The following is a 55,692-nucleotide window of genomic DNA, read 5'->3' as shown; positions in this document are numbered from 1 at the left end:
CTTTGCGCGGCACACTGGTCGCTATTGTCGGAATCCGCGCCTCGTGCCAGCCGATCCCGGTGTTGATGATCGTCGCGCCCGCAGTTTCGATCGCTTGCGCCAGTTCAACGACCTCCTCAAAGGTCGACCCGTTGGGGATCAGGTCGATCATGCTCAGCCGGTAGATGATGATAAAATCCGCCCCAACCGCCTCTCGTACCCGGCGCACGACCTCCACGGGCAGACGCATCCGGTTCTCGTAGGAGCCGCCCCACCGATCCTCGCGTTTGTTGGTATGCGTCACAAGGAACTGGTTCAGGAAATACCCTTCGCTGCCCATGATCTCGACACCATCATAGCCCGCGTCCTGCGCCCGAACCGCCGCGGTGGTGATATCGGCGATCTGCTTCTCAATACCGGCCTCGTTCAGCTCTTTCGGTGGAAAGGGCGAAATCGGGGATTTTACTGGCGAGGGCGCAACGCAATCGGGTGAATACGCATAGCGCCCTGCATGCAGGATCTGCATCGCGATCTTGCCATCGGCCTCATGCACGGCATCGGTGACAACGCGGTGATTGCGAATGTCTTCCGCCGTATAAAGCCCGGCCGCGCCTGGAAAGACACCACCCTCGGGATTGGGCGCCATGCCTCCGGTCACAATCAAAGCGACACCGCCCCGCGCCCGCTCGGCATAAAACTCCGCCACACGCGGCCAGTCTTTGGTCTCTTCCAGGCCGGTATGCATCGAGCCCATCAGCACCCGGTTCTTTAATGTGGTGAACCCTAGATCGAGCGGAGCCAAAAGATGCGGATAAAGCGCGTGTGCCATGGGAAAATCCTCCTGGCCAGCACCTAACCCCGCCTGCGCGCGCCTGTCACGCTCAACGCGGCGTCAGTCGGACAGTCGCTTGTATGGAAATTGCGCGCCGCCCGCTTGAGTAAACCGAGTCTTCAGTCTTCGCCGGTCTCGGTGCAATGCCGCCGAAACGCCTGTTTCAACAAATCCAACTCGTCGCGCATCAACGCAATCTCGGCCCGCAAATCCTCGTCCAAGGCCGCCCCCGCCAACAGCGTGATCCGGTCCAAAACCTCGCCATCGCTGGCGCTGCGCAGGCTGACCACCTGCACCCCATCGCTCACGACGGAGGCGGGCAGGTCGAAGCCGACTTGAAAGCGGTTCTTCCCCGCGCTCGGGCTTACATCGGCTGTTCCGATGATCCGTTCCATATGTACGGCTTCGATCACCGGCGGCATATCGTCTGCTGTCAGAATCCCTTCATAGCGCCCGCCTTGCAGCCGGGTCCGTGTCAGTGTCATCCCCATCGGCGTCGTCCCCTTACAAATCGGCTCGTGGTGCCCGAACGAGGGTCATATCCCACAGCGTCACTTGATTCATCTGCGGCCCCTCGAAAATCAGATCCAACCACATTTTCTCCAGCCGTTTTTCGTTGATCTTGCTATAGGCCAGATCAAACTCAGCCACGGCCTTGTCTCCATCAAAATCAAACTGGCGCACGATCTGTTCGCAGTTGGGTCCGTGCTGCACATTCAACCGGGCATAGATCTCCAAAGGGCTTTCCAAGGCCGTGCGCAAGCTGACGGTCAGATAATGGCCGCGCGTCAAGCCGACCACGGCGTCGTTCGGCATATCTTGCGCCAGCGATAAGAATGAGCCGTCAAAGCGATAGACGTCCAACATCAAACCATAGGGTGAGGGGATATCACGCCGGGTATTTCGAACCTGGCGATAGGACAACTCGGATTGTTTGGCGTCGTGGAACAGCTTCACACCACCACCCAGATCGGTCGGGGACGGCACGGCAACCGCACCGAACGGCGCAATCGGCGCGCGCCACAGCGCCGGGCGAAAGGCCCAATCGCATTGCTCGGGTCGCTCTATCTCGTCATTGCCCGGGGCCGCGGCAAGCAAGGCGGTGTCAGCGGCGATGCGGGCATTGTCCAATTTGTGGCGCATCCCCGCCAAGCGTCCTTGCAAGGCGCGCAACTCAGCCGGTGGGATCCGCTCAGCACCCTCGGCGATCTCAGCCCAGCGTTTCAGGGCCCGCGTCAAACTGCGCCGCTCCCAAAAACTGAACCCCTGTACCGCCATGTTTGCCCCTCCCCTTAGAGCCTGCCTCGTGCGTTTACATGATGCAGGTTAGCCGAGTATCCGCCGAAACAACCCAACATTCCAGAGCGGGCCAGAGGGCGCCGCGGGCCGAGCGGCCGGTGGTGGTGGCGCGACTGGCGGCGCAACCGGGTCCACGGCATCACCGCTATTGGCGCCGGTGACCGACGTCACAAAGGCCCGCAAAGTCGTCAGGCTGGTCTCGTCGCTCATCTCCTGGCCTTCCAAGCCCAAGACGCTCAGCGTTGCGATCCGTGGCCCCACATCCATATAGGCCCGCCAATAATCGGGCCCGACGCCGTCGACGATCCCCTCGCTGCTGTCACGGGCGTGCAAGAAATAGACGTCGCCTTGGTGGAAACTGTCCAACACAGTGACGGAAGCCGAATCCTGACTGCGGCTGAGAAGGCTTCGCCCATCCTCGGAGCGAAAGAACGCATCCAAGCCCGGTATCGACTCCCGCAGACTGCCGTCACCGGACGCTTCCGAAATCGACGCGGTCAAGACAGCCGGAACCTCAGGCTGCACCGCACGGCGCGAGTTTGAGATCGCCGCGCAATTGCCCATCAGAACAAACGCCGTCTCGCCCCGATCCCGTGTGGCGGTCGGATCCACGCAATAGCCTGCGGGCCCGGCAACAACGATCTGGTCGCTGGTCACCGCAACCTGGCTCGGCGCGGGCATTGTATTGTCCCCAGTGAAGGGCCCTATTCCGCCGCAGGCCGAAAGCGCCAGCGCCCCCGCCAAAAGAAGCGGTTTAGATGTCCATATAGACATGCTTCTCCTCTTTGGCACCGGGATGCGTGACGGCACCAAACTGCGCCGAGCCGACCAGTTGCGCATATTTCCAAAGCGCGCCGGTGGCGTAGATGGTCTCGCGCGGGCCTTTCCAATCAGCTTTCCGCGCCTCCAACTCGTCATCGGAGAGCGCCACGCTGATCTCGCCCTTGATGGCATCAATGGTGATCATATCGCCATCTTTAAGCATCCCAATCGGGCCGCCATGCGCCGCCTCCGGCCCCACATGGCCAACGCAGAAGCCGCGTGTTGCACCCGAGAACCGACCATCGGTGATCAGCGCTACTTTCTTGCCCATACCCTGGCCGGAAAGCGCCGCCGTGGTGGCCAACATCTCGCGCATACCTGGGCCGCCTGCAGGACCCTCGTTGCGGATGACGATCACGTCGCCGGCTTCATAGCCGCGCTTCTGCACCGCCTCAAACGCGTCTTCTTCGCATTCAAACACGCGGGCTGGGCCAGTGAAGACCTGCTGCTCTTCGGCCATCCCGGCGACCTTCACAATCGCGCCTTCCGGCGCCAGATTGCCCTTCAGACCAACAACCCCGCCGGTTGGGGTCAGCGGCGTTTCGATCGGATAGATCACCTTTCCGTCCGCCTCGCGCTCGATCAGGTCCAGCTCTTCACCCATGCTGCGTCCTGTGGCCGTGATGCAATCCTCATGGATCAGCCCCGCCTTGCGCAGCTCCTTCATCACTACGGGCACGCCGCCCACCTCATAGAGGTCTTTCGCGACATACTGACCGCCCGGTTTCAGATCGACGAAATAAGGTGTGTCACGGAAAATGTCGCAGACATCTTCGAGATTGAAATCAATGCCCGCCTCATGGGCGATGGCGGGCAAATGCAGCCCGGCATTGGTGGAGCCGCCCGTGCACGCCACCACACGCGCGGCGTTTTGCAGCGATTTCAACGTCACCACATCGCGGGCGCGAATGTTCTTCTCCAAAAGCTGCATCACCGCCTGACCGGAGGCCACGCCATATTGGTCCCGGCTTTCATACGGGGCGGGCGCGCCGGAGCTATTTGGCAGCGCCAGACCGATCGCTTCGCTCACGCAGGCCATCGTGTTCGCAGTAAACTGCCCGCCACAGGCCCCGGCGGAGGGGCAAGCCACCCGTTCCAAGGTTCGCAAAGCTTCGTCGCTCAAATTGCCCGCCTGATGCTGACCCACGGCCTCAAACACGTCCTGAACCGTCACATCCTTACCATCGAGCCGACCCGGCAGGATCGAGCCGCCATAGATGAAGACCGACGGCACGTTCAGCCGCACCATCGCCATCATCATCCCCGGCAGAGATTTGTCGCACCCGGCCAGCCCCACAATCGCGTCATAGCAATGCCCGCGCATGGTCAACTCCACCGTATCTGCAATCGCATCGCGGCTAGCCAGCGACGAGCGCATGCCCTCATGGCCCATGGCGATCCCATCCGTCACCGTGATCGTGGTGAACTCGCGCGGGGTCCCGTCGCCATGTTTCACGCCCAGCTTCACCGCCTGCGCCTGTCGGTTCAGCGAGATGTTGCACGGCGCGGCTTCGTTCCAGCAGGTCGCAACCCCTACAAAAGGCTGATGAATTTCCTCATCGCTTAACCCCATCGCGTAAAAATACGACCGATGTGGTGCGCGCGCGGGCCCCTCGGTCACATAACGGCTTGGCAGTTTCGATTTATCCATCTTGCCTTTCAGCATAACTCGGGCTCCCTTACTCGATGCGTGGCTTGCCCACTGGAATAGACGGGCGCAGAAAGGCGCACAAGCGTGATTGCCGCCTCCCCCTCCATCGGGGTATGGTGCAATAAAATATAAAAGCAGGCAGATTCTTTTTGATGCAGTATTCGGCACACGAGTCCTTCGTGGCGCCCGCGCGCGCCTTTCCGCAGCTTTGGCGGCTGATCCTCGGCCTTTTGGTTGTGGCTTTGGTCTATGTCGCCTGCTTTTTGGTGATCCTGGCCCTCCTGACACTGACCAGCGGGCTTGATGGCGCGCAAGCTTGGTTGGTCCGCATGGGCCAGGCGACCGGCCCAACCGGCACGCTGCTTTTGCTGGCCACATTCTTGGGGATGGCGCTTGGCCCGTTTGCTGCGGCGCGCTGGCTTCACAAGCGGCCGGTGATCAGCCTGTTTGGCCCGCGCCAGAAGACGCTGCGCCAATTTCTCATCGCTGGACTGATCTCCGCCGCGATCTTTGGCCTCTCAGCGCTGATCCCGACAAATGTCGCGGTACAACCGAACCTCGTGCCGACCCTCTGGCTGTCTTACCTGCCGTTGGCGCTGGTCGGCGTTTTGGTCCAGACCGGTGCCGAAGAGGTGCTCTTCCGCGGCTATCTGCAACAGCAGCTTGCCGCCCGATTTGCCTCTCCAGTTATCTGGATGGTCCTTCCCTCGGCGCTTTTTGCCATCGCCCATTATGATCCTGTTACGATGGGGGAAAACGCCTGGCTCATCGTGGCTGCAACAGGGCTTTTCGCCCTTTTCGCCGCCGATCTCACCGCAAAAACCGGCAGCATTGGCGCGGCTTGGGGCTTTCATTTCGCCAACAACACCTTTGCACTCCTCCTGGTCTCGCTCGACGGTCCGCTCTCGGGCCTCGCACTCTACACCACCGATTTTGGCCCTGATGCAGCGGAGGTTTTGCGGCCGCTCATTCTGCGCGATATGGGCATTACGGCGCTTGTCTGGCTGGTCATTCGTCTTGCGCTGAGCCGGTGAGCGCCGATTGCATTTCCCGCCGGTCCAGCCTATCTGGGCCAAGACAGAATAGAGTACCGGACCGCCCATGAACTGGATCACCAATTACGTCCGTCCCCGGATCAACTCGATCTTCTCGCGTCGCGAGATGCCCGAGAACCTGTGGACCAAATGCGACGAATGCGGAACCATGCTGTTCCATCGGGAGCTGGCCGAGAACCTGAACGTCTGCACCAATTGCGATCACCATATGGCGATCACACCGCGCGATCGGTTCACCGCCCTTTTTGACAACGGCATTTTCACCGAAGTCAAAGTCCCGCAGCCGCTCAACGATCCGCTGCAGTTTCGCGATCAAAAACGTTATCCGGATCGGATGAAAACCGCCCAGAAGAATACGGGCGAGGCCGAGGCGATGCTGGTCGCCGAAGGCGAGATCGGGCGCACTCCAATTGTCGCCGCCGCGCAGGATTTTTCCTTCATGGGCGGCTCCATGGGCATGTATGTCGGCAACGCAATTGTCGCCGCCGCAGAGCGCGCGGTGAAACGCAAACTGCCGCTGGTGCTGTTCTCCGCCGCAGGGGGCGCGCGCATGCAGGAGGGTATCCTGAGCCTGATGCAGATGCCCCGCACCACGGTCGCGGTCGAGATGCTGCGCGAGGCCGGATTGCCATATATTGTCGTGCTGACCCATCCGACGACCGGCGGGGTCACCGCGTCTTATGCCATGCTGGGCGACATTCAGATTGCCGAGCCCAACGCGCTGATCTGCTTTGCTGGCCCTCGGGTGATTGAGCAAACCATCCGGGAAACCCTGCCCGAAGGCTTCCAACGCTCCGAGTATCTGCTTGATCACGGCATGCTCGACCGCGTGACCCATCGCAAAGAGATGCGCGAAGAGCTGATCACCATCATCCGCATGTTGACGGGCCAGCCCCCGGCCGTGCGCGGCGACCTCCCCGCCCCGGAATCCGAAAGCGCGGAGACCGCTGAGGTCGCCACGGCAGAAGAAGCGCCGGAAGCAGAGGCTCCGAAGGCGCCGTGACCGAGGCACAGTCCGACATCCTCCTTGAACGGATGATGTCCCTTCACCCGAAGATCATCGATCTGACGCTCGATCGGATGTGGCGCGTTCTGGCCGCACTCAATCACCCTGAGCGGCGCCTGCCGCCGGTGATCCACATCGCGGGCACCAATGGCAAAGGCTCGACCCAAGCGATGATCCGCGCCGGGCTGGAAGGCGCTGGCCTGACCACTCATGCCTATACGTCGCCGCATCTGGTCCGCTTCCACGAACGTATCCGCGTGGCTGGCGATCTGATTGATGAACAGACCCTATCCCGCATTTTAGACACATGCCTGGAGGCAAACGGTCCCGATCCGATCACCTATTTCGAGATCACTACCGCGGCCGCGCTTCTCGCCTTTGCGGAAAACTCGGCCAACTACACCCTGCTTGAGGTTGGGCTGGGCGGGCGTCTGGACGCCACGAATGTGATCGAAACACCCGCAATAACCGTGATCACACCCGTCGACCTGGACCATCAGCAATTCCTTGGTGACACGCTTGGCAAGATCGCTGCCGAGAAGGCCGGGATCATCAAGCGCGGTGTGCCTTGCGTCGTCGGGCCACAGAAGGACGAAGCGCTTGAGGTGATCGAAGCCCAGGCCGCGAAGCTCGGCGCGCCACTTTTGGCCTATGGTCAACATTGGCATGTCTGGGAAGAACGCGGGCGATTGGTCTACCAAGATGAAACCGGTCTGCTTGATCTGCCGCTCCCGAATCTGGCCGGCGCGCATCAGATACAAAACGCTGGCGCCGCTCTTACCGTCCTGCGCCATCTGGGTCTTGGGGAGACCGCCGCCGAAGCCGCTGTTGGCAAGGCCGACTGGCCCGCGCGGATGCAGCGCCTTCGCCATGGCCCGCTGATCGATATGGCGCCCGAGGCAGAGATTTGGCTCGATGGCGGGCATAACCCGCATGCCGCCCGCGCCATCGCCGCAACGCTTACGCAACTTCCGAAGCGACCGACCCATCTGATCTGCGGGATGATGAACACGAAAGATGTGGCAGGGTTCATGTCCCTCCTCGCGGAGCATGCGGAGAGCCTTCAAGGCGTCACCATAGCCGGCCAAACAGCCACGCTTTCCGCGGCCGAAACTGTTGCCGCTGCGTCCTCTGTCGGCCTCGAAGCCGATGCTGCCGAAAGTGTCGATCAAGCGCTCAAGACCATTCTCGCGCAAGAGCCGCATGCCCGGGTCTTGATCTGCGGCTCGCTCTATCTGGCCGGGGTCGTTCTGCAGGAGAACGGATAGGCGATACGTCGCCTGGTGATCTCCGCCGCAGCGCGAATGGCAATCGGCGGAAGCCAAGCGCCGCCTATCGGTACGGAACGGGGGGAACAAGACGTCGGATAGGTTACAAAAATTCGAGGACTCCGGGATTTTTGTAACCTATTCTGCCCGCGCCTCGCCCCAATCCGCGCCTTGCATCTCGCGCAGACGGCTGGCGGTCCGCTCAAACTCAAAGCTGCCCGCTCCCTCCAAATAGAGTTTCTCGGGTTCCGCCTCCGCCGAGATGATCAGCTGCACATGCCCCTCATAGAGCGCGTCGATCAAGGTGACGAACCGTTTGGCCTCGTTGAATTTCGAGCTATCGAGGCAAGGAACATCCTCCAGAACCAAGAGCTTAACTGCCCCCACCAAGGCCAAATAGTCCGCCGGACCCAGCGGTTTGCCACAGAGATCCCAAAACCCGGCCCGCGCCATGCCGGCCCAATACTGCGGCAGATGCACCTCCCGGCCCTTCACTTCGAGGAGCAGTTCCTCGTGTTTTCCTTGGGTGAGATCGCGCCAGATCATATCGATGGCCCGCCGCGCCTCTGCATTCACGGGTGCGAAATAGGTTTGCTCACCAGCCAGTCGATCCTGCCGATAGTCGGTCATCGCATCGAGTTGGTCGACCTCGAGCCTTTCTTCCAAGAGCGCGATAAATGGGAGGAATAGCTGACGGTTAAGCCCGTCCTTATAGAGATCGGTGGGATGCCGGTTCGAGGTCGTCACGACAATCACACCTGCCTCAAACAGCTTCTCGAAAAGGCGCCCAACGATCATTGCATCGGCGATATCGGTGATCTGCATCTCATCAAAACAGAGCAATCGCAGATCCCGCGAAATCGCTTCGGCCACTGGCTTGATGGCGTCATCCACGCCAGTTTTCCGCGCCTCGTGAAGTGCCGCTTGGATCTCTTGCATGAAGGCGTGAAAGTGCACCCGGCGTTTCTCCGAAATCGCGACATGGGCGTAAAAGAGGTCCATCAACATGGACTTCCCCCGCCCGACACCGCCCCAGAGATAGAGACCCATCGGCCCATTCTCCGCCGGTTTGCGGAACCGCGAAAACAAGCTGGCTTTTCGCGGCGCCTCCAGCCGCTCGCGCAGCGCCTCCATCCGGCTAAGCACAGCGCGTTGTTCGGGGTCCGGGCGCAGCAAGCCCTCGCCAACGCGGGTGTCATAAATGGCCGTCAAATGCTGCCCCATGCGCCAAGTCCTAGCCTGAACCGGGGCAGGAGTGCCAGCAAAAACAAGGTGATGCGGGACACGTCAAAAATTCTGACGGATCGCATAAGGACAACTGATTTGACCTAATTTCGCCAATCCGTAACTCTGCGCTGAAATCACTCGGAGCGCTTACTCATGGACAGCCGTGCCCCCCTGTTCACCCCTATTCTGATCGGCAGCTGTATCATTATCATGATCTGCTTCGCGATCCGGGCGAGTTTCGGCGTCTTCCAGATTCCGATTGCAGACGAGTTCGGCTGGCTCCGCGCCGAGTTTTCCCTCGCCATCGCAATCCAGAACCTCGCCTGGGGCGTCGGACAACCGATCTTTGGCGCGATCGCGGAACGGTTTGGCGACCGGAAAGCGATTGTGTTGGGCGCGATCCTCTACGCTGCGGGTTTGGTGTTCTCGGCCTATGCGATTACGCCGGGGCAGCATCAACTGCTTGAAATCCTTGTTGGGTTCGGCATCGCGGGCACCGGGTTCGGGGTTATCTTGGCGCTTGTTGGGCGGGCCGCATCCGATGAAAACCGGTCCATGGCGCTCGGGATTGTCACCGCGGCCGGGTCCGCCGGACAGATCATTGGCCCACCGCTCGCCGAGGGGTTGATGGCCTTCATTCCCTGGCAATCTGTCTTCCTGGTCTTCGCCGGGATGATCTTGGCGGCACTCTTTGCGCTGCCGATGCTGCGCGCCCCAAAACTCGCAGAGAAGGTCGTTTTGGAAGACAATCTTGGCCAGGTTCTTGGCAAGGCGTTTCGCGACCCGTCCTTCACATTGATCTTCGTGGGTTTCTTCTCCTGCGGCTATCAGCTGGGCTTCGTCACCGCGCATTTCCCGGCCTTCGTGACCGAGATGTGCGGCCCGATCGCGCCCGGCTCGATGCTTTATTCCGTCGGGATCACCAGCACCTCAGCATTGGGCGCGGTGGCGATTGCGCTGATCGGGTTTGCCAATATCGCGGGCACCATCCTGGCCGGTTGGTTGGGGCAGAGGTTCCCGAAAAAGTACTTGCTGGCCTGGATTTATGTTGGCCGCACTTTGGCGGCTGGGATTTTCATTCTGCTGCCAATTGCCCCGCTGAGCGTCATCGTGTTTTCGCTGGTCATGGGGTCGCTTTGGCTGGCGACGGTGCCGCTCACCTCGGGATTAGTGGGCTATATCTATGGTCTCCGCCATATGGGCACGCTTTATGGCATCGTGTTCTTCAGCCACCAATTGGGCAGCTTTCTCGGCGTCTGGTTGGGTGGATGGCTCTATGACATCTATGGCGATTACACCGCGGTCTGGTGGGTTGGCGTTGCGGTCGGCGCGTTGTCAGCCATCGTGCATCTGCCCGTGAAAGAGGTGCCGTTGAAAGATCGGGGCGCTGTCGGTTTGGCCGCTTAGAGACTGTTTTCGATGGCCTCTGCCAGAGCCTCAGGGTGGCTATAGGGCAGGCGGTGATCAGCGCCTTCGATCTGGACCTGCTGCGCCGCGCGGTTGTTCCGCGCCAGAAGGCCCATGGACGTGATCGGGATCACCTGATCCTCCGCCGCCCAAATCGCAAGAACCGGAAGGCCCGATTTGGCGATCAAGGCGTGATCTTCGGCGGCCTCTTCCGAGAGCAGGTTGCGCATGCTGGACAGAATGGCAGCCATGCTCCCATCAATTCGCAAGTCAGCTTGCACACGCCGCGCAACCGCATCGGCTGCGGCGCCGGCGGGTTTGGCGCGGGCCATATCCCAGTTCATCAGGATCGGCCCAAGCACCGCGTGAAGCCAATCCCCCAAAACTGGATAGCGAATGGTGATCGAGGCCAAACTGCCAAGCTCAGCCTGAAACCCCGCGCTGGCGATCAGGATCAACTGGCTCACCTGGTCAGGCGCCTCGACCGCCCGCGCCGCTGCGATCCGGCCACCCATGGAATAGCCGCAAAGCGTCACGGGGCGATCAATGCCTTGCGAGGCCAGCAGATCGCGCAACTGCCGCATGAAGAATTCCCGGGTTTGCGGGCCGGGAACCCGGTCGGACAAGCCACGCCCATAGAGATCATAGGTCAGCACGCGGAAGCCTTGCACCGTCAGATGCGGGATCATCGCGTCCCAAACATAAGATGGCGAAGAGAGCCCGTGGATACAGACCATCACGCGCCCATCTTCGGGCCCGTGCCAGGCAAAATGCGTCTGCCCATCGGAGAGTTGCACAAACTGGCCCGTCGCGGTTTCGCGTGCGTCTGCGAGCGATGTTTGGGTCGATTGCGCCAGAAGCCAGCCACCCAGAAGGCCCATCGCAAGAAGCAGGAGCAGCCAGATCATGGCGACCCGCTGGCTTGGGACAGGATGTAAGCGCTGGTCATTAGGTCCAGATGCGCGCCGCCGCCGTTCTTGAACAGCGTGATCTCATCAGCGCTCTGACGCGCAAACCGACCCTCCGACAGGTCATAGTAATCGGCGACGACATCGGCCTCAGAGATCACGCCACGCGCGATGGGGTCTTTCAACTCACCGATATGCCCGATGGTCGTCTCGCGGCTATCCACAAAAATCCGCGCGCGAACCAGCGCCGTGTCATCGGCTTCACGCATATCCGGGCGGTAGGCCCCAATCAGGTCAAGATGTTGCCCGGGACGGAGCCAATCGCCTTGGATCAGCGGTTCGGTTGTCATCGTGGCAGAGGTAATTATGTCAGCCTGACCCACGGCCTCGGCAAGGTCGGGTGCCACGCGTGTGCCGGGGCAGTCTTCGGCAAAGCGGGCAGCGCCGGTCGGGCTGCGGTTCCAGACGGTGAACTCTGCATCCGGGAAATAGGCGTTGTAAGCGGCGTGGAGGTTGCGCCCCACTGTGCCGGCCCCAACGATTAGGATGTTGCGGCTTTCGGGGCGCGCCAAACGGCTGGCGGCAAAGGCGCTATCTCCTGCGGTCTTCCATTTGGTGACCAGGTGGAAATCAAGGATCGCGTCCAGCGTACCATCGCCATCGTTGAAGAGCGACACCGCACCACCAATCGCCGGTTTGCCCTGCGCCGTGTTGCCCGGAAAGATGGTCGCGGATTTGACCAGAACACCCAGCCCATCAATCCAAGCCGCGCGCGACAGCAAGGTGTCATCACCGCGATACAAGAAACTGTCGGTGATCTCGGCCCGGGGCAGGAGGTGGCCAGCGGCGAAAGCCTCCCCCAAGGCACGCCAATCCAGCTTGGCTTCCAGATCATCTCCGATGATCCGCGGGCTCATGCAGCCGCCTCCACTTCGGTCAGGAGATTGTGGTCAACCAGGACCCGCGCCCAACCCTCGGGGCTTTCAAACTGATGCACGTTCCAGCCGCGCGACCGCGCGACCTCAACATTGTCCGGCCTGTCATCAGCAAAAAGCAGGCGCTCCGGCGCGATGCCGGACTGCTCTTCAACCATCTGATAAATCGCCGGATTGGGCTTGGTAACCCGCATTCGACCCGACACAAATTCCTGGTCAAACTCGTTCAGAAAATCGAATTCCGTTTGCGCGTAGGCGTAGCTCTCAACGCCGAAATTAGTCAGAGCAAAAACCGGCATACCTTTGGCCCGCAACGCCCGAAGCAATTTGACGGAATGCGGGATCACCGGGTTTGCAAGCTCGATCCAGCGGTCATGCCACATACGAATCTCGGCGCCGTATTCGGGATAGGCCTCGGCGGTTTCGTAGATCACATCGCGGAATCCTTCGCCCAGATCGAGGCGTTCATTCATCCCGTGGAGATCAACCGCATCGAACAGCGCCCGGCGGCGGGTCTCGCCAATCTCAGCGTCGTAGAACCGTTCCGGCTGCCATTCGATCAGCACGTTGCCGATGTCAAATATGACGGCCTCGATGGTCATGCGCTCACCCCGTACATCGCTTCGGCGTGGAAGGCGACGTGATCCTCCATGAAGCTGGAGACGAAGAAATAGCTGTGATCGTAGCCAGGCTGCATCCGCTGGGTTGCGGGTTGGCGGCGTTCGGCGATGGCGCTAGCCAGGGCTTCGGTTTTCAGCAAGCCGCCAAATTGATCCGCCGTGCCGGTGTCGATCAAAACCGGACCGGCGAACCCCTGCTCTCGCATCAGGAAGCTGGCGTCATGCGGCTCCCAAAGGGCGGTGTTTTCCCCGAGATAGGCTCGAAATTGCTTCTGTCCCCAATCGCTGCTCATCGGGTTACAGATCGGCGCAAAGGCAGACACGGAGGCAAAACGATCGGGGAAGCTCATCGCGATGGTCAGCGCACCATGCCCCCCCATGGAATGGCCCGTGATGCCTTGGCGGGCTTCATCGAGTGCGAAGCGTTTGAAGAGCGCGCGGGGCAGCTCGTCGGTGATGTAGTCCCACATCTGGAAATGCTCGGCCCAAGGATCTTGGGTTGCATTCACGTAGAAGCCAGCGCCCTGGCCCAGATCATAGGCGTCATCATCAGCCACACCGGTACCGCGCGGCGAGGTATCAGGGAACACGAGCGCGATACCCTGATCCGCGGCCCAAGCTTGCGCCCCCGCCTTCACCATCGCGTTCTCATGGGTGCAGGTCAGGCCCGAGAGATACCAGAGCACCGGCACCGGGCCATCTTCAGCCTCGGCGGGCTGAAACAGCCCAAAGGTCATCTCGGTTCCGGTGGCTTTCGACGCATGGGTATAGACACCTTGTGTCCCCCCGAAACAGCGGTTTTCCGAGACGGTGTCCATGGCGATGCTCCCCCTTGATCTGGCCCGAACCTAGGGGTAGCGCGGCAGGCGCAGGGCGTCCAGCGCTTAGCCTGGCGTGATCCCTGCAAGGCCGCTCACCCAAGCAATGACAACCGACACTGTCACGATACTGAGCGCGGTTGAGATCAGGATTGAGGCCGAGACACGATGCGGCGCGACGCCGTAATGCTGCGCCAAGATGTAGACATTGCCCGCGACGGGCAGCGACGCGGCGGCGATCATAACCGCAGCATCAAAGATCGGCACCGGGAACAGGACCAATGCCGCGAGGGCCACGGCCGCCGGGTGTAAGACCAGCTTGCAGAAGGTGAGCCAGCCCGCGACAGTGAGCCGTTCGGCGGATTTGCCTGCCAGCGAGGCCCCAATGGCAAAGAGGGCACCAGGCGTGGCGGCGGCGCCGAGAATGGCTAGGAACTCATTGGCCACCTCGGGGATCGGCAAGGCGAAGGCCGACCAGAGCAAGCCGAGGGTCATCGAGACGATCATCGGATTCTTGAGCAAGCCCATGCCGACGGTCTTCAAGATACCAAGCGACATACGGCCATCGCGGCTGCCGGTGATCAGGATCACGATAAGGCTTGAGAAAACGACTAGATCGAGCGCCAGCACCATCAAGACAGGCCCCGCCGCGGCCTCGCCCAAGAGAACAATCAACATCGGCACGCCGAGAAAGCCGGTATTGCCGATCACCGCGCATTGCGCCTCGACCGCCGCCTCCTCGATGCCGCGCCTTCGGAAGAGCGCGACGGCGGTGGCGATCAGATAGACGGTGAAACAACCCCAGAGATAGGCGGCCACAAACCACCAGTCGAAGATCTCGGCGAGGGACAGATTCGCCGAAAACCGGAACAGCATCGCCGACAGCGCGAAGTAGAAGACGAATTTGGTGAGATAAGCGGTCGCTTCGGCCGTGAAAAACCCGGTACGCCCGGCCTGGAACCCCAATCCGATTAGCGCGAAAAACGGCAGAGTCTTGAGGAAAATCTCGACCATATCAGCGGGCTAGTCGATTGCAGGCAAACTGTCCAGCGAACCGCTGTCGCAACGGAAAGGAAGGCCCGCCGCGGCTGTCTCTTGAAATTCGGACTGAACAGTTTAGTTTTAGCATGTATCGCTGGGAGAGCCTCGTTCCCCCAGACGCTATGTTCGGCTCTAAACCGCGATACAGAGCCGGTATCGTTCAAGACTCCCATGAGAGCGATACCGCCGCCCGGACTGTACCCGCCGGGCGAAGGCGACTGACACCTCTCCCTGTCGGTCCGAGGCGGGGGTGCCGTATTTCGGTGCCTCCGCCTTTGTTTTCTGGGCTCCGCGACAACGGCGCTCTTGATTGAACTAAACAGAACAGTCTACACTTTCACTTGGTGGACGGAGCTATCATGAACGCAGAACCCCAGATTAAGAAGGGTCGCAAATATGATCAGGTCATAGCAGGTGCCCGCGAGGTCTTCATGCGTGAGGGCTTTGAAGGGGCAAGTGTTGATGTGATCGCGCGCGATTCCGGCGTCTCGAAGGCGACGCTCTACAGCTATTTCCCGGACAAACAGCATCTTTTCCTCGCCGTCTTGCGGATGGAATGCGACATCCAGGAACGCGCTTCGATGGATATCGAGTTCGAACAGAAATCCGTTGCGGACGGGTTGTATCATATCGCCTCGCATATGCTGGCGTTTCTGCTGTCCGATGCTGGGCTGGCGATCTTCCGGGTCTGCGTTGCCGAAGCGCAGCGGTTCCCCGAACTGGGCTGCGCATTTTACGAAACTGGACCGAAAACGGCGATGGCGCAGCTTGCAAGCTATCTTGAAAGCCCAAAAGCGCAGGCCGAACTGGATATCGACGACACGCGGAAGGCTGCCGATCTATTCATGCAGCTTCTGCGCGGTGACCTGATGCTGCGGCGGCTTATGGGGGTTGCCCAGGTGCCCGACGAAGCCGAAATACATCAGGCCGCAACAGACGCAGTACAGAACTTCCTTGCCCGGTATCGCCGCTTGGCGACTATCTAGCCTCCAGCTCAAAGATTTCTGGTGCGAGTTCGTCGCAACCCGTGCGACCATGCCAGAGCGCGCGCAAGGCCTCGGCGCGTTGAACAGTCGTGCCTGTGATGACGAATGTTCCGGAGTCGATTGATGCGTGCACAACCGGCGACGTGAAGATGTGATCACAAAAGCCGATATCGATCACCTGACCGACCGACAGGCGAGTCAAATCGGCCAGAGCATCGCGTGCCGGTTCGCCCAGGCGGACAAATACCTCCGCCTGGCCGCCGCTTTCGGAGAGGTGGAGTTCAAGAACATCCCCTTGCGCGAAATTCAGCTGCCGGCTGGGGCCAGAGACAAACAGAACCGTCGCGGCCTCATTTGCCAGCGCTGTTGTGGACCACAGAAGGGTAAAGAGAGCTGCGCGGATGGTCATTTTACAGATCCGGCATCAGAGGTTTGTACATCACCAGCGCATCAACATACCCATGCACCGGGTGGCGAAATGCGCCGGGCAGGCGGCCCACCGTGTCGAACCCGGCCGCCTCCCAAATCGCGATCGCACGGGTGTTTGTCGCAACGACGAAATTATACTGCATCGCCCGATAACCCTGACGCGGGGCTTCTTCTAGCGAATGGGCCAACATCGCGCGGGCAACGCCTTTGCCGCGTGCTGCGGGAGACGTGATATAGCCACAATTGCACACATGCGCACCACCTCCGCCCTGGTTCGGGCGGATGTAGTAGGTGCCCAGGAGCCCGGTCTCATCCGAAGCGACAAATACTGTGTGGCTCGGACCGCACCAATAGGCCAATGCGTCGTCGCGACTGATCTCAGGATCAATTGTATAGCTGTCGCCCGCCCGAAAGACAGGCTCTAAGATGCGCCATAGAGCCTGTTTGTCGTCCTCGATGAGCCGCCGGATCGTGACCGTCAATACACCACCACGGAGCGGATCGACTCGCCTGCATGCATCAGATCGAAGCCCTTGTTGATCTCGTCAAGCGTCAGCGTGTGGGTGATCATCGGGTCGATCTCGATCTTGCCGTCCATGTACCAATCGACGATCCCCGGCACATCTGTGCGCCCGCGCGCGCCGCCGAAGGCTGTGCCACGCCAGCTCCGTCCGGTGACGAGCTGGAAGGGCCGGGTCGAAATCTCCGCGCCTGCTGGTGCGACGCCAATAATGATGCTTTCACCCCAGCCCTTGTGACAGGCTTCCAGCGCGGTGCGCATGACCTGCACATTGCCGGTCGCGTCGAAGGTATAGTCGGCCCCGCCGCCAGTCAGCTCGACCAGATGGCCGACCAGATCGCCTTTGACTTCAGTGGGGTTCACGAAATCAGTCATGCCGAATTTCTTCGCCATCTCGACCTTAGCTGGATTGATATCGACACCGACGATCTGATCGGCACCAGCGAGGCGGAGGCCTTGGATCACGTTCAAGCCGATCCCGCCGAGGCCAAAGACAATCGCCCGGCAGCCGATCTCGGCCTTGGCGGTGTATATCACCGCGCCAATGCCGGTGGTCACGCCACAGCCGATGTAACAAATCTTATCGAACGGCGCGTCCTTGCGGACCTTGGCGAGTGAGACTTCCGGCAGAACCGTATGGTTCGAGAAGGTCGAACAGCCCATGTAATGCAGGATCGGCGTGCCATCGAGCATCGAGAAGCGCGATGTTCCGTCGGGCATCACACCCTGGCCTTGGGTCGCACGGACCGATTGGCAGAGGTTGGTTTTGGGATGCAGGCAGTATTCGCATTCCCGGCATTCAGCTGTGTAGAGCGGGATCACATGGTCGCCCGGTTCCAAGCTGGTGACCCCCGGGCCGACTTCGAGCACGACGCCCGCACCTTCATGGCCAAGGATCGCGGGAAAGAGACCCTCGGGATCGGCGCCAGAGAGCGTGAACTCGTCCGTGTGACAGATGCCGGTGGCTTTGATCTCCACCAGAACCTCGCCCGCTTTCGGGCCATCGAGGTTCACCTCCATAATCTCTAGCGGTTTTCCAGCTTCGAGCGCGACAGCGGCACGGGTGCGCATGATAAATCCTCTCTCGGGTCTTGTGTCGGCATGAGCCTGTTCCAATCCTGGACCCGATGCAATGGAGTTAAGCAGATGCGATTTGCCTTTTTGACGATCCCTTTTCTGGCGCTCGCCGCCTGCCAAGACGTTGATGATAACGATCCCACTGTCATTGGCGGAACAGATGCCTGCGGCGCGTCCGGCTGGCAAAGCCTCGTGGGCGAGAGCCGCGATGTCTTGGCCGCGATGACCTTCCCGGCACCCATGCGCGTGATTGGCCCGAATGATGCGGTGACGATGGATTATCTGCCGAACCGACTGAACGTGATCTATGGCGAAGATGATATCATTTCGCGGGTGGAATGCGGGTGACTTGCACCTGCGGGTGATTCCCCCTATATCCGGCTTAACAGCGGCGCGTCGGCCTCCACCCCCGACGCTCCACCGGAGAGTTTCAACGGGCCGCGCGCCCGTTTTTTTGTGCTTGGACCAAAGATGTCTGACCTCGTCGCCAAAACATCGATTGACCGCCGGATGGCGGAGATCCTGACCCCTGTCATCGAAGACATGGGGTTTGAAGTGGTGCGGATTCGCCTGATGGGCGGCAAAACCAATACGTTGCAGATCATGGCCGAGCGTCCCGAAGGCGGGATCGAGGTGGATGAGTGCGCGCAGATTTCGACCGCCGTCAGTGCGACGCTGGATGTGGAAGACCCGCTGGAGGATGCGTACACTTTGGAAGTGTCCAGCCCCGGGATTGACCGGCCTTTGACCCGGCTCAAGGATTTCGAGACCTTTGAAGGCTATGAGGTTAAACTCGAAACCACCGAGATGATCGACGGGCGCCGCCGCTTCAAAGGCGTGTTGGCGGGCGTCGAAGGCGACGAAGTGTTGATCAACGTGACCGAGGGCACGATTGGGCTGCATTTCGACTGGCTCAGCGATGCGAAGCTGGTTCTGACCGACGAGCTAATCACCGAGATGCTGCGCCAGCGCAAGGCGGCGGGCATCGTCGACGAGACCCAATTTGACGAGATAGAAACCGAAGAAGCCGATAAGGCGGAGGACTGATCCCATGGCAATTACATCAGCAAACCAGCTGGAGCTTTTGCAAACGGCCGAGGCTGTGGCCCGCGAGAAGATGATCGACCCGGAACTGGTGGTCGAAGCGATGGAAGAGAGCCTCGCCCGCGCGGCGAAGAGCCGCTATGGCTCGGAGTTGGACATTCGCGTGTCGATTGACCGCAAGACCGGTAAGGCGACCTTCACGCGCGTGCGCACCGTGGTCGAAGATGACGCGGTTGAGAATGAGAAGGCCGAACTGACCGTCGAGCAAGCCAAGCCCTATAAAGCCGATGCCGAAGTGGGCGACATGCTGATCGACGAAGTGCCGCCGGTTGAGATGGGCCGGATCGCGGCACAATCGGCCAAGCAGGTGATCTTGCAGAAGGTCCGCGAGGCCGAACGTGATCGTCAGTTCGAGGAGTTCCAAGATCGCGCCGGCACCATCATCAACGGGGTCGTCAAGCGCGAGGAATACGGCAATGTCATCGTCGATATTGGCCGGGGCGAGGGCGTGTTACGCCGGAACGAAAAGATTGGCCGCGAGAGCTATCGCCCGAACGATCGGATCCGCTGCTACATCAAGGATGTGCGCCGCGAGACGCGCGGGCCGCAGATTTTCCTTTCGCGCACCGCGCCGGAGTTCATGGCCGAGCTGTTCAAGATGGAGGTTCCGGAGATCTATGACGGCATCATCGAGATCAAGGCCGTCGCCCGCGATCCGGGCAGCCGTGCAAAGATCGCGGTGATCTCCTATGACAACTCGATCGATCCTGTTGGTGCCTGCGTTGGTATGCGCGGCAGCCGCGTGCAGGCCGTTGTGAACGAGCTACAGGGCGAGAAGATCGACATCATCCCGTGGAACGAGGACGCGCCGACCTTCCTGGTGAACGCGCTTCAGCCTGCTGAAGTGACCAAGGTTGTTCTGGACGAAGACGCCGAGCGGATCGAAGTGGTTGTGCCCGATGAGCAGCTGTCGCTGGCCATTGGCCGTCGCGGTCAAAACGTGCGTCTGGCCAGCCAGTTGACCGGTCTCGATATCGACATCCTGACCGAGGAAGAAGAAAGCGCGCGCCGTCAGGCCGAGTTTGCCGAGCGGACCAAGGTCTTCATGGACACGCTGGATCTGGATGAGTTCTTTGCCCAACTTCTGGTCTCGGAAGGCTTCACCTCGCTGGAAGAGGTGGCTTATGTCGAGCAGGAAGAGCTTCTGGTCATTGACGGTGTCGACGAAGCCACGGCGGATGAATTGCAGGCCCGCGCCCGCGATTATCTGGAAGAGCAGAACAAACTCGCGCTGGAAAAGGCAAAAGAGTTGGGCGTGGAGCAGAGCCTCATTGATTTTGAGGGGCTGACACCCCAAATGCTGGTGGCCCTGGGCGAAGACGGTGTGAAGTCATTGGATGATTTTGCAACCTGCGCCGATTGGGAGCTCGCTGGCGGCTGGACCACGGTGGATGGCGAACGCGTCAAAGACGATGGCGTGTTGGAAAGCTTCGATGTCAGCCTGGAGGAAGCCCAGAACATGGTGATGACCGCACGCCTGCAATTGGGCTGGGTGACCATTGAGGAGCTTGAAGCGAAAGCGGCCGCGGATGCGGAAGCTGCTGCCGAAGGCGAAGCCGAGGAGGCCGGGGCCTGATCGCAGGCCTCGGAGAGACGCGGAATGACCCGCGGCGGCCGGACCAAAACCCGCGATGAGGCCGAGAGGCGCTGCATCGCTACCGGAGAGACCCAGCCCAAGGCGGGTCTGATCCGGTTTGTCGTCGGCCCCGAGGGGCAGGTGGTGCCAGACATTCTGGAACGCTTGCCTGGGCGGGGCATTTGGGTCAGTGCCGACGCGGAGGCGCTGGAGCTGGCGACTAAGAAGAAGCTGTTTTCGCGCGGCGCGAAAATGCAGGTGACGGTGCCAGATGATCTGCGGGCGCAGGTCGATACGGTTCTGACCCGGCGCTTGACCGATCTGATCGCGCTGAGCCGTAAGGGCGGATATGCGGTCGCTGGGTTTGAGAAGGTGAAGGGCTGGCTGGCCGAAGGCCGCGCCAAAGTTCTGCTCCAGGCCTCTGATGGCTCGGAGCGTGGAAAAACGAAGCTTTGGACCCCCGAAGGTGGCCGATTTTTCGGCTGTTTAACGGCCCAGGAATTGGGTTTGGCATTCGGGCGCCAAAGTGTGATACATGGCGCGCTTGCCGCTGGTGGACTCACGCCACGTGTTGTAGAGGAAGCCGCAAAGCTGCAAGGCCTGCGTAAGGCAATCGGCGGAACCGCCGCCGGGAAGGAAAAGACGGACGCATGAGCGATCAAGACGGAAAGAAGCCCCTTGGCCTGTCGGGCGGTGCCCGCAGTGGCCGCGTGAATCAAAGCTTTTCACGGGGGCGGACCAAAAGTGTCGTGGTGGAAACCAAGCGCAAGCGCGTGATGGTACCCAAGCCCGGCACCGCCGCGGCGGCCCAAGCTGAGGGCGGCAAGCGGGCAAGTGGCGTGTCCGACAGCGAGATGGAGCGCCGTCTGAAAGCGTTGCAGGCCGCCAAGGCCCGCGAGGCCGAAGACGCGCAGCGCCGTGAGCAAGAAGAGAAAAGCCGCGAAGAAGAGCGCGCCCGCCGCCGGGCGGAGATCGAGGCCAAAGAGCGCGAAGAGCGCGAGCGCGAGGAAGCGCTGAAAGCGAGGGCCGAGGAAGAAGAGCGCCGCCGCAAGGAAGAAGAGGCGCGCCGCAACGCACCACCACCCGCCGAAGCGCCAGCAGCCGCCGCTGTCGCCGAACCATCGGCACCGCGTGGTGGCGGTCGGCCCGCCGCGACACCAGGGCGCCGCGACAATGACCGCGACGACAAACGCGACCGGTCGGGCAAGGGCGACCGTGGCGGCGATGGCCGCCGCTCGGGCAAGCTCACGGTGAACCAAGCCCTCACGGGCGGCGAAGGTGGCCGGCAACGCTCCATGGCCGCGATGAAGCGGAAACAGGAACGCGCACGTCAGAAGGCGATGGGCGGTCAGGTTGAGCGTGAAAAGATCGTGCGTGATGTTCAGGTGCCTGAGACGATCATCGTCTCGGAACTGGCCAACCGGATGGCAGAGCGCGTGGCCGATGTGGTCAAAGCGTTGATGCAAAACGGTTTGATGGTCACGCAAAACCAAGCGATTGACGCCGATACCGCCGAACTGATCATCGAAGAGTTCGGCCACAAAGTTGTGCGTGTGTCCGACGCTGACGTCGAAGATGTGATCGACCAGGTTGAGGACAAGGACGAAGACCTTGAGCCCCGCGCGCCGGTTATCACCATCATGGGCCACGTGGATCACGGTAAAACGTCGTTGTTGGACGCGATCCGCAACGCCAAGGTTGTGGCTGGCGAAGCAGGCGGCATCACCCAGCATATCGGGGCCTATCAGGTCAAAACCGATAGCGGGCAGTTGCTTAGCTTCCTCGACACACCGGGCCACGCAGCATTCACGTCCATGCGCGCCCGTGGTGCCCAAGTGACGGATATTGTTGTACTTGTGGTTGCTGCCGATGACGCGGTGATGCCGCAGACGATCGAGGCGATCAACCACGCGAAAGCGGCAGAAGTGCCGATGATCGTGGCCATCAACAAGATCGACAAGCCTGAGGCAAACCCAGACAAAGTCAGGACCGATCTGCTTCAGCATGAGGTGATCGTCGAAAAGATGTCTGGCGAGGTCCAGGATGTTGAGGTCTCGGCGATCTCTGGTCAGGGATTGGATGAGCTTCTGGAAGCCATCGCGTTGCAGTCCGAGATTCTTGAACTGAAAGCCAACCCGGCACGCGCGGCCTCTGGTGCGGTCATCGAGGCGCAGTTGGATGTGGGTCGCGGCCCCGTCGCAACCGTTCTGGTGCAGAATGGCACCCTGAAACAGGGTGATATCTTCGTCGTGGGCGAGCAGTGGGGCAAGGTCCGCGCGCTGGTCAATGACAAAGGCGAGCGCGTGAAAGAGGCCGGGCCGTCGGTTCCGGTTGAGGTGCTGGGCCTGAACGGTACGCCGGAAGCTGGCGACGTTCTGAACGTGGTCGACACCGAGGCGCAGGCCCGCGAAATCGCGGAATATCGCGAGAACGCCGCCAAAGAGAAACGCGCTGCCGCTGGTGCGGCCACAACACTTGATCAGCTTTTGGCTAAGGCCAAAGAGGACGAGAATGTCGCCGAGCTGCCCATCGTGGTGAAGGCCGATGTGCAAGGCTCCGCCGAGGCGATCATCCAGGCAATGGAGAAGATCGGCAACGAGGAGGTCCGCGTCCGCGTGCTGCATTCAGGCGTCGGCGCCATCACCGAATCCGATATCGGCCTGGCCGAAGCCTCGGGCGCCCCGGTGATCGGTTTCAATGTTCGGGCAAATGCACCCGCTCGGAACAGCGCCAACCAGAAGGGCGTTGAGATCCGCTATTACTCGGTGATCTACGATCTGGTCGACGATGTGAAATCGGCCGCCTCGGGTCTGCTTTCGGCAGAAGTGCGGGAGAACTTCATCGGCTATGCCGAGATCAAAGAGGTCTTCCGTGTCTCCGGCGTTGGCAATGTCGCGGGTTGCTTGGTCACCGAAGGTGTTGCCCGCCGGTCGGCCGGTGTGCGCCTGCTGCGGGACAATGTCGTGATCCATGAGGGCACATTGAAGACGCTGAAACGCTTCAAGGACGAGGTGAAAGAAGTCACCTCTGGCCAGGAATGCGGGATGGCCTTTGAAAACTACGATGATATTCGCGCGGGCGATGTGATCGAGATTTTCGAACGCGAAGAGGTGGAGCGGACGCTCGCTTAAGACGCGCGATAAATCAAAGAAAAGGGCGCCAGTATCGGCGCCCTTTTTTGTAGCGTATGACAGTGCGTTCCTATTCCATCGCTGTCGAAAGCGACGCGATATAGGCATAGAGATTGGCGGCATCTTCCTCAGACCGCACACGGAAGCTCATCGAGCCGCGTGCACCATTGTCGTCAAGCGTTTCACGCAGGAACCCGGTCGGGTCCATCACATAGGCGACAAAGCTTTCCTCATCCCAAACAAGACCACCTTCGCCCGCTTCGACCATCGACCCAGAATAGCGGAACCCTTCCACTGTCCCGGCGGTGCTGCCCGAGATTTCATAAAGGTTCGGGCCTGTCCGTGCGTTGCGGCCAGCCAACACCTCGCCATCGGCATTCGCCACCACATGGCAGGCGATGCACTGACGAAACGCCGCTTCACCGGCAGCGGCGTCACCGGACGGCGCCATTCCTTCATGGCTCTCGGCAAAGGCCGTGGGCGCCATCAGAACAGAAGCAGCCGCAGCAAGGATCATCGTACGGTTCATAGGTAGTCTCCATTTCCGAAACACGTTCCTACGTATACCTAGTCCAAACCTGCCTGGGCCACACTGCTTTTTTGCCCTCTGCGACATAGCGCCAATCACATATCCGGCTACGATCCAAACCTAGCATAGGTGGTGCGTGGCTCATGAGTTCGCAGTTCGTCGAAGTTGGACGTCAAGGCGGTTTTGAACCATATTTATACTATAGGCGGTTTTGAGGGTGGTCATCACGCCCTTCTTTGGCAGATGCCGGAGCATGAGACGGCGCTTCAGGCCTGTAGTGTCGTCACGTTCGGAGGAAGGTCTGACGCTGAGGCGATCAAGCGAAAGATGGTTAATCGGTCCAAGATTTTGCATACAGCGCTGGAACTCAAATGCGCCGACCATACCTGCTCAAATCCCGAGGTCATTATTTATGACTGATCAGACAGATAAGACTGCGACGCCCATCCTGATCCCTGCTTGGATTGATGGCGAATTGACCCCTGTGGAAAAGTTAACGGCCCATCGCGAGGGCCTGAGGCACCGGGCTGTATCGGTTTTTGTGATGCGAGATGGGCAGACTTTATTGCAGAGGCGCGCATTAGAAAAATACCATACACCGGGGCTTTGGGCGAATACCTGCTGCACGCACCCTCATTGGGGCGAAAGCGCTTTGGATTGTGCGACCCGGCGTCTGGATGAAGAGCTTGGATTGCCGCCCCTGTCGCTCGAATACCGTGGCCAGGTTGAGTATCGCGCCGATGTCGGTGGTGGGATGATTGAGCATGAGGTTGTGGATATCTTTGTGGGCACTCTGGCCCAAAATGTCCAACCCGCGCCAAACCCCAGCGAGGTCATGGATACGATTTGGCAGCCGCTTGATCAGCTTGGCGCGCAAGTGATGGAAAACCCCGGCAGTTTCACGCCTTGGCTGCAAATCTACTTGCGCGACCATGCCGTTAGCATTTTTGGCGATCGCGCAGTCTGACTCTGTCCGTGAACCGCGCGCCCAGAACTTGTTCCGCGTCGATCCCCCGTCCATATAGAGCCAAGTGAAGGAGACGGCATGAACAATTCGGATTTCCCCGGCTGGCACGGCACCACCATTATCGGGGTGCGCAAGGGCAATGAAGTTGTGGTCGCGGGCGACGGGCAGGTGAGCCTGGGTCAGACAGTGATCAAAGGCAGCGCGAGTAAAGTGCGGCGGCTTTCGCCCGGAGGGTTTGATGTGGTTTGCGGCTTCGCTGGCTCGACGGCGGATGCGTTCACGCTGCTGGAGCGGCTGGAAACCAAGCTTGAAGCCACGCCCGGTCAGTTGCAGCGCGCGAGCGTCGAGTTGGCCAAAGATTGGCGGACGGACAAATACCTGCAAAAGCTCGAAGCGATGTTGATCGTCACCGACGGGGCCGCGCTTTATGTAATCACCGGCGCGGGAGATGTGTTGGAGCCTGAACATGGCATCGCGGCCATTGGCTCAGGCGGGAACTATGCGCTCGCCGCCGCGCGGGCGATGATCAACGGCGACAAATCCGCCGAAGAGATTGCTCGGGGCGCCATGCAAATCGCGGCAGATATCTGTGTCTATACCAACGGCAATCTGACCGTTGAGCAGATCTCGAAATGAGCGACATCAACCGCGATGACATCCGCGCCGCCGTCGGTTCGGGGATGATTTCCGAAGCGCAAGCCGCCTCGCTGATCGCGCTTGGTGATGCGCGGCGCGGCGCGCGGGAGCATATGTCGGGGCTTGATGAGCCGTTCGAGCTGTTCCGCGGCTTCAATGAGATCTTCATCGTTGTCGGCCTCGTGATTCTGTATTCCGGCTGGGTGGGGCTGACTGGCCTGAGCTTCGTGAGCGCTGAAGTCGGTTATGTTCTGGCGATTGTCTATTCGCTGATGTCGATGGGCGCCGTGGCGCTTTTGGCTCGGTATTTCACGCTGGTCCGGCGTATGGTCGCCCCCTCAATTGCTCTGGCAATCTTCTTTGCGCTTGGCGCGGGGCAATTCGGCCTCGGGCTGGGTTGGATGGTGGATGCGGAGTTCCCACTCGCGCTGACGCTTTCCGCCGGCATCTCTACACTGCTGCTGATTGGCTATTACGCCGTGTTCCGCGTGCCGTTCACCATGGCGCTGATCGCGCTCGGCACATTCGCGACGGCTTTTGGCTTTGTGACCCTTGGCGGGACGGTCCCGACCGATCCAAGCGATCTGTTCCTGCTGACCGGCGAAGGGCCATTTGCGATTCTGACCATGGTCCTCGGCATCGTCGGCCTGATTGTCGCCCTGCGCTTTGATATGAGCGATCCACATCGGATCACCCGTCGTGCGGCCAGCGGGTTCTGGCTGCATGTGATCGCAGCGCCTGCCATCGTGAACACTGTAGCGCTGTCGCTGTTCGATGTTGGGACCGTGACCGCGCAACTGCTGCTGGTCGGGTTCGTCGCCTTGATGGCGGTCTTCGCGGTGGTGATCGACCGGCGCTCCTTCCTCGTGTCCGGTGTCGGCTACATCGTTGCGCTGTCGATCACAGTGATGGAGGGCAACGCCTTCCTCGCGATCCTGCTTTTGGGCGTTGGCCTGGTCCTTCTCGGTGCAAAATGGGAAGTCTTGCGCCGCAATCTGATGGACGCCCTGCCACATTTCCCGGGCAAGGATCGCCTGCCGCCCTGGACCCTAATGACCTCTGAGGAGCCTGCTACGTGACTGACCTGACCCCGCGCGAGATTGTCTCAGAACTTGATCGGTTCATCATCGGCCAGAAAGACGCCAAGCGCGCCGTCGCTGTTGCGCTGCGGAACCGCTGGCGGCGGAAGCAATTGGCCGACGATCTGCGCGACGAAGTCTACCCGAAGAACATCTTGATGATCGGGCCCACCGGGGTTGGGAAGACCGAAATCTCGCGGCGCCTGGCCAAGCTGGCGCGCGCCCCGTTTATCAAGGTTGAGGCGACGAAATTCACCGAGGTTGGCTATGTCGGCCGCGACGTGGAGCAAATCATCCGCGATCTGGTGGACTCAGCGCAAATCATGATCCGCGAACAGATGCGCGACGAGGTCAAGGCCAAGGCCCATGATGCGGCGGAGGATCGGGTCATCGAAGCCCTCGCTGGAACAGATGCCCGCGACCAGACCCGCGAGATGTTCCGCAAAAAGCTCCGCGCAGGGGAATTGGACGATACGGTGATTGAACTGGAGGTCGCCGATACCTCCAATCCGATGCCGATGTTCGAGATCCCGGGTCAACCTGGCGGGATGGGCGGCATGCCTGGTGGAATGAATCTTGGCGATCTGTTTGGCAAAGCCTTTGGCGGGCGCACGGTGCGCAAAAAGATGAGCGTTGCCGCCAGCTATGATCTCTTGATCGACGAAGAGGCCGACAAGCTTCTGGATCAGGAAACGGTGACCCGCGAAGCGCTCCGCGCGGTCGAGCAAAACGGGATCGTGTTTATCGACGAGATCGACAAAGTGTCCGCCCGCTCGGATGCGCGCGGCGCGGATGTGTCCCGCGAGGGTGTGCAGCGGGATTTGCTGCCCCTGATCGAAGGTACAACCGTCAGCACGAAACACGGGCCGGTCAAAACCGATCATATCCTTTTCATCGCATCCGGCGCGTTCCATATCGCAAAACCTTCGGACTTGCTGCCCGAACTTCAGGGCCGTTTGCCGATCCGTGTGGAATTGCGCGCGCTGACCGAAGAGGATTTTGTACGCATCCTGACCGAGACGGACAACGCGCTGACCCTGCAATATACCGCTCTGATGGCGACGGAAGAGGTCGAAGTCAGCTTCACCGAAGATGGGATCGCAGCCCTTGCGCGGATTGCCGCCGAGGTGAATCAAGACGTCGAGAACATCGGTGCACGGCGGCTTTATACCGTGATGGAACGGGTGTTTGAGGAGTTGAGCTTCACTGCACCTGATCGATCCGGCGAGGCGATTGTCGTCGATGGCAGCTTTGTCGAGAAAAACCTCGGCGCTTTGATGAAATCCGCTGATTTGAGCCGCTACGTGTTGTAGAACGCCCAAGACAGAGATTTTGAGCAGCGATTTTGTGACACGGTATCTCGCAGTTTTGGCACTTCTGACGCTCGCGTCCTGCGCACCCCGCGCAGCGCTGGTCATCGCGCCCAGCGCGACCGATGTCAGCCAGATCGAGCGGGTTTTTGTCGCCAGCAGCCGCGTTTATGACGGCGCCAGCTTCACCAGCGAGCGGCTCGAGGGGCTTGGCTTTACGCGGTTCGATGTCGCCATACCGCCCAATCGTGAAATCGGTGAGGTGAGCTGGCCTCAGGGCGAGGTGGAAATCGAAGAAGACTTCGTTGTCACTCAAGCGGATCGGTTTCGAGATGCGAATGCTTTCCGTGCTGGTCTCCGCGCCGCTGTCGCCGCCCAACCCGCTGATGCCCGCGAAGTCATGGTGTTTGTCCATGGGTTCAACAACACGTTTGCCGACGGGCTCTACCGGACCGCGCAGATTCGCCATGATTTCGAGATCCCCGGCGTGGCCGTGCATTACTCCTGGCCCAGTCTCAGCTCGCCCTTTGGGTATGCATATGATCGCGACAGCGCCCTCTTTGCGCGAGACGGGCTGGAACAATTCTTGCGGGAAATTGCGCGCACCGGCTCTCACAACATGGTGCTGGTTGCCCATTCGGTCGGTTCGGAACTGCTGATGGAAAGCTTGCGTCAACTCCGTATCGCGGGGGCGCATGATATCCTCGACCGGATCAGCGGCGTGGTCCTGATGTCACCCGATATCGACGTGCAGGTCTTTAGAAGCCAGGCGGCGCGGCTTAGCCCGCTACCCGAACCGTTTTTCATTTTCACGTCTCAACGAGATCGGGCCTTACGGCTCTCTGCACTGGTAAGTGGCGAGCCTGCGCGCCTGGGCAATATCGGCACAATCGAGGACGTGGCAGAATTTAATGTAACCTTAATCGATGTGTCGGAGTTTCGGGGCGGCGATGCGCTCAACCACAACACGGTCGTGACGTCTCCCGCGATGATCCGGCTCTTGAGCCGCGCCGAAGCTGTAAACTCGGCATTTGAGGGGCAAGATAACAGCCCGATCGGCCTTTTGCCCGGAACAGTGCTCAGCCTACAAAACGCGACACAGGTGATATTGACGCCGAATCTTTAGCGCATGCGTCGGAGGTAAACGTAGTAAGCGCCGTCGCCCCCATGGCGAATATGTGCTTGCCGGATATCCAATACCAGCGCGCCGAGCGGCGGGGCGTTGAGCCAGGCCGGAACTTGATGACGCAGCACGCCCCGGCGAACCGGGATCGGCCCGGGATCGTCGCGATCCTTGCCTTTGCCGGTGATCACCAAGACGAGCCGCTTCTGCTCCGCCGCCGCGCTCTGGATGAAGTAAATGAGCCGTGGATGGGCATCCGCAAGGGTCAGCCCATGCAGATCAATCCGCGCCTCGGGCTTGAGTCTGCCACGGATCATCTGCCGATGCAGTCCATGATCCATCTTAACCGGTGCGTGGGCTAAGCGCTCCGTCAAGGCGGGGCTAATCTGTGGGTTTGGAAGAGATGTGCTGGCGCGTTCGCCAATGCGGAAATCTTTCACCCGGACTTTTGGAGAGGGTTTCACGCCGGCGTCGGCAGGGTGATCCTGAAACGTTCCGTCCGCGATTTTCGGTTTCCGCATCGGTTTTGTGCTGCGCGCGACACGGTCCCAAAGATCTTTGTCCTCCGCGCTTAGAGCTTTCCGTTTCCGCCCTCCCATCTTAGGCGTCCGGCACCATGCGATGGGCGATCTCTATCGGCAGCAATACGATCATTCGGCCCGGGTCGCGGATACGGCCCGCTTCTCGACCGGCCTGATCCCCTGGGCCATAGAAGATATCCGCGCGTTGCGCGCCTTGGATCGCGCTGCCAGTATCTTGCGCGATCATCAAGCGACGGATCGGCGTCTCGCCCCCCTTTTCGATCCAGACCGGCGCGCCCAGCGGCGTGTAATCCGGGTCGACTGCGATGGTTCGATGCGGTGTGATCGAGCGATTCATCGCCCCAAGCGGCCCATCGTTTGGATCAGAAATCTGGACCTCGCGAAAGAACACATAAGACGGGTTGTGGCGGAGCAGTTCCTGCCCCTCGATCGGATTTCGCCTCACCCAGGACTGAATCACCTGCGCCGAGACCTGATGCGGCTCATAGATCCCGCGACGGACCATTTCTTGCCCGATCGAGCGGTATTGATGCCCGTTTCGCCCGCCATATCCCACCCTAAGATAGCCACCTTCGGCTAATCGCACCCGGCCAGAGCCTTGAATCTGAAGGAAGAACACTTCGACCGGATCATCGACCCAGGCGATTTCCAACCCACGTCCTTCCAGCAATCCGAACTCTTCAATCTCGGCGCGTGTGCGCCAAAGCCCGTCTACTTCCGGCGGCAAACGATAAAGCGGATAGCGGAACCGCGCCGTTTGGCGGCGGGAGCCATCAAGTTCTGGTTCGAAATACCCGGTGAATAGCGCCGTGTTCTCGCCGCCGATCAGGACCGGCCTGAAAAACAGCTCAAAAAACCCGCGCGCATTGGTTTGAGATTGCGCCAACGCACAAAGCGATTGCCACTCGCTGTCGCGCATATCCATGCAGGTGTTGAGGAAGACATCCAGCGCGGCGTTGTGGTCATCGTCAGCCCAACCTTGCAGGTCGGAAAACTCCAAAACCTGTGCGGTCGGCTCAGCACTGCCGGGCATTGCCACACTCATCGACGCTGCCAGCATGAGGGCTGTCATGCGGCCGCGCATGGATCATCCGCCGGTGGCCACCAGGATCCAATTCGGATCGGAACTGCCCATTTGCCGCGAAAAGGTCCAGATGTCGCGCTGGCGTTTGATCTCTGTCGGGTCGCCTTCGACCACCTCGCCGCTTGCGTTGCGGACCACGGATGTCAGCTCACCCACAAAGCGTACGCTGACCTCGCCGGTGCTGGTGCCCCGATCAAAGCTCGCGTCATGAAGCGCCAATTCCCGGATACCAACGAAGCTGGCGTCAATCGATAGACCTTGCTCTTCGCGCTGCTGGATGACCGTTTCAAATGTCTCCATCACATCGTCGGCCAAGAACGGGCGCAGACCGTCTACGTCACCGTTCTCAAATGCCATCAAGATCATTTCATAGGCACCGCGCGCGCCGCCCAGAAACTCGCTGACGGAAAACCCTGGCTCGGCCAATTTCATTGCCGCCAGCGCCTTGGCGGCATCACTGCCATCTTCCACATGATCGGTGATGTCCCGATCCGGACCGCCATCGATCACCTCGAAATCGCGCCGTGCATTGGCCGCTGGATCGACGCGCGGCGTCGGTGGCTTTTCGAAGCCTTCCCGCGTGCCCAGAACGCTCCGCAATCTCAGGATCAAGAAAACCGCAATCCCGGCCAGAACCAGAAGCGAGATAAAGGGCGAATTCATAAGGTATCCTCGGTTGAGCGCACGGGGGCTTTATCGGCTTGTTCGTGGCACATATGTAGGTGAGGGGGCCGGTCAAGTCCATTGGCGCAAGCGCCGCAATCGGCCCAAGAGGCGACGAATAGGAAAGAACATGTGGCTCTTTGTGCTGTTTCTAATGGTTCCGCTGATCGAAATCGCTTTATTCATCCAGATTGGCGGGCTGATCGGCCTGTGGCCGACGCTGGGCGTTGTGGTTCTGACCGCGATCCTGGGGACATGGCTTGTTCGATCTCAGGGGCGGCAGGCGATTGAGAAGCTGCGACAGAGCTTCGGCGCTTTGAATGATCCGACAGAGCCCTTAGCTCATGGGGCGATGATTCTTTTCTCGGGCGCGCTTCTTCTGACGCCGGGTTTTTTCACCGATGCGGTGGGCTTCGCGCTGCTTGTGCCAGGGTTCCGCAGCCTGGTTTTTCGGGAGTTGCAAAAACGGATCATTGTGTCGTCCGTCGTTGCAGGGCAGGCGCAATGGACCTCCGATGACCGCCGTTCGGCGCAGTCCGACATCATCGAGGGCGAGTTCGAAGTCGACGAAACCCCACGACAGGGCCCATCGGGCTGGAGACGCCATTGAGGGTTCCGACCCAGGCTGCTACAGGATCGCAACCTTATTAATCGGAGTTCCTCATGGCCGAAGAAAACGGCGCCGCCGCCCCCGAAGCACAGGCGCAACAACCGGTGCCCCCACGGATGCAGATTCTCGGGCAGTTCATCCGCGATCTGTCCTTCGAAAACATCGCCGCGCAAAAGGCGATCCAGACGCAGACACAGCCCGACATTCAGGTCCAGGTGGCGCTCGACGCGCGCAAGCGTGATGCTGAGAACCAATATGACGTGATTGTGAAGCTGAAGATCGACTCGAAGACCAAAGATGAGACGCCTCAGCCGATTTTCCTGATCGAGATGGATTATGTTGGGATCTTCCAGGTCGACAACGTGCCGCAAGAGCAGTTGCATCCCTTTTTGATGATCGAATGCCCGCGGATGTTGTTCCCATTCTTGCGTCGGATTGTCTCAGACATCACCCGCGATGGCGGCTTCCCGCCGCTGAACTTGGAAAACATGGATTTCCTGGCGATCTATCGCAATGAACTCGCGCGCCGCGCGGAAGCCCAGAAAAAAGCTGACGCGTGATCAGGTGAAGCGCGCCCAAGCAGCGTCTTCACCCAGCTCTTCGACAAATCTCGCATGGTCCGCCGCCTCTTGATCTGAGAGGCGGCTGGCCAACGGCGCGGGACGCGCATAAGCCCGCCAGCCACTGCCACTCGCTTGCGCGGTTTGCACTGGCGACGCGGTCAGTCCGAAATCTGGCTGTCGACCACCGATCAACTCCAAATAAACCTCGGCCAGGATTTCACTGTCGAGAAGCGCGCCGTGTTTCTCCCGGGCACTGTTATCGACCCCAAACCGGCGGCAAAGCGCATCTAGGGAGGCCGGCGAGCCGGGGAACTTCCGTCGTGCAATCGCGAGCGTATCCAACGCCTGCGTATCGGGAATCAAGGGTTTCCTGGCCCAGCCCAGTTCGGCATTGAGAAATTTCATGTCAAAGGATGCGTTGTGGATCACCAAAACGCCGTCTGCGACGAAATCCAGAAAATCCTGAGCGATTGCCGCAAAGAGCGGTTTGTCACGTAGAAAATCATCCCCCAACCCATGCACTTCAAACGCCTCGGTCGGCATTTCGCGTTCTGGGTTGATGTATTGGTGATAGGTCCGACCGGTCGGCACATGCTGCCACAGTTCCACGGCGCCGATCTCGACAATGCGATGCCCCTCGGACGGTTCAAATCCCGTGGTTTCGGTGTCGAGAACGATTTCACGCATCAAGGCGCTCCATGATTTGGGCAATCAGAGTCTCAACCGCCGCGCGGGTTTGTTCAAGACTTATCGTTTCAATGACGAAATCCGCGCGGGCACGCTTTTCGGCGTCAGGGGTTTGACGGGCAAGGATGGTGTGAAACGTCTCTTCATCCATACCTGGCCGCGTCATCACACGGCGGCGTTGCTCTTCGGGAGACGTGGTGACAACCAGAACGCCATTGAGCCAGGTCTCGGCGTTTGTCTCGAAGAGGAGCGGTATGTCGAGCAACAGAATTGGCGCGTCGGCATGATCCGATAGAAATTGCGCCCGATCAGCGGCGACCAGCGGGTGAACCACAGATTCGATCTTCTGTAACGCGCTGTCATCCGCCGCTATCCAGGCTTTGAGTGCGGCGCGATCAACGGCACCGTCTTGGATCGCGTCAGGGCAGAGACTGGAGATTGGACCGACAGCCGCACCACCGGCAGCGTAAAGGCGATGTACTGCGTCATCGGCATCCCAAACCGGTACGCTAGCTTCGCGGAAAAACTCAGCGGTGGTGGATTTGCCCATCCCGATGGAGCCAGTGAGACCGAGACGGTAACTCATGCGGAAAGGACGGCCTGGCGCAGGTCTTCATCGACCTCAGGCAGTTTTCCAAACCACCTTTCAAACCCCGGAACGGCCTGATGCAGCAACATGCCAAGACCATCGACGGTTGGGCATCCAATGGCGTCGGCCAGGTTCAAGAGGGGGGTATGCAAGGGCGTGTAGACGATATCTGTGACCAGGGCTTCCGGTCGAATTTTCGATAGATCGATGTTAAGCGGTTGGCCGTTTTCCATTCCCAAGGATGTGGTGTTCACCAAACAGTCGATCTCGGGCAGCAGGTCCGGAATACGGGTCCAGTCCATCACATTGACCCGGGCGCCCAGTTGATCTCGCAAAGCCTCGCCCCGGGCCCTTGTCCGGTTGACCACGATGACTTCGGGCGCACCGTCAGTGAGAAGCGCGGATACAATGGCCCGCGCCGCGCCGCCAGCACCTAGAACCAAAGCTGGACCAGTGTCGGCGCGCCAATCTGGTGCGTTCTGATGAAGGTTCTGCAAGAACCCGACCCCATCGGTGTTGTCTGCTTGGATAGTCCCGTTGCTCAAGAACGTGATGGTGTTGGCGGCTCCAATAAGCGCGGCCCGGTCCGTGACGGAATCGGCCAAAGCCAGAACCTGCTCTTTATGGGGGATCGTCACATTGATACCGCGAAATCCCATCCGTGGCAGCAAGCGGAGACATTTCTTCAGATCCTTATGCCCCACTTTCAGCGGAACATAATGCCCATCGATACCATAGCGTTTCAGCCAGTGCCCATGGAGGACCGGCGATTTGCTATGGGCGATCGGATCTCCAATAACGCCGGCCAGAAGCAAGTCATTGCTCATCCTTCGATAATCCCCCGATTCACTAGAAACCCGCACAGATCTAGAAGTGGCAGCCCTAGAACAGTGAAGTAATCACCCTCGACTCGCAAGAAAAGCCGTGCGCCTTCTTCCTCCAACTTGTAAGCGCCGACGCTATCCGCAACACCGGGCCAGTTTCGGGCGAGATAAGCATCAAGATAGGTCTCACCCACAGGGCGCATTATAAGCCGCACTTGACCCACTGTTCGCCAGACAGGTTTGAGATCTTGGTAAACTACCACGGCGGAAAGTAATTGATGCCTGCCACCGCTTAACAAGCGGAGCTGCGCTCTCGCCTCGTCGAGGCTTTCCGGTTTGCTGAGAACCTGGCCTTTAAACTCCAAAACCTGATCACACCCGATGACCAAGGCATCAGGGAACCTTTCCGCTACCCGCCGGGCTTTGTACTCCGCCAGCGTGTCCGCAACATCGCGCGGGCTTGCGCCTTCTGCAGCCAGAGACTGCCTGATCGCGACTTCGTCGACCCGGGCAGGCACGGCTTCAAATGGGATACCAACTTGACGCAACATCGCCTGACGCGCGGCGGAGCTGGATGCGAGAATGACTTCGGTCATGAGATCACTGGATGGTTCTGGGGATATCTGGCAGGGCAACCACGTGGGTCAAATCGGGTATAAATCGTGCCTTCGGATGCAACCACCTGTTTCGCGTCATCCGAGGTATTTTCGCGATGTCTGTTCCACGTGTGTAGATCGTCCACACATCGCTGTGGGTGAGAGACCTGATATGAAGGACAATGGGAAGTATGCAAAGATATCCTTGAACTAATACTCGGTAAATATTTGTTTTAATGTAATAAAAGATGGGGTGTGGATAGTTGGCCGGTGCCACGCGGCAGCAATATCGCTTTGTGGATGATGTCTTGAGTAAGCTGTGCTTGGCAGACTTATCCCAGTTATCCCCGGCACAAACACAACATCATCTTTTCTTCTATTCTTTATTTTTTTATTGGGAGGCAAAGGAGCGTGCCATGATCTTGGACTTTCTAAGTGTCGCCTATCCCTGGACCAAAAGCCTGCATGTGATCTCTGTAATCGCATGGATGGCCGGGCTGTTTTACTTGCCGAGACTGTTTGTCTACCACGTGGAGCGTGTCGGTATGGCGGGCGACACCGCAGAGTTGTTCCAGACCATGGAACACAAGCTGCTACGGCTCATCATGAATCCGGCGATGATTTCCACCTGGATATTTGGGTTAGCGCTGGTTTTCACGCCGGGGGTGATCAGTTGGGCGGAGATTTGGCCTTGGACCAAAGCCGCGGCTGTCTTGGGTATGACCTGGTTTCATCACTGGCTCGGATTGCGACGAAAAGAACTTCTGGCAGGCACAGACACCCGCACTGGTCGGACCTATCGGTTGATGAATGAAGTGCCGACACTTTTGATGGTTGTGATCGTGGTTTCCGTCATTGCACGGCCTATGTGAAGGATTTGTTGACTTCGCAGGCCGTAGTTCCTATGTGAGCAGCGCAATGGGCCGTCCGGCCCTGTCGCTTCCAATTCTTATATGATCCGGCCTGCTTGAGATATCGCGGGCCCTGATGGTGTTTTCCAGACATGACAGAGACCACATTGAACCTGGCCGATCTCAAGGCCAAATCGCCCAAAGACCTTCTTGCGATGGCAGAAGAGCTCGAGATCGAGAACGCATCGACGATGCGTAAGGGCGACATGATGTTCTCGATCTTGAAAGAGCGCGCCGAGGATGGCTGGGAAATTTCCGGCGATGGTGTTCTTGAGGTTGTGCAGGATGGGTTTGGGTTTTTGCGCTCGCCCGAGGCCAATTACTTGCCGGGCCCAGATGATATCTATGTCTCGCCAGATATGATCCGACAGCACAGCTTGCGAACCGGGGATACGCTTGAAGGCGTGATCGCCGCACCCCGGGAAAACGAACGCTATTTCGGGTTGGTGAAGGTCACGAAGATCAACTTCGAAGATCCGATCAAGGCGAAACACAAGATTGCCTTCGACAACCTGACGCCGCTCTACCCCGATGAGCGTCTGAAGATGGAGATCGAGGATCCGACGATCAAAGATCGCTCTGCCCGGATCATCGATTTGGTTGCGCCGATCGGCAAAGGCCAGCGGTCCTTGATTGTGGCGCCGCCGCGGACGGGTAAGACCGTCATTCTGCAAAACATCGCCCATTCGATCGAGCAGAACCACCCGGAATGCTATCTCATCGTCTTGCTGATCGATGAGCGACCGGAAGAAGTCACAGATATGCAGCGGAGCGTAAAGGGCGAGGTTGTATCCTCAACCTTTGACGAGCCCGCCACGCGCCACGTTGCGGTATCGGAGATGGTGATCGAGAAGGCCAAGCGTTTGGTTGAACACAAACGCGATGTGGTCATCCTGCTGGACTCCATCACGCGGCTTGGTCGCGCGTTCAACACCGTTGTGCCGTCGTCGGGCAAGGTTTTGACCGGTGGTGTCGACGCCAACGCGCTACAGCGTCCCAAACGGTTCTTCGGCGCGGCGCGGAACATCGAAGAGGGTGGCTCGCTCACCATCATCGCGACCGCCTTGATCGATACGGGCAGCCGGATGGATGAGGTGATCTTCGAAGAGTTCAAAGGTACGGGTAACTCCGAGATCGTTCTGGATCGGAAAGTTGCCGACAAACGCGTCTTCCCCGCGATGGACATTCTCAAATCCGGGACCCGCAAAGAGGACCTCTTGGTCGACAAGGGCGATCTGCAGAAGACTTATGTGCTGCGGCGGATTCTGAACCCGATGGGGACAACGGATGCCATTGAGTTCTTGATCTCGAAACTCAAGCAGACAAAGACTAATTCGGAATTCTTCGATTCAATGAACACCTGACGTTATCCGACCTAGGGGTCTGATCTCATGGATACGATCTTTGCCCTGGCATCCGCGCCAGGCCGTGCGGGTGTCTCGGTTGTGCGGGTGTCTGGACTGAACGCCCACGAGGTTGGTCGCTTAATTGCGGGTGATTTGCCGAGTGTCGGTCGGTCCGGGCTTCGTACATTGCGGTCGTTGACGGGAGACGTTCTTGATCAGGCCTTGGTTCTTGTTTTCTCTGGGCCAAACAGCTTCACAGGCGAAGATATTGTTGAATTTCAGGTACATGGCAGTGTCTCAGTCGTAAAAAGCTTGTTGTCGACCCTCGCGGAAACGGGGTTGGCCCGTGCGGCGGAAGCCGGGGAGTTCACGCGCCGCGCCCTGATGAATGACCGGCTCGATCTGGCGCAAGTTGAAGGACTCGGAGCGTTGATCGAAGCCGAGACTGAAGCGCAGCAACGACTGGCGATGAAAGTCTTCAGTGGGCGTTTGGGCGATGTCGTTGAGGAGTGGCGTAAGGCTTTGTTGCGAGCCGCGGCGCTTCTGGAGGCCACAATCGATTTCGCTGACGAAGAGGTGCCGGTCGATGTGACGGATGAGGTAGTGGGGCTGATTAGCGCCGTTTCCGATAGCCTGGACAAGGAGATCGCAGGCAGTCATGTGGCGGAGCGAATTCGAGATGGGTTCGAGGTGTCCATATTAGGGGCACCGAATGCCGGCAAATCGACTTTGCTGAATGCGCTTGCCGGTCGAGAAGCGGCGATCACATCGGAGATCGCTGGAACAACGCGGGATGTGATCGAGGTCCGCATGGACCTTGGTGGGCTTGCGGTGACCTTGCTTGATACGGCCGGGTTGCGAGAGGCCCAAGATCAGATTGAGCAGATCGGGATTGCTCGCGCTCGTGATCGAGCGGCGGCAGCTGACCTGCGCGTTTATCTGAAAACGACGCCTAACGAGGTCGTGCCGATTGAGCTGGAGAAAGGGGATATCGTTCGTATTGGGAAGGCGGATCTTTTCCCCAGTTTATCTGGTGGTGTGTCCGGGCTTTCCGGAGCGGGTGTGTCGGATCTGGTTAATGAGATCACAGATCAGCTTTTGAACCGCGCGGCGCGGGCTGAGACCGCGACACATGCGCGGCACAGGGATGCGATGGTTGCTGCGCTGTCTGCTTTGGTGGCTAGCCGGTCGGAGGTCGAATCGGGTATGGATCGAGCGGAGTTTGCCGCAGAGCATATTCGCGAGGCGGTGCGGCGGCTGGATGGTCTGGTTGGCCGGATTGATGTTGAAGCGGTTCTTGGCGAGATATTCGCCAGTTTTTGCATCGGGAAATAGGAGTGTTTCACGTGAAACACTGGGACTTTGATGTTGTCGTCGTAGGTGGCGGTCATGCCGGAAGCGATGCGGCCTTCGCGTCGGCCCGCGCTGGCGCCGAGACCGCGTTGGTGACTTTGCGGCGAGACGCAATTGGGACCATGTCTTGCAACCCGGCAATTGGCGGATTGGGTAAGGGGCACCTCGTCCGGGAGATCGATGCTCTTGGCGGTGCTATGGGGCAGGTGGCGGATCGATCAGGCATCCAGTTCCGTCTTCTCAACCGCAGCAAGGGCCCGGCGGTGCAGGGGCCGCGGACGCAATCCGATCGGGCGCTTTATCGTCAGGCGATGCAAGACGTCATGGGGAATACAGCGCGTCTGTCGATTATCGAAGGCGAAGCGGTCGACTTTCTGATGAGAGACGGTCGCGTCTGCGGCTTATCTCTTGCTGATGGGTCGGAAATTCGTGCCGGTGCGGTCGTTCTGACGACAGGAACATTTCTACGGGGTGTGATTCACATTGGTGATAAGCAACACCCAGGCGGGCGGATCGGTGACAAGCCTTCTATTCCAATGGCAGAACGGATCGACAGTTTTGGTTTGCCGCTTGGGCGCCTGAAGACGGGAACGCCGCCCCGGCTGAAGCGCCAGAGTATCAATTGGGATATCCTGGACCATCAGCCGGCGGATGCAGAACCGGCGATGTTTTCCTTCCTGTCTGATGGCCCTTTTGTGCGGCAGATCAGCTGCGGAATCACTCATACGAATGTGCGAACCCATGAGATTATTCGCGCCAATCTTGATCGTTCGGCGATGTATGGCGGCCATATTGATGGTGTTGGGCCGCGGTATTGCCCGTCGATCGAAGACAAGATCGTGCGCTTCGCGGATAAAGAGTCTCACCAGATTTTCCTTGAGCCAGAGGGGCTTGAGAGCGATGTGGTCTATCCAAATGGTATCTCGACGTCACTTCCGGTCGAAGTGCAGGATGATTATGTGCACTCGATCAGAGGCCTGGAAAACGCAGAGATCACGCAGCCTGGCTATGCTATAGAATATGACTATGTCGACCCGCGCGCCCTATCACCGACGCTTCAGGTGAAAGAGGTGCCCGGGTTGTATCTTGCGGGGCAGATCAATGGCACGACGGGATATGAAGAAGCCGCTGCGCAAGGGTTGGTTGCCGGCTTGAACGCAGCGCGGACGACATTGGGCCAAGACGAGGTAATCTTGGGCCGGGACCAAGCTTACATCGGTGTGATGATTGACGATCTCGTAACGCGTGGCGTTACGGAACCCTATCGGATGTTCACATCAAGGGCTGAGTTTCGATTGACGCTTCGTGCAGATAATGCAGATCAGCGGCTCACCCCTCTCGCAGATGATTTGGGGATCATCACCAACGCGCGAAAGCAGAAGTTTTCCGAGAAGATGGACCGTTTGGCGGCGGGATATGCCCAAATGGATGCTCTGTCGTTGTCGCCGACCGAAGGGCGCTCTCACGGGTTGCGGATCAACCAAGACGGCGTTCGACGGAAGGCCGTTGATCTTCTGGCGTTTCCAGACATTCAGATGGAAACGCTTGATCAGATTTGGCCGGAGTTGACGGAGCTTGATCAAGAAATCCGGAGTCAGATTGGCCGCGAGGCTCTCTATGCCAAATACATAGAGCGCCAGGCAAAGGATGTCGCGGCGCTAAAACGAGACGAAGCCTTGTTGATACCGGATGGGTTTTCGTTTGAGGGAATTGACGGGCTGTCGAACGAGCTCAAAGGCAAACTGGTGACAGTTCGGCCCCGAACCTTAGGGCAGGCCGGTCGAATTGATGGGATGACTCCAGCCGCTTTGACGCTTTTACTCACGAAAATCCGCCAGTCCGAGCGCAAATCCGCATGACGGAAGACGACGCGCGCGCCCTCATTGCTCGCGATGTTTCACGTGAAACATTCGAACGGCTAGAGGCCTATGCCGCCGCGTTGGTGAAGTGGCAAAAGGCGATCAACCTGATTGCTCCCGCGACGGTGGATCATCTTTGGCAAAGGCACTTCCTTGATAGTGCGCAGGTTTTCCCCCATCGCCTAGTCGATACCGGTCTCTGGCTTGATCTAGGGAGCGGCGGCGGTTTTCCGGGCCTGGTTTGTGCCATTTTGGCCGCGGAGAAAGCGCCAGAACTTCGGTTTGGCTTCATTGAAAGCGACCTTAGGAAGGGGAGCTTCTTGAGGGAGGTTGCTCGGCAAACCGGCCTGAAGATCGCGGTTTTGACACGACGGATCGAGGATGCGCCACTCCAATCCGCAAATGTCATCTCTGCGCGCGCCCTGGCGCCGCTGTCTCGGCTCTGCGACTTATCGCACCGACATTTGGCGCCCGGCGGGGTTTGCCTGTTTCAAAAGGGTGAATCGCATGCGGCGGAGCTAGACGCAGCCCGCGCAGAATGGCACATGGACGTGACGACATTTGCCAGCCAAACTGCCCCCAATGCCGTGATCTATCGGATAGGAGAGCTTTCCCGTGCCTGATCACCACCGTGCCCGGATCATCGCCGTCGCCAACCAAAAGGGCGGTGTCGGTAAAACAACGACCGCGATCAATTTGGGGGCCGCTTTGGCCCTCGAAGGTCAACGCACCTTGATTCTTGATCTTGATCCTCAGGGAAACGCGTCAACCGGGCTTGGGATTGATAGCCGAAATAGGGATCTCACAACCTACGATCTGATCCTGGAGGAGACTCCTCTCTCAGATATTGTGAGCGAAACTGGGCAAGAAAACCTCTGGATCGCGCCCGCCACGACAGATCTGAGTTCTGCCGATATCGAGCTTGTTTCCAACGAAAACCGCGTTTTTATGTTGAAAGACAGCTTGAGCAATCAAGCCACCAAAGGATTTGATATTGTTCTGATCGATTGTCCGCCGTCGCTCAACCTTTTGACGGTCAACGCGATGGTTGCGGCAGATGCCGTTCTGGTCCCGCTACAATCGGAGTTCTTTGCGCTGGAGGGGCTTTCGCAACTGATGCTGACGATCCGCGAAGTTCGGCAGACGGCGAACCCGGGCCTGCGGATCGAGGGGATTGTGCTGACCATGTATGATCAGCGCAATAATCTCTCGCACCAGGTCGAAGAAGATGCCCGCGAAACGCTTGGCGATTTGGTCTACGAAACCCGCATTCCGCGAAATGTCCGGTTGAGTGAAGCACCATCTTACGCGATGCCGGTTTTGCAATATGATCCGATGTCGCGCGGAAGCCTGGCATATCGCGACCTGGCGCAAGAAATGCTGAGCCGAGAACTACAATCGGCATAGGAGGCGATATGAGCTCGAAGAAGGAGAAACGCGGTCTGGGACGCGGCTTGTCAGCTTTGATGGCCGACATTGAGCCAGCGACCGAACGCGCTGCGGAGGCTCGAGCTGAGGAGGCGCCGCGCCGCTCTGAACTCCAGATTCCGATCGAACATATCCAACCGAACCCGGACCAACCTCGGCGGGTCTTCACCGAAGAAGCGCTCGAGGAGCTCGCGGCCTCGATCCGAGAGAAAGGTGTGATCCAACCCTTGATCTTGCGGCCTGATCCGAACGCCAGCGAGAAGTATCAGATTGTTGCTGGCGAACGCCGGTGGCGCGCCGCGCAGCGCGCGCAGCTACATGAAGTGCCGGCTATTGTCAGAGACTTCGATGATACGGAGGTTTTGGAAGTTGCGATTATCGAGAATATTCAGCGTTCGGATTTAAACGCGATGGAAGAGGCGGCGGGATATCGTCAGTTGATGGACCGTTTTGGCCATACGCAGGAAAAACTTGCGGAAGCGATGGGGAAGAGTCGCAGCCATGTCGCCAATCTTATGCGGCTTTTGACGCTGCCGGAGGAGGTCCAAGGTTTCGTGCGCGACGGTCAGCTCTCGGCGGGCCATGCCCGTGCAATGATCACCGCAGAAGACCCTTTGTCACTGGCGCGCAAGGTGATCTCCAAAGCCCTGTCGGTGCGGGATGTTGAGCGGCTGGCAAAGTCTCAGGCATTTGGCAGCCAGCCCAAGCGTGGTCACAGTCCGAGCAAAGATGCGGACACGAAGGCCCTTGAAGGAGATCTGTCTGCCGCGATCGGAATGAAGGTCAGCATCGATCATGAAGGCGAGGCAGGGTCTGGAAAATTATCAATTAAATACAAAGACTTGGCAGAGCTTGATGATATCGTCCGGATACTGAATCGCGGTTAGGTGATCAAGAGCTCCCGCAAGATCGCGTTTAGGACTGGGCGGCCTTTCGAGGTCGTTTTCAGTTGATGGCCGGACACCTCCAAGAAATCATCATCGCATAGTCGATTGAGCGTTTCGGGATCGATTGGCGAGGCATTCAACCGCGCGAAGCGCTCCAGATTTGTGCCCTCGGTCAAGCGGAGGCTCATCATCAGATATTCCTGCGCTTGATCCTCTGCCGTGATCTCGACGCGGTCTAACTCACCGTTCTGATTTTGCGCCACGCGGTCAAGCCACGCGGTTGGGTGGCGCGCAGTTTCGGTCGCGAAACGGTGGCCGTCAAATGTGAGACGGCCATGAGCGCCTGGGCCGATTCCAAGGTAGTCTCCACATCTCCAGTAAATCAGGTTGTGGCGTGACTGAGCGAGATCGGCGGCATGATTAGACACTTCATAAGCTGGAAATCCGGCTTTGTCGCAAAGCTCCTGCGTGAGATCATACATATCGGCGCCCAGATCGTCCGTTGGAAGCCCGGGAAGGCGCCCGATCCGGTGACGATCGCCAAAGGCGGTGCCGTCCTCAATCGTCAGCTGGTAGAGAGATAGGTGGTCAACGGCCAATGACAGAGCCTGTTTCAGTTCCTTCCGCCAATCGTCTAGGCTCTGATGTTGTCGCGCATAGATCAGATCGAAACTCACCCGCTCAAACGCGGACCGAGCGATATCAAAGGCTTCAAGCGCGTCTTTAACCGAATGCAACCGCCCCAACGCCTTGAGATCACTCTCATTTAGCGCCTGAATCCCCATCGAGATCCGTGTCACCCCGGCGTCCCGAAATCCATCAAACCGGCCTGCTTCGACAGACGTGGGATTGGCCTCAAGCGTGATTTCCAAGTCATTGGCGACAGGCCAAGCTTCGCGGATCTTCTCGATGATCGCGGCAACCACGTCAGGTGACATCAGAGACGGCGTTCCGCCTCCAAAAAAGACACTATTTAAGGTTCTTTGGCCGGTTTCTTGCCCCGCGCGCGAGATTTCGGAGAGATAAGCCTGTTGCCATTGCGCTTGATCAATCTCCGCAGAAACATGGGAGTTAAAGTCGCAATAGGGGCATTTGGCTTGGCAGAACGGCCAATGAAGATAGAGGCCGAAGCCACCATTCTGCCAATCAGGCGCGCTCAAATATGCTCACCAGCTTGCGGGTTGCATCGGCGCGGTGGCTGATCTTGTTCTTTTCCCACCGATCCATCTCACCAAAGGTTTGGTCGTAACCGTCCGGTTGGAAAATCGGATCATAGCCATGGCCTTGATCGCCGCGCATCGGCCAGACCACTTGACCTTCCATCACGCCGGGGAACACCTCGTCATGCCCATCTGGCCAAGCCAGAACCAGCGTGCAGCAGAACCGTGCGGTCCGCGGATGCGCCGCCTGTCGTTCTTCCAGCATGTCATGGGTCTTGGTCATCGCCATGACGAAATCGCGTCCATTGGCCGTTTCCGCCCAATCTGCGGTGTAAACGCCCGGCGCTTTGTCCAGCGCATCAATCTCGATCCCGCTGTCATCCGCCAGTGCCGGGAGGCCCGTTGCTTGCGCCGCCGCATGCGCTTTAAGCCGGGCGTTGTCGACGAAGGTGGTGCCGGTTTCGTCCGGTTCGGGTAGATTGTGGTCTTTGGCCGACGTGACGGTCACGCCAAAGGGCTCCAGAAGATGCTGCATCTCCTCGAACTTGCCCTGATTATGGGTCGCGATGAGGAGCGTTTTGCCTGTGAAGCGGCGCATTTAAGCAGTTGCCTTGGCTTGAGCGGCCACAAGTTCGGCCACGCCTTTGTCCGCGAGGGCCAAAAGCTCCGCAAACTGATCGCGGGAGAAGGTCGAGCCTTCGGCGCTGGCCTGCAACTCAATCATCTGGCCATTCCCGGTCATCACGAAATTCGCGTCCGTTCCGGCTTCGCTATCCTCGGGATAGTCCAAATCCAACACCGGCTGCCCGGCATAAACGCCACATGAAACAGCGGCGACATGATCTGTCATCGGATCAGAGAGGACATCGCCCGCCGCCATGAGCTTGTTCACCGCCAGCCGCAGGGCAACCCAACCCCCGGTGATCGAGGCGCAACGGGTTCCGCCATCAGCCTGGATCACATCGCAATCGACCGTAATCTGACGCTCCCCGAGCGCAACCCGGTCAATGCCAGCCCGCAGCGACCGGCCAATGAGCCTCTGAATTTCCTGCGTTCGGCCCGATTGCTTGCCCGCTGTTGCCTCGCGGCGCATCCGCGTGTGGGTCGCGCGCGGCAGCATGCCGTACTCGGCTGTCACCCAGCCCAGCCCGGTATTTTTCAGAAACGGCGGCACGCGTTCTTCAAGTGACGCAGTGCAAAGCACATGCGTGTTGCCGCATTTGATCAGGCAAGAGCCCTCGGCATGCGCGGTCACGCCAGTTTCAATGGAAATGGGGCGCAGCTCGTCTAGGTTTCGGCCGGAAGGACGCATATCTGACTCCGTGGAGATAATGTGCCCGTGGGATAGTCCGGGGGGACGGCGATGCGCAACCCCGATTGACCTTGGCGACGGGGCACCGCTTAATGGCCCGGCTCTGCGAATGACGGTGACCAATGACGGATCAGTCAAACATTCTTGCCGAGATGAATGATCGCTCCCGCGAGGTGTTTCGCCGGGTGGTCGAGGGGTATCTCGACTCAGGCGCGCCGGTTGGGTCGCGTACATTGACGCGCAGCTTGTCGGAGCAAGTGTCCGCGGCGACGATCCGCAATGTGATGCAGGATCTGGAGTATCTGGGTTTGCTCGACAGCCCGCATGTATCTGCGGGCCGGGTTCCGACGCAACTGGGCTTGCGGATGTTTGTCGACGGGTTGCTGGAGGTTGGCGACCTGACCGCGGAGGATCAGGGCAAGATCGACGCGACTTTAGGCGGCAATTCTGACGACGTCACAACGATGTTGGATCGAATCGGCTCCGCGCTCTCCGGTGTCACGCATGGGGCGAGCTTGGTGCTGGCGCCTAAGCATGAGGCCCCGATCAAACATATTGATTTTGTGTCTCTTTCTCCCGACCAAGCGCTTGTCGTGTTGGTCTTTGGTGATGGCCACGTGGAAAACCGTCTGTTCCGACCACCACCTGGGCAAACGCCAAGTTCGATGCGCGAGGCGGCGAATTTCCTGAATGCACTGGCTGAGGGGAAGACCGTTCAAGCCCTTCGCAAGGTGATGGAAACGGAGATCGTGGCCCGCAGACAGGAGATCGACAGTTTGGCGCGCAGTCTGATCGAAAGCGGCCTGGCGATCTGGGAAAATGAGGGCGACGGGACCGAACGATTGATTGTCCGGGGCCGAGCGAACTTGCTGGACGATGCACCCGAGACGGACGACCTGGATCGCATCCGAACCCTGTTTGACGACCTTGAACGCAAGAGGGACATCGCCGAGTTTCTTGAGCTGACCGAGGGCGGCGATGGCGTGCGCATTTTTATTGGCTCAGAGAACAAGTTATTTTCACTTTCGGGTTCCTCTCTGGTGGTGTCTCCCTATATGAATGCCGACCGAAAGATTGTGGGTGCGGTTGGGGTCATTGGCCCGACTCGCCTGAATTACGGTCGGATTGTTCCGATCGTGGATTATACGGCACAGCTGGTCGGGAAGCTGATCTCCGACCGGGGTTAAAAGGGTAAGACATGGCAGATCCGAAGGAAGATCCATTCCTGGATGATGTGGATGAGATTGAGGCAGATCTCGACGCGATGCTGGAAGCTGAAGGGGCGTTTGACCCTGAGGTGACCGAGGTTGACGCGCTGAAAGCGGAACGTGACGAGTTGAAAGACCGTCTTTTGCGGGTGCTTGCCGACTCGGAAAACATGCGGAAACGTGGAGAGCGCGACCGGCGTGAAGCCGAGCACTATGGCGGCTCCCGTTTGGCGCGCGATCTTCTGCCGGTCTATGACAATCTTCGCCGCGCTCTGGATGCCGTGAATGATGATCAGCGTGCGGTTGCGGGCGGCGTTATCGATGGTGTCGAACTGACGCTTCGCGAGCTTCTGAATGTGTTCTCAAAGCACGGGATGACGCCGATTGCGCCGGAAGAGGGGGATCAGTTCGATCCGCAGCAGCATCAGGCGATGTTTGAAGCACCGGTGCCGGGAACGACGGCCGGTCAGATCATCCAAGTGATGGCCGAGGGCTTCATGCTGCATGATCGGTTGCTGCGCCCGGCGCAGGTTGGCGTGTCTTCCACACCTGCTGGCTAGTCTTTCAACGCGGCCTTCAAATCATAGAGCAAGTTGAGCGCCTCCCGGGCGGTCATCTCGTCTGGATGAACGTCTTTCAGGCGCTCTTCGACGGCGGACTGCTTTGCAGGTGCCGATGGCGGCGGTGGCGTCGCGGCGAATAGCGGCAAATCGTCGATGAGGCGATCTTTGCCGCTGCTGCCTTCCCGGTCTCCCCGCTCCAGTTCCTCCAGCACGGTTTGCGCTCGCGCGACGACAGAAGCAGGCAGCCCGGCCAGCTTGGCGACTTGCACGCCGTAAGACCGATCTGCAGCACCCTCGCGCACCTCGTGGAGGAAAATCACCTCGCCCTCCCATTCTTTGACGGCAACCGTTGCGTTTTCCACCCCATCGAGCCGTCCCGCGAGGCTGGTCATCTCATGGTAGTGCGTCGCGAAAAGCGCGCGGCATTTGTTGGCGGCGTGAAGATGTTCCAATGTCGCCCAGGCGATGGAAAGCCCATCATAGGTTGCCGTCCCGCGCCCGATCTCATCAAGGATCACCAGCGCCCGATCATCGGCCTGGTTCAGGATCGTGGCGGTTTCAACCATCTCGACCATGAAGGTTGACCGTCCACGGGCCAGGTCATCCGACGCGCCAACCCGGCTGAACACCTGGCTGACGATGCCGATATGGGCTTTGGTCGCGGGCACGAAGCTCCCCATTTGCGCCAAGATCGTGATCAATGCATTTTGGCGAAGGAAGGTGGATTTACCCGCCATATTAGGGCCGGTCAGAAGCGTAATCGCGGCCTGATTTTCAGCGGCTGTTAAAGTACAGCCATTGGCGATGAAAGGTTGACCTTCACTCGCCAACGCGGCTTCAACCACCGGATGTCGACCGCTTGTGATCACAAAACAGCGGGACTGATCCACGGTTGGACGGCACCAGTCTTTCTCACGGGCCAGGTCGGCGAGGGCCGTCGCCACATCAAGCTCGGCCAAAGCACGCGCTGTATGACCAATTTGCGCGTGATGATCCAGGATTTCGGTTTGCAACGCCTGGAATAGGGTCTTTTCGATGCCGAGCGCCCGCCCGCCGGCGTTGAGGACTTTCGTCTCAAGCGCGGAAAGGTCGACCGTGGTGAAGCGCACTGCATTCGCGGTGGTTTGACGATGGATGAACTGTTCGGAAAGCGGCGGCGAGAGCATTTTTTCGGCATGTGTTGCCGTGGTTTCGATGAAATAGCCGAGGACGTTGTTATGCTTGACCTTCAAAGACGGAATGCCACTCACCTCGGCATAATCCGCTTGCATGGAGGCGATCACACCGCGGCCTTCATCGCGCAAAGTGCGCGCCTCATCGAGGTCATCATCGTAGCCGGTGGCGATAAACCCGCCATCGCGCGCCAAAAGCGGGGGGTCCGCCACCAGAGCCGCCTCAAGATGTTCGACCAAAGCCTCATGGCCGCGCAGATCCGCCGCCGCAGAAGAGAGAATGTCGGGCAGATCCATGCCTGCGAACAGCTCGGCAAGTTGCATGGCGGCGGCCAACCCATTCCGGATCGCCGCCAAATCACGGGGTCCACCCCGATCCAATGCAAGCCGGGACAGCGCGCGGTCCAAATCCGGCACCTGGCGGAGCGCCGTGCGGATATCGCTCGATTTTGCGCCGTGGTCTAAAGCAAAGCTCACCGCATCATGGCGATTGATGATCGTCTCTAAATCGGTGGATGGGCTGGAGAGGCGCCGCTCGAACAAACGCCCGCCGCCCGCCGTGACGGTCCGGTCAATTGTAGCCGCTAGGCTTCCTGTGCGCCCGCCGGCGAGGCTCGTGGTCAGCTCTAAATTGCGCCGAGTTGCGGCATCGATCTGCATGATCCGCCCGGCGCTTTGTTTCGCTGGTGGGCGGAGGAGCGGCAGGTTGCCCTTCTGCGTGATCTCCAAATAGTCGATCAACGCGCCCATGGCAGAGAGGTCGGACCGGGTGAAAGACCCGAAAGGATCGAGCGTTTTCACCTGAAATAGAGACTGAATCCGAGCCGACGCAGAGCTGCTGTCAAAGCTCGCTGGTGACAAAGGCGTGACAGAGGCCCCGCTCTCAGCGATCAGATCTTGCTGTTCCGTCGCCAACCCGTCGGAGACCAATACTTCGCGCGGGGCAAGGCGCGCCAGTTCCGGTGCCAGTTGCACCAGCGGGCAGGCCATCACTTGAAATGAGCCGGTCGAAATGTCGGCCCAGGCCAATGCCCCCTCGCCACGAACGTCTGCATAAGCAGCGAGGAAATTGTGTCGCCGCGCCTCAAGCAAGCTGTCTTCCGTCAGCGTTCCGGGTGTGACCAAACGCACCACATCGCGTTTCACAACCGATTTCGAGCCGCGTTTCTTCGCCTCGGCAGGGTTTTCCATCTGCTCGCAAACGGCCACGCGAAAGCCCTTGCGGATCAACGTCAGCAGATACCCCTCGGCGGAATGGGCCGGGACGCCACACATCGGGATATCATCGCCATTATGCTTTCCCCGTTTCGTCAGCGCGATATCGAGCGCCTCGGCGGCGGCCACGGCGTCGTCGAAAAACATCTCGTAGAAATCGCCCATGCGATAGAAGAGCAGCGCATCGCGATGCTGCGCTTTGATCTCCATATATTGCGCCATCATCGGTGTGACTTGCGCGGTCATCTGCGTCCCCCTGGCCGGTGGCGTTCAACCTACAAACCGTGGCGCTGAGGCGAAACCCGCAAAAGCATCATGTTGTGAGGTTTGGGCAACGCGGCTAAGACGGGACTCGTCGCAAGAAAGGGCCGCCCACAATGCCGAACAAAAGCAAGATCACCCGCGAAGAGGCATTGGCCTATCATCTGGAGCCGCGCCCGGGGAAAATCGACATCAACGCCTCGACACCGATGGCAACGCAACGCGATCTGAGCTTGGCCTATTCCCCCGGTGTCGCGGTGCCTTGCGAGGTGATCGCCGAGAACCCGGAACTGGCCTACGACTATACGACCAAGGGCAATATGGTTGCCGTGATATCGAACGGGACGGCCGTGTTGGGCTTGGGCAATCTGGGCGCTTTGGCGTCGAAGCCGGTGATGGAGGGGAAATCGGTTCTCTTCAAACGCTTCGCCGACGTGAATTCCATCGATATCGAGCTCGACACCGAAGACGTGGATGAGTTCGTGAACGCGGTGCGGCTCATGGGCCCGACATTCGGCGGGATCAATCTAGAAGACATTAAAGCGCCCGAATGCTTCATGATCGAGCAGCGCTTGAAGGAAGAGATGGATATCCCCGTCTTCCACGATGATCAGCATGGGACGGCGGTGATCTGCGCGGCGGGCCTGATCAACGCGCTGCACCTGAGCGGCAAAAAGATAGAAGAGTGTAAGATCGTTTTGAATGGTGCCGGGGCTGCGGGCATCGCCTGCATCGAACTGCTCAAGGCGATGGGCGCAAAACACGAGAATTGCATCGTCTGCGACACCAAAGGGGTCATTTACCAAGGTCGTACCGAGGGTATGAATCAGTGGAAATCGGCCCACGCCGTGTCGACCGATCTCCGAACGCTGGAAGATGCGATGGAGGGGGCAGATGTCTTCCTGGGCGTGTCTGTCAAAGGTGCTGTCACGCCGGAGATGGTCAAATCCATGGCCGACAATCCGGTGATTTTCGCCATGGCCAATCCGGATCCGGAGATCACGCCCGAACAAGCCCATGAGGTGCGCGTCGATGCGATCGTGGCCACAGGGCGGAGCGATTACCCGAACCAAGTGAACAACGTGCTCGGGTTTCCTTATCTCCTCCGCGGTGCGCTGGATATCCACGCGCGCGCCATCAATGACGAGATGAAAATCGCCTGTGCCGAGGCGCTTGCGAAACTGGCCCGCGCCGATGTGCCCGATGAAGTCGCGATGGCTTACGGTCGGAAACTAACCTTTGGTCGAGATTACATCATCCCGACGCCGTTTGATCCGCGTCTGATCTATGTGGTGCCGCCGGCGGTGGCGCGTGCCGGGATGGACACCGGCGTGGCGCGCCGCCCGATCATCGATTTGGACGCCTATGCGACGACGTTGCGGGCGCGGATGGATCCAACCTCGTCGATTTTGCAAGGCATCAATGCCCGGGCGCGCAATGCGCAGGCGCGGATGATTTTTGCCGAGGGTGATGATGTGCGGGTGCTCCGCGCGGCTGTTGCGTATCAGCGGAACGGCATGGGCAAAGCGCTTGTCGTCGGGCGCGAAGCGGATGTGAAGGAGAAGCTGGAAGGCGCGGGATTGGCCGATGCGGTGCGCGAATTGGAGGTGGTGAATGCCGCCAATACGAGCCATCTGGAGAGCTACAAATCCTTTCTTTATCAGCGGCTTCAGCGCAAGGGGTTCGACCATCACGACATTCACCGCCTTGCAGCCCGGGACCGGCACGTATTCTCGGCTCTGATGTTGGCGCATGGACATGGCGATGGGTTGGTAACCGGCGCGACGCGGAAATCAGCGCATGTCTTGGGCCTCCTGGGGCATGTGTTCGACACAACCGCTGCGGATGGCGCGGTTGGCGTGACCGCGATGATCCATAATGGGCGGATCGTCTTGGTCGCCGATACTTTGGTTCACGAATGGCCGGAAGCGGAGGATTTGGCCTTGATCGCGGAGCGTGGCGCGCAGGTGGCGCGTCATTTGGGGCTTGAGCCGCGCGTGGCCTTCGTAAGCTTCTCGACTTTCGGCTATCCGGTCTCGGAACGGGCCGAAAAGATGCACCAAGCCCCGCTTGTTCTGGACGAAAAGGGCGTTGATTTTGAATATGATGGTGAGATGACCATTGATGTGGCCCTGAACCCTGAGGTCATGGCGCAGTACCCGTTCTGTCGCCTGTCTGGGCCCGCCAATGTGATTGTTGTGCCAGCCCGGCATTCGGCGTCCATCTCTGTGAAACTGATGCAGGAAATGGCGGGGGCGACGGTGATCGGCCCGATCCTGACCGGTTTGGATCGGCCGGTTCAGATTTGTTCGACGGTATCCACGACCAATGACATTCTGAACATGGCGGTGATGGCAGCCTGCGAGATTGGGCGCTGAGCCATGGCGATCCTCTGTATCGGCTCGATCAATATCGATCATGTCTATCACGTGCCGCATATTCCCGCTCCGGGTGAGACATTGGCGGCCACTGGCTATGCCAAGGGCCTGGGCGGCAAGGGTGCGAACCAATCCATTGCGGCGGCCAAGGCCGGGGCCTCCGTCAGCCATTGTGGGTTGATCGGTGATGAAGGCCAGTTTCTGCTCCAGCAGATGCGCGGTGCAGGGGTTGATGTCGGGGCCGTCACCGAAGGCCCAATGCCGACAGGTCATGCGATTATCTCAGTCGACCCGACGGGCGAAAATGCGATCACGATCTTTCAGGGCGCGAACGGGGCTCTGAAACATGATCTGATCGCCAAGGCGCTTGGCCCGATGCAATCGGGTGATTGGCTGATGCTTCAGAACGAGGTGAACTTGACCGCCCAAGCCGCCCGTCTGGGTAAGGCCGCCGGGATGAAAGTCGCTTATTCAGCGGCACCTTTTGATGTCTCCGCAGTTGAGGCTGTTTTGCCGTTTGTCGATCTGCTTCTGATGAATGAGATCGAGGCCGCGCAGCTCGCCGAGGCGCTTGGTGACGTGGTGGGGCCAGAGAAAATCATCACGATGGGTGCAAAGGGCGCGCGGTGGCACCATCCGGATGGAGAGATTGTGACGCCCGGCTACCCGGTCGCTGAGGTTGTGGATACGACGGGCGCCGGAGATTGTTTTGCAGGTTTCATTGTCGCTAGTCTGGATCAGGGTCTGACGCGAGAGCAGGCGATGGATCGCGCCAGCGCTGCAGCAGCGATCCAAGTCACACGACCGGGCGCGGCGGATGCCATGCCCGAGGCCGTGGAGGTCACGCAGTTTCTGACAGATCGAGCGGGATAAGCGCTTAGCTCTTCATCCCGTCCCAGAACGTCTTGACCTTATCGAAAAACCCGCTGGCATTGGGGTTGTTCGACTTGGCGCAGGACTCCTCGAACTCGCGAAGCAACTCTTTTTGGCGCGCCGTCAGCTTTACCGGCGTCTCGACGGCCAACTCGATATACATCTCGCCTTGACCCGTCCCGCGAAGGGCGGGCATACCCTTGCCGCGCAGACGCATCTGACGACCCGATTGTGACCCTTCCGGCACCTTCACGCGAGAGCGCCCACCATCAATGGTCGGCACTTCGATCTCGCCACCCATCGCCGCTGTGACCATCGAGACGGGCACGCGGCAGAACAGATCCAACCCATCGCGCTGGAACAGCTCGTGATCGGCCACTTCGATGAAGATATAGAGATCGCCGGATGGCCCGCCGCGGAGCCCGGCTTCGCCCTCGCCAGACAGACGAATACGTGTGCCAGTTTCGACGCCCGCCGGGATGTTTACCGACAGCGCCTTTTCTTTCTGCTCTCGGCCAGCCCCACCGCAAACCGTACAAGGGTTTTTGACGATCTGGCCCATACCGGAACAGGTTGGACAGGTGCGCTCAACCGTAAAGAAGCCCTGCTGCGCGCGGACCTTGCCCATGCCGGAACAGGTCGGGCAGGTGACAGGCTCGGCACCGCCTTCGGCACCGGTGCCATTGCAATTGGAACAGGCCACGGAGGTCGGGACGGTGATCGACTCTTGCAGTCCCGAATAGGCATCTTCGAGACTGATCCGCAGATTATACCGCAGGTCTGAACCGCGCGCCGAACGTTGGCGTGTACCGCCGCGCTGGCCACCCATGAAGTCGCCAAACAGGTCTTCAAACACGTCCGAAAACGCGCTGGCGAAGTCACCCTGACCGGCCCCACCGGCACGGGGTCCACCGGCCATACCGCCGTCGAAAGCCGCATGACCAAACCGATCATAGGCCGCCTTCTTGTCAGCGTCTTTCAGGACGTCATACGCTTCATTTGCTTCTTTGAATTGCGCCTCAGCATCGGGATTGTCGGAATTCCGATCCGGGTGCAGTTCCTTGGCCTTCTTGCGGAAGGCTTTTTTGATTTCGGGCTCTGAGGCGCCGCGTTCGACGCCCAGAACTTCATAGTAATCGCGTTTTGACATCTATTGATTCACCCTTCTGAAACGCACCGACCGGCCATGGTCCCCCCAAGGCCGGTCGGGCGGGGTTAAGGGACGCGGTTACGAACGGTTACGATCGTCCAGGTCTTCGAAATCGGCATCGACGATGTCTTCGTCAACGCCGCCGGGCTCATCGGCACCCTCGGGTGCTTCTTCGCCAGCTTCTTCTTGCTGTGCCTTATAGATCGCTTCGCCGAGCTTCATCGCCGCTTCGGTCACATTCTGAATGCCGACTTTGATCTTGCTGGCATCTTCGCTCTCGATCTGCTCTTCGAGGTTTTTGATGGCCAGTTCGATGGCTTCGACCGTGGTGGGGTCGACCTTGTCGGAATGTTCTTCCAGCGATTTCTGGGTCGAGTGGATCAGGCTCTCGGCCTGGTTTTTGGCCTCGACCAACTCTTTGCGCTCTTTATCGGCTTCGGCATTCTCTTCGGCATCGCGAACCATGTTTTCGATGTCCTCATCGCTGAGGCCACCCGAGGCTTGGATCGTGATGTTTTGCTCTTTGCCGGTGCCTTTGTCTTTGGCGCTGACCGAGACAATACCATTGGCGTCGATGTCGAAGGTCACTTCGATCTGTGGCAGGCCGCGCGGCGCGGGCGGGATGTCTTCCAGGTTGAACTGGCCGAGCATCTTATTGTCCGTCGCCATTTCCCGCTCACCTTGGAAAACACGGATCGTCACCGCGTTTTGGTTGTCCTCGGCGGTCGAGAAGATCTGAGACTTCTTGGTCGGGATCGTGGTGTTGCGGTCGATCAGGCGGGTGAAGACACCGCCGAGCGTTTCGATGCCGAGCGACAGAGGCGTCACGTCGAGCAGAACGACATCTTTGACATCGCCCTGCAGAACACCGGCCTGAATGGCGGCACCCATGGCGACCACTTCATCGGGGTTCACGCCTTTGTTCGGCTCTTTACCGAAGAAGTTTGTGACCTCTTCGATGACCTTCGGCATCCGGGTCATGCCGCCAACCAGAACCACCTCGTCAATGTCGCCCTTCGACAGGCCGGCGTCTTTCAACGCGGCTTGGCAAGGTTTTAGTGACTGCTTGATCAGGTCGCTCACAAGGCTTTCCAGCTTGGCGCGCGTCAGCTTCATGACCATG

General features: G+C 59.4%; 56 protein-coding genes (2 of these 56 cut by a window edge). 28 read left to right on the top strand and 28 right to left on the bottom strand.

Features of this window, described 5'->3' with window-relative positions; all coding sequences use genetic code 11:
- From GTF44_RS00545 to ilvD, 5 genes are all read right to left on the bottom strand, one after another.
- Positions 1-808: the beginning of an NADPH-dependent 2,4-dienoyl-CoA reductase gene (locus GTF44_RS00545; protein ID WP_171559094.1), read on the bottom strand. It extends 1,226 nt beyond the left edge of the window; the window shows 808 of its 2,034 coding nt (coding positions 1-808); its start codon is at positions 806-808; its stop codon lies beyond the left edge, outside the window.
- 122 nt (positions 809-930) lie between these two features.
- Positions 931-1,302, bottom strand: coding sequence for a hypothetical protein (locus GTF44_RS00540; protein ID WP_253261244.1), 372 nt, complete (start codon positions 1,300-1,302; stop codon positions 931-933).
- 13 nt (positions 1,303-1,315) lie between these two features.
- Positions 1,316-2,089 (bottom strand): DUF6478 family protein, encoded by a 774-nt coding sequence (locus GTF44_RS00535; RefSeq protein WP_171559092.1) that lies wholly within the window; start codon positions 2,087-2,089, stop codon positions 1,316-1,318.
- Positions 2,090-2,137: 48 nt separating this feature from the next.
- Positions 2,138-2,884: a hypothetical protein gene (locus GTF44_RS00530; RefSeq protein ID WP_171559089.1), complete on the bottom strand. Its 747-nt coding sequence runs from the start codon at positions 2,882-2,884 to the stop codon at positions 2,138-2,140.
- Positions 2,865-4,598: a dihydroxy-acid dehydratase gene (ilvD, locus tag GTF44_RS00525; protein ID WP_171559086.1), complete on the bottom strand. Its 1,734-nt coding sequence runs from the start codon at positions 4,596-4,598 to the stop codon at positions 2,865-2,867. Before ilvD ends, GTF44_RS00530 begins: the two co-directional genes overlap by 20 nt.
- 137 nt (positions 4,599-4,735) lie before the next feature.
- Here ilvD and GTF44_RS00520 point away from each other — a divergent pair, with 137 nt between their 5' ends.
- The 3 genes from GTF44_RS00520 to GTF44_RS00510 all read left to right on the top strand — a co-directional run bounded on the left by GTF44_RS00520 (position 4,736) and on the right by GTF44_RS00510 (position 7,912).
- Positions 4,736-5,617, top strand: coding sequence for a CPBP family intramembrane glutamic endopeptidase (locus GTF44_RS00520; RefSeq protein WP_171559083.1), 882 nt, complete (start codon positions 4,736-4,738; stop codon positions 5,615-5,617).
- A 67-nt stretch (positions 5,618-5,684) separates the two neighbouring features.
- A complete protein-coding gene (gene accD, locus GTF44_RS00515) occupies positions 5,685-6,641 on the top strand; it encodes an acetyl-CoA carboxylase, carboxyltransferase subunit beta (RefSeq protein WP_171559081.1) in 957 nt (318 codons plus the stop codon).
- Positions 6,638-7,912, top strand: a complete 1,275-nt coding sequence (locus tag GTF44_RS00510) for a Mur ligase family protein (RefSeq protein ID WP_171559078.1) — start codon at positions 6,638-6,640, stop codon at positions 7,910-7,912. The genes accD and GTF44_RS00510 overlap by 4 nt, the downstream gene beginning before the upstream one ends.
- A 138-nt stretch (positions 7,913-8,050) precedes the next feature.
- Here GTF44_RS00510 and zapE read toward each other — a convergent pair whose 3' ends face one another.
- Positions 8,051-9,136, bottom strand: coding sequence for a cell division protein ZapE (zapE, locus tag GTF44_RS00505; protein ID WP_171559075.1), 1,086 nt, complete (start codon positions 9,134-9,136; stop codon positions 8,051-8,053).
- Positions 9,137-9,292: 156 nt separating this feature from the next.
- Here zapE and GTF44_RS00500 point away from each other — a divergent pair, with 156 nt between their 5' ends.
- Entirely contained in the window at positions 9,293-10,546 is a 1,254-nt protein-coding gene (locus tag GTF44_RS00500; protein WP_171559072.1) for an MFS transporter, read from the top strand.
- Here GTF44_RS00500 and GTF44_RS00495 read toward each other — a convergent pair.
- The 5 genes from GTF44_RS00495 to GTF44_RS00475 all read right to left on the bottom strand — a co-directional run bounded on the left by GTF44_RS00495 (position 10,543) and on the right by GTF44_RS00475 (position 14,841).
- A complete protein-coding gene (locus GTF44_RS00495; protein WP_171559069.1) occupies positions 10,543-11,454 on the bottom strand; it encodes an alpha/beta fold hydrolase in 912 nt (303 codons plus the stop codon). The two genes, GTF44_RS00500 and GTF44_RS00495, sit on opposite strands and share 4 nt — an antisense overlap.
- Positions 11,451-12,371, bottom strand: a complete 921-nt coding sequence (locus GTF44_RS00490) for an ornithine cyclodeaminase family protein (RefSeq protein WP_171559066.1) — start codon at positions 12,369-12,371, stop codon at positions 11,451-11,453. Before GTF44_RS00490 ends, GTF44_RS00495 begins: the two co-directional genes overlap by 4 nt.
- Entirely contained in the window at positions 12,368-12,991 is a 624-nt protein-coding gene (locus GTF44_RS00485; RefSeq protein WP_171559062.1) for an HAD family phosphatase, read from the bottom strand. The genes GTF44_RS00490 and GTF44_RS00485 overlap by 4 nt, the downstream gene beginning before the upstream one ends.
- Positions 12,988-13,827 (bottom strand): S-formylglutathione hydrolase, encoded by an 840-nt coding sequence (gene fghA / locus GTF44_RS00480; RefSeq protein ID WP_171559059.1) that lies wholly within the window; start codon positions 13,825-13,827, stop codon positions 12,988-12,990. Before fghA ends, GTF44_RS00485 begins: the two co-directional genes overlap by 4 nt.
- 66 nt (positions 13,828-13,893) lie before the next feature.
- The gene (locus GTF44_RS00475) at positions 13,894-14,841 is read right to left on the bottom strand and encodes an AEC family transporter (RefSeq protein ID WP_171559057.1); all 948 of its coding nucleotides are present in this window, start codon (positions 14,839-14,841) and stop codon (positions 13,894-13,896) included.
- 386 nt (positions 14,842-15,227) lie between these two features.
- Here GTF44_RS00475 and GTF44_RS00470 point away from each other — a divergent pair, with 386 nt between their 5' ends.
- Entirely contained in the window at positions 15,228-15,854 is a 627-nt protein-coding gene (locus GTF44_RS00470) for a TetR/AcrR family transcriptional regulator (RefSeq protein WP_171559053.1), read from the top strand.
- Here the strand turns inward: GTF44_RS00470 and GTF44_RS00465 are convergent.
- Genes GTF44_RS00465 through GTF44_RS00455 form a run of 3 tightly spaced genes read right to left on the bottom strand, consistent with a single transcriptional unit; the run spans position 15,847 to position 17,874 of the window.
- The gene (locus tag GTF44_RS00465; protein WP_171559050.1) at positions 15,847-16,263 is read right to left on the bottom strand and encodes a hypothetical protein; all 417 of its coding nucleotides are present in this window, start codon (positions 16,261-16,263) and stop codon (positions 15,847-15,849) included. The genes GTF44_RS00470 and GTF44_RS00465 overlap by 8 nt on opposite strands.
- Position 16,264: 1 nt before the next feature.
- Entirely contained in the window at positions 16,265-16,765 is a 501-nt protein-coding gene (locus GTF44_RS00460; protein ID WP_171559048.1) for a GNAT family N-acetyltransferase, read from the bottom strand.
- Positions 16,762-17,874: an S-(hydroxymethyl)glutathione dehydrogenase/class III alcohol dehydrogenase gene (locus GTF44_RS00455; protein ID WP_145213596.1), complete on the bottom strand. Its 1,113-nt coding sequence runs from the start codon at positions 17,872-17,874 to the stop codon at positions 16,762-16,764. Before GTF44_RS00455 ends, GTF44_RS00460 begins: the two co-directional genes overlap by 4 nt.
- A 75-nt stretch (positions 17,875-17,949) precedes the next feature.
- Between GTF44_RS00455 and GTF44_RS00450 the strand changes: the two genes are divergently transcribed.
- From GTF44_RS00450 to infB, 5 genes are all read left to right on the top strand, one after another.
- On the top strand, positions 17,950-18,228 hold the full coding sequence (locus GTF44_RS00450) for an I78 family peptidase inhibitor (protein ID WP_171559045.1): 279 nt from the start codon (positions 17,950-17,952) through the stop codon (positions 18,226-18,228).
- Positions 18,229-18,351: 123 nt separating this feature from the next.
- Entirely contained in the window at positions 18,352-18,927 is a 576-nt protein-coding gene (rimP, locus tag GTF44_RS00445; RefSeq protein ID WP_145213602.1) for a ribosome maturation factor RimP, read from the top strand.
- A gap of 4 nt (positions 18,928-18,931) precedes the next feature.
- Positions 18,932-20,560 carry a transcription termination factor NusA gene (nusA, locus tag GTF44_RS00440; protein ID WP_171559042.1) on the top strand — a complete coding sequence of 543 codons (1,629 nt, stop codon included), beginning with the start codon at positions 18,932-18,934 and terminating at the stop codon, positions 20,558-20,560.
- Positions 20,561-20,584: 24 nt separating this feature from the next.
- Entirely contained in the window at positions 20,585-21,214 is a 630-nt protein-coding gene (locus tag GTF44_RS00435; protein WP_171559039.1) for an RNA-binding protein, read from the top strand.
- Entirely contained in the window at positions 21,211-23,691 is a 2,481-nt protein-coding gene (infB, locus tag GTF44_RS00430) for a translation initiation factor IF-2 (protein ID WP_145213612.1), read from the top strand. The genes GTF44_RS00435 and infB overlap by 4 nt, the downstream gene beginning before the upstream one ends.
- Positions 23,692-23,761: 70 nt before the next feature.
- On the opposite strand, the gene GTF44_RS00425 is transcribed toward infB, so the two are convergent.
- Entirely contained in the window at positions 23,762-24,220 is a 459-nt protein-coding gene (locus tag GTF44_RS00425; protein ID WP_253261243.1) for a cytochrome c family protein, read from the bottom strand.
- A 412-nt stretch (positions 24,221-24,632) separates the two neighbouring features.
- Between GTF44_RS00425 and idi the strand changes: the two genes are divergently transcribed.
- The 5 genes from idi to GTF44_RS00400 all read left to right on the top strand — a co-directional run bounded on the left by idi (position 24,633) and on the right by GTF44_RS00400 (position 29,338).
- Positions 24,633-25,187: an isopentenyl-diphosphate Delta-isomerase gene (gene idi, locus GTF44_RS00420; RefSeq protein ID WP_171559037.1), complete on the top strand. Its 555-nt coding sequence runs from the start codon at positions 24,633-24,635 to the stop codon at positions 25,185-25,187.
- 78 nt (positions 25,188-25,265) lie between these two features.
- Positions 25,266-25,823: an ATP-dependent protease subunit HslV gene (gene hslV, locus GTF44_RS00415; RefSeq protein ID WP_171559034.1), complete on the top strand. Its 558-nt coding sequence runs from the start codon at positions 25,266-25,268 to the stop codon at positions 25,821-25,823.
- Positions 25,820-26,902 (top strand): hypothetical protein, encoded by a 1,083-nt coding sequence (locus GTF44_RS00410; RefSeq protein ID WP_171559031.1) that lies wholly within the window; start codon positions 25,820-25,822, stop codon positions 26,900-26,902. Before hslV ends, GTF44_RS00410 begins: the two co-directional genes overlap by 4 nt.
- The gene (hslU, locus tag GTF44_RS00405; protein ID WP_171559029.1) at positions 26,899-28,215 is read left to right on the top strand and encodes an ATP-dependent protease ATPase subunit HslU; all 1,317 of its coding nucleotides are present in this window, start codon (positions 26,899-26,901) and stop codon (positions 28,213-28,215) included. The genes GTF44_RS00410 and hslU overlap by 4 nt, the downstream gene beginning before the upstream one ends.
- Before the next feature lie 19 nt (positions 28,216-28,234).
- A complete protein-coding gene (locus GTF44_RS00400) occupies positions 28,235-29,338 on the top strand; it encodes an alpha/beta hydrolase (protein WP_171559025.1) in 1,104 nt (367 codons plus the stop codon).
- On the opposite strand, the gene GTF44_RS00395 is transcribed toward GTF44_RS00400, so the two are convergent.
- From GTF44_RS00395 to GTF44_RS00385, 3 genes are read right to left on the bottom strand one after another with little or no spacing between them, the layout of a single operon-like run.
- Positions 29,335-29,934, bottom strand: a complete 600-nt coding sequence (locus GTF44_RS00395; RefSeq protein WP_171559023.1) for a Smr/MutS family protein — start codon at positions 29,932-29,934, stop codon at positions 29,335-29,337. The genes GTF44_RS00400 and GTF44_RS00395 overlap by 4 nt on opposite strands.
- A gap of 1 nt (position 29,935) precedes the next feature.
- Positions 29,936-30,949, bottom strand: a complete 1,014-nt coding sequence (locus GTF44_RS00390) for a murein transglycosylase A (protein ID WP_253261242.1) — start codon at positions 30,947-30,949, stop codon at positions 29,936-29,938.
- A 15-nt stretch (positions 30,950-30,964) separates the two neighbouring features.
- Positions 30,965-31,624: a Tim44/TimA family putative adaptor protein gene (locus tag GTF44_RS00385; protein ID WP_171559018.1), complete on the bottom strand. Its 660-nt coding sequence runs from the start codon at positions 31,622-31,624 to the stop codon at positions 30,965-30,967.
- A 130-nt stretch (positions 31,625-31,754) separates the two neighbouring features.
- On the opposite strand from GTF44_RS00385, the gene GTF44_RS00380 reads away from it, so the two are divergent.
- Together GTF44_RS00380 and secB are read left to right on the top strand one after the other, a co-directional pair.
- Positions 31,755-32,234, top strand: a complete 480-nt coding sequence (locus GTF44_RS00380) for an FxsA family protein (RefSeq protein WP_171559015.1) — start codon at positions 31,755-31,757, stop codon at positions 32,232-32,234.
- A gap of 53 nt (positions 32,235-32,287) precedes the next feature.
- The gene (secB, locus tag GTF44_RS00375; protein WP_145213643.1) at positions 32,288-32,794 is read left to right on the top strand and encodes a protein-export chaperone SecB; all 507 of its coding nucleotides are present in this window, start codon (positions 32,288-32,290) and stop codon (positions 32,792-32,794) included.
- Here secB and dnaQ read toward each other — a convergent pair whose 3' ends face one another.
- Genes dnaQ through GTF44_RS00355 form a run of 4 tightly spaced genes read right to left on the bottom strand, consistent with a single transcriptional unit; the run spans position 32,795 to position 35,493 of the window.
- Complete coding sequence (gene dnaQ / locus GTF44_RS00370; RefSeq protein ID WP_171559011.1) at positions 32,795-33,484, bottom strand: DNA polymerase III subunit epsilon; 690 nt, start codon at positions 33,482-33,484, stop codon at positions 32,795-32,797. It lies immediately after the preceding gene.
- Positions 33,477-34,070 carry a dephospho-CoA kinase gene (gene coaE / locus GTF44_RS00365; protein WP_171559008.1) on the bottom strand — a complete coding sequence of 198 codons (594 nt, stop codon included), beginning with the start codon at positions 34,068-34,070 and terminating at the stop codon, positions 33,477-33,479. Before coaE ends, dnaQ begins: the two co-directional genes overlap by 8 nt.
- Positions 34,067-34,900 (bottom strand): shikimate dehydrogenase, encoded by an 834-nt coding sequence (locus GTF44_RS00360; RefSeq protein WP_171559005.1) that lies wholly within the window; start codon positions 34,898-34,900, stop codon positions 34,067-34,069. Before GTF44_RS00360 ends, coaE begins: the two co-directional genes overlap by 4 nt.
- On the bottom strand, positions 34,897-35,493 hold the full coding sequence (locus GTF44_RS00355; protein WP_171559002.1) for a nucleoside triphosphate pyrophosphatase: 597 nt from the start codon (positions 35,491-35,493) through the stop codon (positions 34,897-34,899). The genes GTF44_RS00360 and GTF44_RS00355 overlap by 4 nt, the downstream gene beginning before the upstream one ends.
- A 416-nt stretch (positions 35,494-35,909) precedes the next feature.
- Between GTF44_RS00355 and hemJ the strand changes: the two genes are divergently transcribed.
- The 7 genes from hemJ (at position 35,910) to GTF44_RS00320 (ending at position 43,277) form a co-directional block, all read left to right on the top strand.
- Entirely contained in the window at positions 35,910-36,365 is a 456-nt protein-coding gene (gene hemJ, locus GTF44_RS00350; protein ID WP_145213659.1) for a protoporphyrinogen oxidase HemJ, read from the top strand.
- A 131-nt stretch (positions 36,366-36,496) separates the two neighbouring features.
- Complete coding sequence (gene rho, locus GTF44_RS00345) at positions 36,497-37,768, top strand: transcription termination factor Rho (RefSeq protein ID WP_145213662.1); 1,272 nt, start codon at positions 36,497-36,499, stop codon at positions 37,766-37,768.
- A gap of 27 nt (positions 37,769-37,795) precedes the next feature.
- Positions 37,796-39,085, top strand: a complete 1,290-nt coding sequence (gene mnmE, locus GTF44_RS00340; protein ID WP_171558999.1) for a tRNA uridine-5-carboxymethylaminomethyl(34) synthesis GTPase MnmE — start codon at positions 37,796-37,798, stop codon at positions 39,083-39,085.
- 11 nt (positions 39,086-39,096) lie between these two features.
- Positions 39,097-40,962 (top strand): tRNA uridine-5-carboxymethylaminomethyl(34) synthesis enzyme MnmG, encoded by a 1,866-nt coding sequence (gene mnmG / locus GTF44_RS00335; protein WP_171558996.1) that lies wholly within the window; start codon positions 39,097-39,099, stop codon positions 40,960-40,962.
- The gene (gene rsmG / locus GTF44_RS00330; RefSeq protein WP_171558994.1) at positions 40,959-41,585 is read left to right on the top strand and encodes a 16S rRNA (guanine(527)-N(7))-methyltransferase RsmG; all 627 of its coding nucleotides are present in this window, start codon (positions 40,959-40,961) and stop codon (positions 41,583-41,585) included. Before mnmG ends, rsmG begins: the two co-directional genes overlap by 4 nt.
- Entirely contained in the window at positions 41,578-42,369 is a 792-nt protein-coding gene (locus tag GTF44_RS00325; protein ID WP_171558991.1) for an AAA family ATPase, read from the top strand. Before rsmG ends, GTF44_RS00325 begins: the two co-directional genes overlap by 8 nt.
- A gap of 8 nt (positions 42,370-42,377) precedes the next feature.
- On the top strand, positions 42,378-43,277 hold the full coding sequence (locus tag GTF44_RS00320) for a ParB/RepB/Spo0J family partition protein (protein ID WP_171558988.1): 900 nt from the start codon (positions 42,378-42,380) through the stop codon (positions 43,275-43,277).
- Here the strand turns inward: GTF44_RS00320 and hemW are convergent.
- From hemW to rph, 3 genes are read right to left on the bottom strand one after another with little or no spacing between them, the layout of a single operon-like run.
- Entirely contained in the window at positions 43,274-44,437 is a 1,164-nt protein-coding gene (gene hemW / locus GTF44_RS00315) for a radical SAM family heme chaperone HemW (RefSeq protein WP_171558985.1), read from the bottom strand. The two genes, GTF44_RS00320 and hemW, sit on opposite strands and share 4 nt — an antisense overlap.
- Complete coding sequence (gene rdgB, locus GTF44_RS00310; RefSeq protein WP_171558983.1) at positions 44,424-45,035, bottom strand: RdgB/HAM1 family non-canonical purine NTP pyrophosphatase; 612 nt, start codon at positions 45,033-45,035, stop codon at positions 44,424-44,426. The genes hemW and rdgB overlap by 14 nt, the downstream gene beginning before the upstream one ends.
- Entirely contained in the window at positions 45,036-45,749 is a 714-nt protein-coding gene (gene rph / locus GTF44_RS00305; protein WP_171558980.1) for a ribonuclease PH, read from the bottom strand.
- A gap of 122 nt (positions 45,750-45,871) precedes the next feature.
- Between rph and hrcA the strand changes: the two genes are divergently transcribed.
- Together hrcA and GTF44_RS00295 are read left to right on the top strand one after the other, a co-directional pair.
- Positions 45,872-46,936 (top strand): heat-inducible transcriptional repressor HrcA, encoded by a 1,065-nt coding sequence (gene hrcA / locus GTF44_RS00300; protein WP_171558977.1) that lies wholly within the window; start codon positions 45,872-45,874, stop codon positions 46,934-46,936.
- 11 nt (positions 46,937-46,947) lie between these two features.
- Positions 46,948-47,517: a nucleotide exchange factor GrpE gene (locus GTF44_RS00295; RefSeq protein WP_145213693.1), complete on the top strand. Its 570-nt coding sequence runs from the start codon at positions 46,948-46,950 to the stop codon at positions 47,515-47,517.
- Here GTF44_RS00295 and mutS read toward each other — a convergent pair.
- Positions 47,514-50,153 carry a DNA mismatch repair protein MutS gene (mutS, locus tag GTF44_RS00290; protein ID WP_171558974.1) on the bottom strand — a complete coding sequence of 880 codons (2,640 nt, stop codon included), beginning with the start codon at positions 50,151-50,153 and terminating at the stop codon, positions 47,514-47,516. The two genes, GTF44_RS00295 and mutS, sit on opposite strands and share 4 nt — an antisense overlap.
- 131 nt (positions 50,154-50,284) lie before the next feature.
- On the opposite strand from mutS, the gene GTF44_RS00285 reads away from it, so the two are divergent.
- Positions 50,285-52,546 (top strand): NADP-dependent malic enzyme, encoded by a 2,262-nt coding sequence (locus GTF44_RS00285; RefSeq protein ID WP_171558971.1) that lies wholly within the window; start codon positions 50,285-50,287, stop codon positions 52,544-52,546.
- A gap of 3 nt (positions 52,547-52,549) precedes the next feature.
- On the top strand, positions 52,550-53,419 hold the full coding sequence (locus GTF44_RS00280; RefSeq protein ID WP_171558968.1) for a ribokinase: 870 nt from the start codon (positions 52,550-52,552) through the stop codon (positions 53,417-53,419).
- Between the two features lie 4 nt (positions 53,420-53,423).
- On the opposite strand, the gene dnaJ is transcribed toward GTF44_RS00280, so the two are convergent.
- The gene (gene dnaJ / locus GTF44_RS00275) at positions 53,424-54,569 is read right to left on the bottom strand and encodes a molecular chaperone DnaJ (RefSeq protein WP_171558966.1); all 1,146 of its coding nucleotides are present in this window, start codon (positions 54,567-54,569) and stop codon (positions 53,424-53,426) included.
- Positions 54,570-54,647: 78 nt separating this feature from the next.
- Positions 54,648-55,692: the 3' portion of a molecular chaperone DnaK gene (gene dnaK / locus GTF44_RS00270; RefSeq protein WP_171558963.1), read on the bottom strand. Its footprint extends 872 nt past the window's final position; only the last 1,045 of its 1,917 coding nucleotides appear in the window; its start codon lies beyond the right edge, outside the window — the gene reads right to left on this strand; the stop codon is at positions 54,648-54,650.

This window comes from Roseobacter sp. HKCCD6576-2 (assembly GCF_013179285.1).
GTDB lineage: Bacteria > Pseudomonadota > Alphaproteobacteria > Rhodobacterales > Rhodobacteraceae > Rhodophyticola > Rhodophyticola oceani.
This window is presented reverse-complemented; position numbering and strand designations above follow the sequence as displayed.

What these genes read in the sequence shown, in the direction of transcription:
- GTF44_RS00530 (WP_171559089.1), bottom strand. Translation starts at nt 2,884, where the DNA reads ATGTCTATATGGACATCTAAACCGCTTCTTTTGGCGGGGGCGCTGGCG.
- rsmG (WP_171558994.1), top strand. Translation starts at nt 40,959, where the DNA reads ATGACGGAAGACGACGCGCGCGCCCTCATTGCTCGCGATGTTTCACGT.
- GTF44_RS00535 (WP_171559092.1), bottom strand. Translation starts at nt 2,089, where the DNA reads ATGGCGGTACAGGGGTTCAGTTTTTGGGAGCGGCGCAGTTTGACGCGG.
- GTF44_RS00360 (WP_171559005.1), bottom strand. Translation starts at nt 34,900, where the DNA reads ATGAGCAATGACTTGCTTCTGGCCGGCGTTATTGGAGATCCGATCGCC.
- idi (WP_171559037.1), top strand. Translation starts at nt 24,633, where the DNA reads ATGACTGATCAGACAGATAAGACTGCGACGCCCATCCTGATCCCTGCT.
- GTF44_RS00280 (WP_171558968.1), top strand. Translation starts at nt 52,550, where the DNA reads ATGGCGATCCTCTGTATCGGCTCGATCAATATCGATCATGTCTATCAC.
- accD (WP_171559081.1), top strand. Translation starts at nt 5,685, where the DNA reads ATGAACTGGATCACCAATTACGTCCGTCCCCGGATCAACTCGATCTTC.
- rdgB (WP_171558983.1), bottom strand. Translation starts at nt 45,035, where the DNA reads ATGCGCCGCTTCACAGGCAAAACGCTCCTCATCGCGACCCATAATCAG.
- hemJ (WP_145213659.1), top strand. Translation starts at nt 35,910, where the DNA reads ATGATCTTGGACTTTCTAAGTGTCGCCTATCCCTGGACCAAAAGCCTG.
- rimP (WP_145213602.1), top strand. Translation starts at nt 18,352, where the DNA reads ATGTCTGACCTCGTCGCCAAAACATCGATTGACCGCCGGATGGCGGAG.
- coaE (WP_171559008.1), bottom strand. Translation starts at nt 34,070, where the DNA reads ATGAGTTACCGTCTCGGTCTCACTGGCTCCATCGGGATGGGCAAATCC.
- hslV (WP_171559034.1), top strand. Translation starts at nt 25,266, where the DNA reads ATGAACAATTCGGATTTCCCCGGCTGGCACGGCACCACCATTATCGGG.
- GTF44_RS00425 (WP_253261243.1), bottom strand. Translation starts at nt 24,220, where the DNA reads ATGAACCGTACGATGATCCTTGCTGCGGCTGCTTCTGTTCTGATGGCG.
- GTF44_RS00390 (WP_253261242.1), bottom strand. Translation starts at nt 30,949, where the DNA reads ATGACAGCCCTCATGCTGGCAGCGTCGATGAGTGTGGCAATGCCCGGC.
- GTF44_RS00455 (WP_145213596.1), bottom strand. Translation starts at nt 17,874, where the DNA reads ATGCGCACCCGTGCCGCTGTCGCGCTCGAAGCTGGAAAACCGCTAGAG.
- GTF44_RS00495 (WP_171559069.1), bottom strand. Translation starts at nt 11,454, where the DNA reads ATGATCTGGCTGCTCCTGCTTCTTGCGATGGGCCTTCTGGGTGGCTGG.
- GTF44_RS00320 (WP_171558988.1), top strand. Translation starts at nt 42,378, where the DNA reads ATGAGCTCGAAGAAGGAGAAACGCGGTCTGGGACGCGGCTTGTCAGCT.
- GTF44_RS00355 (WP_171559002.1), bottom strand. Translation starts at nt 35,493, where the DNA reads ATGACCGAAGTCATTCTCGCATCCAGCTCCGCCGCGCGTCAGGCGATG.
- GTF44_RS00380 (WP_171559015.1), top strand. Translation starts at nt 31,755, where the DNA reads ATGTGGCTCTTTGTGCTGTTTCTAATGGTTCCGCTGATCGAAATCGCT.
- GTF44_RS00485 (WP_171559062.1), bottom strand. Translation starts at nt 12,991, where the DNA reads ATGACCATCGAGGCCGTCATATTTGACATCGGCAACGTGCTGATCGAA.
- ilvD (WP_171559086.1), bottom strand. Translation starts at nt 4,598, where the DNA reads ATGCTGAAAGGCAAGATGGATAAATCGAAACTGCCAAGCCGTTATGTG.
- zapE (WP_171559075.1), bottom strand. Translation starts at nt 9,136, where the DNA reads ATGGGGCAGCATTTGACGGCCATTTATGACACCCGCGTTGGCGAGGGC.
- GTF44_RS00490 (WP_171559066.1), bottom strand. Translation starts at nt 12,371, where the DNA reads ATGAGCCCGCGGATCATCGGAGATGATCTGGAAGCCAAGCTGGATTGG.
- mnmE (WP_171558999.1), top strand. Translation starts at nt 37,796, where the DNA reads ATGGATACGATCTTTGCCCTGGCATCCGCGCCAGGCCGTGCGGGTGTC.
- rho (WP_145213662.1), top strand. Translation starts at nt 36,497, where the DNA reads ATGACAGAGACCACATTGAACCTGGCCGATCTCAAGGCCAAATCGCCC.
- fghA (WP_171559059.1), bottom strand. Translation starts at nt 13,827, where the DNA reads ATGGACACCGTCTCGGAAAACCGCTGTTTCGGGGGGACACAAGGTGTC.
- dnaJ (WP_171558966.1), bottom strand. Translation starts at nt 54,569, where the DNA reads ATGTCAAAACGCGATTACTATGAAGTTCTGGGCGTCGAACGCGGCGCC.
- GTF44_RS00285 (WP_171558971.1), top strand. Translation starts at nt 50,285, where the DNA reads ATGCCGAACAAAAGCAAGATCACCCGCGAAGAGGCATTGGCCTATCAT.
- GTF44_RS00395 (WP_171559023.1), bottom strand. Translation starts at nt 29,934, where the DNA reads ATGGGAGGGCGGAAACGGAAAGCTCTAAGCGCGGAGGACAAAGATCTT.
- GTF44_RS00475 (WP_171559057.1), bottom strand. Translation starts at nt 14,841, where the DNA reads ATGGTCGAGATTTTCCTCAAGACTCTGCCGTTTTTCGCGCTAATCGGA.
- GTF44_RS00540 (WP_253261244.1), bottom strand. Translation starts at nt 1,302, where the DNA reads ATGGGGATGACACTGACACGGACCCGGCTGCAAGGCGGGCGCTATGAA.
- mutS (WP_171558974.1), bottom strand. Translation starts at nt 50,153, where the DNA reads ATGACCGCGCAAGTCACACCGATGATGGCGCAATATATGGAGATCAAA.
- GTF44_RS00520 (WP_171559083.1), top strand. Translation starts at nt 4,736, where the DNA reads ATGCAGTATTCGGCACACGAGTCCTTCGTGGCGCCCGCGCGCGCCTTT.
- nusA (WP_171559042.1), top strand. Translation starts at nt 18,932, where the DNA reads ATGGCAATTACATCAGCAAACCAGCTGGAGCTTTTGCAAACGGCCGAG.
- GTF44_RS00450 (WP_171559045.1), top strand. Translation starts at nt 17,950, where the DNA reads ATGCGATTTGCCTTTTTGACGATCCCTTTTCTGGCGCTCGCCGCCTGC.
- GTF44_RS00465 (WP_171559050.1), bottom strand. Translation starts at nt 16,263, where the DNA reads ATGACCATCCGCGCAGCTCTCTTTACCCTTCTGTGGTCCACAACAGCG.
- GTF44_RS00470 (WP_171559053.1), top strand. Translation starts at nt 15,228, where the DNA reads ATGAACGCAGAACCCCAGATTAAGAAGGGTCGCAAATATGATCAGGTC.
- GTF44_RS00410 (WP_171559031.1), top strand. Translation starts at nt 25,820, where the DNA reads ATGAGCGACATCAACCGCGATGACATCCGCGCCGCCGTCGGTTCGGGG.
- rph (WP_171558980.1), bottom strand. Translation starts at nt 45,749, where the DNA reads ATGCGTCCTTCCGGCCGAAACCTAGACGAGCTGCGCCCCATTTCCATT.
- hrcA (WP_171558977.1), top strand. Translation starts at nt 45,872, where the DNA reads ATGACGGATCAGTCAAACATTCTTGCCGAGATGAATGATCGCTCCCGC.
- GTF44_RS00295 (WP_145213693.1), top strand. Translation starts at nt 46,948, where the DNA reads ATGGCAGATCCGAAGGAAGATCCATTCCTGGATGATGTGGATGAGATT.
- GTF44_RS00500 (WP_171559072.1), top strand. Translation starts at nt 9,293, where the DNA reads ATGGACAGCCGTGCCCCCCTGTTCACCCCTATTCTGATCGGCAGCTGT.
- dnaQ (WP_171559011.1), bottom strand. Translation starts at nt 33,484, where the DNA reads ATGCGTGAAATCGTTCTCGACACCGAAACCACGGGATTTGAACCGTCC.
- secB (WP_145213643.1), top strand. Translation starts at nt 32,288, where the DNA reads ATGGCCGAAGAAAACGGCGCCGCCGCCCCCGAAGCACAGGCGCAACAA.
- infB (WP_145213612.1), top strand. Translation starts at nt 21,211, where the DNA reads ATGAGCGATCAAGACGGAAAGAAGCCCCTTGGCCTGTCGGGCGGTGCC.
- GTF44_RS00385 (WP_171559018.1), bottom strand. Translation starts at nt 31,624, where the DNA reads ATGAATTCGCCCTTTATCTCGCTTCTGGTTCTGGCCGGGATTGCGGTT.
- GTF44_RS00435 (WP_171559039.1), top strand. Translation starts at nt 20,585, where the DNA reads ATGACCCGCGGCGGCCGGACCAAAACCCGCGATGAGGCCGAGAGGCGC.